The 50,384-nt window shown below is 42.5% G+C and carries 38 protein-coding genes and 1 tRNA gene; 20 read left to right on the plus strand and 19 right to left on the minus strand.

Features of this window, described 5'->3' with window-relative positions; translation table 11 throughout:
* Positions 1 to 41: 41 nt before the first annotated feature.
* A complete protein-coding gene (locus AC59IL_RS37710) occupies positions 42 to 920 on the minus strand; it encodes an amidohydrolase family protein (protein ID WP_496557430.1) in 879 nt (292 codons plus the stop codon).
* A gap of 214 nt (positions 921 to 1,134) precedes the next feature.
* Positions 1,135 to 1,782 (minus strand): J domain-containing protein, encoded by a 648-nt coding sequence (locus AC59IL_RS37715; protein ID WP_496557431.1) that lies wholly within the window; start codon positions 1,780 to 1,782, stop codon positions 1,135 to 1,137.
* Positions 1,783 to 2,089: 307 nt separating this feature from the next.
* Between AC59IL_RS37715 and AC59IL_RS37720 the strand changes: the two genes are divergently transcribed.
* The 4 genes from AC59IL_RS37720 (at position 2,090) to AC59IL_RS37735 (ending at position 6,833) form a co-directional block, all read left to right on the plus strand.
* Positions 2,090 to 3,007, plus strand: a complete 918-nt coding sequence (locus AC59IL_RS37720) for a polysaccharide deacetylase family protein (RefSeq protein WP_496557432.1) — start codon at positions 2,090 to 2,092, stop codon at positions 3,005 to 3,007.
* A 350-nt stretch (positions 3,008 to 3,357) separates the two neighbouring features.
* Positions 3,358 to 5,004, plus strand: coding sequence for a DUF6600 domain-containing protein (locus tag AC59IL_RS37725; protein WP_496557433.1), 1,647 nt, complete (start codon positions 3,358 to 3,360; stop codon positions 5,002 to 5,004).
* Between the two features lie 365 nt (positions 5,005 to 5,369).
* A complete protein-coding gene (locus tag AC59IL_RS37730) occupies positions 5,370 to 6,095 on the plus strand; it encodes a DUF4397 domain-containing protein (RefSeq protein WP_496557434.1) in 726 nt (241 codons plus the stop codon).
* Between the two features lie 510 nt (positions 6,096 to 6,605).
* Positions 6,606 to 6,833 carry a hypothetical protein gene (locus AC59IL_RS37735; protein WP_496557435.1) on the plus strand — a complete coding sequence of 76 codons (228 nt, stop codon included), beginning with the start codon at positions 6,606 to 6,608 and terminating at the stop codon, positions 6,831 to 6,833.
* A 40-nt stretch (positions 6,834 to 6,873) separates the two neighbouring features.
* On the opposite strand, the gene AC59IL_RS37740 is transcribed toward AC59IL_RS37735, so the two are convergent.
* Complete coding sequence (locus AC59IL_RS37740; protein WP_496557436.1) at positions 6,874 to 7,155, minus strand: hypothetical protein; 282 nt, start codon at positions 7,153 to 7,155, stop codon at positions 6,874 to 6,876.
* An 88-nt stretch (positions 7,156 to 7,243) separates the two neighbouring features.
* Between AC59IL_RS37740 and AC59IL_RS37745 the strand changes: the two genes are divergently transcribed.
* The gene (locus AC59IL_RS37745) at positions 7,244 to 7,447 is read left to right on the plus strand and encodes a hypothetical protein (RefSeq protein WP_496557437.1); all 204 of its coding nucleotides are present in this window, start codon (positions 7,244 to 7,246) and stop codon (positions 7,445 to 7,447) included.
* 11 nt (positions 7,448 to 7,458) lie between these two features.
* On the opposite strand, the gene AC59IL_RS37750 is transcribed toward AC59IL_RS37745, so the two are convergent.
* From AC59IL_RS37750 to AC59IL_RS37770, 5 genes are all read right to left on the minus strand, one after another.
* Complete coding sequence (locus AC59IL_RS37750) at positions 7,459 to 8,385, minus strand: CPBP family intramembrane glutamic endopeptidase (protein ID WP_496557438.1); 927 nt, start codon at positions 8,383 to 8,385, stop codon at positions 7,459 to 7,461.
* A gap of 237 nt (positions 8,386 to 8,622) precedes the next feature.
* Positions 8,623 to 9,567 (minus strand): phosphate acyltransferase PlsX, encoded by a 945-nt coding sequence (gene plsX / locus AC59IL_RS37755; protein WP_496557439.1) that lies wholly within the window; start codon positions 9,565 to 9,567, stop codon positions 8,623 to 8,625.
* Between the two features lie 59 nt (positions 9,568 to 9,626).
* Positions 9,627 to 9,809 (minus strand): 50S ribosomal protein L32, encoded by a 183-nt coding sequence (gene rpmF, locus AC59IL_RS37760; protein ID WP_496557440.1) that lies wholly within the window; start codon positions 9,807 to 9,809, stop codon positions 9,627 to 9,629.
* Between the two features lie 29 nt (positions 9,810 to 9,838).
* A complete protein-coding gene (locus AC59IL_RS37765) occupies positions 9,839 to 10,387 on the minus strand; it encodes a YceD family protein (protein ID WP_496557441.1) in 549 nt (182 codons plus the stop codon).
* Positions 10,388 to 10,693: 306 nt separating this feature from the next.
* Positions 10,694 to 11,428, minus strand: a complete 735-nt coding sequence (locus AC59IL_RS37770) for a sugar transferase (protein ID WP_496557442.1) — start codon at positions 11,426 to 11,428, stop codon at positions 10,694 to 10,696.
* A 208-nt stretch (positions 11,429 to 11,636) separates the two neighbouring features.
* On the opposite strand from AC59IL_RS37770, the gene AC59IL_RS37775 reads away from it, so the two are divergent.
* Positions 11,637 to 12,566 carry a hypothetical protein gene (locus tag AC59IL_RS37775; RefSeq protein ID WP_496557443.1) on the plus strand — a complete coding sequence of 310 codons (930 nt, stop codon included), beginning with the start codon at positions 11,637 to 11,639 and terminating at the stop codon, positions 12,564 to 12,566.
* Between the two features lie 262 nt (positions 12,567 to 12,828).
* Here the strand turns inward: AC59IL_RS37775 and AC59IL_RS37780 are convergent, their stop codons facing one another.
* From AC59IL_RS37780 to AC59IL_RS37805, 6 genes are all read right to left on the minus strand, one after another.
* Entirely contained in the window at positions 12,829 to 14,229 is a 1,401-nt protein-coding gene (locus AC59IL_RS37780) for a B12-binding domain-containing radical SAM protein (RefSeq protein WP_496557444.1), read from the minus strand.
* Positions 14,226 to 15,029 (minus strand): class I SAM-dependent methyltransferase, encoded by an 804-nt coding sequence (locus AC59IL_RS37785; protein WP_496557445.1) that lies wholly within the window; start codon positions 15,027 to 15,029, stop codon positions 14,226 to 14,228. The genes AC59IL_RS37780 and AC59IL_RS37785 overlap by 4 nt, the downstream gene beginning before the upstream one ends.
* Positions 15,022 to 16,482 (minus strand): B12-binding domain-containing radical SAM protein, encoded by a 1,461-nt coding sequence (locus AC59IL_RS37790; protein WP_496557446.1) that lies wholly within the window; start codon positions 16,480 to 16,482, stop codon positions 15,022 to 15,024. Before AC59IL_RS37790 ends, AC59IL_RS37785 begins: the two co-directional genes overlap by 8 nt.
* Positions 16,483 to 16,554: 72 nt before the next feature.
* Complete coding sequence (locus AC59IL_RS37795; protein WP_496557447.1) at positions 16,555 to 17,607, minus strand: radical SAM protein; 1,053 nt, start codon at positions 17,605 to 17,607, stop codon at positions 16,555 to 16,557.
* A 55-nt stretch (positions 17,608 to 17,662) separates the two neighbouring features.
* Positions 17,663 to 18,346 carry a methyltransferase gene (locus AC59IL_RS37800; RefSeq protein ID WP_496557448.1) on the minus strand — a complete coding sequence of 228 codons (684 nt, stop codon included), beginning with the start codon at positions 18,344 to 18,346 and terminating at the stop codon, positions 17,663 to 17,665.
* 230 nt (positions 18,347 to 18,576) lie between these two features.
* Positions 18,577 to 20,076: a B12-binding domain-containing radical SAM protein gene (locus AC59IL_RS37805; RefSeq protein ID WP_496557449.1), complete on the minus strand. Its 1,500-nt coding sequence runs from the start codon at positions 20,074 to 20,076 to the stop codon at positions 18,577 to 18,579.
* Between the two features lie 248 nt (positions 20,077 to 20,324).
* On the opposite strand from AC59IL_RS37805, the gene AC59IL_RS37810 reads away from it, so the two are divergent.
* On the plus strand, positions 20,325 to 21,914 hold the full coding sequence (locus tag AC59IL_RS37810) for a glycosyltransferase family 87 protein (protein ID WP_496557450.1): 1,590 nt from the start codon (positions 20,325 to 20,327) through the stop codon (positions 21,912 to 21,914).
* Positions 21,915 to 22,034: 120 nt separating this feature from the next.
* Here the strand turns inward: AC59IL_RS37810 and AC59IL_RS37815 are convergent, their stop codons facing one another.
* Entirely contained in the window at positions 22,035 to 23,255 is a 1,221-nt protein-coding gene (locus AC59IL_RS37815; protein WP_496557451.1) for a glycosyltransferase family 9 protein, read from the minus strand.
* Between the two features lie 942 nt (positions 23,256 to 24,197).
* Here AC59IL_RS37815 and AC59IL_RS37820 point away from each other — a divergent pair.
* The gene (locus AC59IL_RS37820; RefSeq protein ID WP_496557452.1) at positions 24,198 to 25,133 is read left to right on the plus strand and encodes a hypothetical protein; all 936 of its coding nucleotides are present in this window, start codon (positions 24,198 to 24,200) and stop codon (positions 25,131 to 25,133) included.
* A 70-nt stretch (positions 25,134 to 25,203) separates the two neighbouring features.
* On the opposite strand, the gene AC59IL_RS37825 is transcribed toward AC59IL_RS37820, so the two are convergent.
* The 4 genes from AC59IL_RS37825 to AC59IL_RS37840 all read right to left on the minus strand — a co-directional run bounded on the left by AC59IL_RS37825 (position 25,204) and on the right by AC59IL_RS37840 (position 28,686).
* On the minus strand, positions 25,204 to 25,674 hold the full coding sequence (locus AC59IL_RS37825; protein WP_496557453.1) for an NUDIX domain-containing protein: 471 nt from the start codon (positions 25,672 to 25,674) through the stop codon (positions 25,204 to 25,206).
* A 192-nt stretch (positions 25,675 to 25,866) separates the two neighbouring features.
* Positions 25,867 to 26,805 carry a magnesium transporter CorA family protein gene (locus tag AC59IL_RS37830; protein WP_496557454.1) on the minus strand — a complete coding sequence of 313 codons (939 nt, stop codon included), beginning with the start codon at positions 26,803 to 26,805 and terminating at the stop codon, positions 25,867 to 25,869.
* 143 nt (positions 26,806 to 26,948) lie between these two features.
* Complete coding sequence (gene dapF / locus AC59IL_RS37835; protein WP_496557455.1) at positions 26,949 to 27,734, minus strand: diaminopimelate epimerase; 786 nt, start codon at positions 27,732 to 27,734, stop codon at positions 26,949 to 26,951.
* 79 nt (positions 27,735 to 27,813) lie between these two features.
* Positions 27,814 to 28,686, minus strand: coding sequence for a nucleoside phosphorylase (locus tag AC59IL_RS37840; RefSeq protein WP_496557456.1), 873 nt, complete (start codon positions 28,684 to 28,686; stop codon positions 27,814 to 27,816).
* 79 nt (positions 28,687 to 28,765) lie between these two features.
* Between AC59IL_RS37840 and AC59IL_RS37845 the strand changes: the two genes are divergently transcribed.
* From AC59IL_RS37845 to AC59IL_RS37900, 12 genes are all read left to right on the plus strand, one after another.
* Positions 28,766 to 28,836, plus strand: a tRNA-Cys gene (locus tag AC59IL_RS37845).
* 183 nt (positions 28,837 to 29,019) lie between these two features.
* Positions 29,020 to 30,411: a tyrosine-type recombinase/integrase gene (locus AC59IL_RS37850; RefSeq protein ID WP_496557457.1), complete on the plus strand. Its 1,392-nt coding sequence runs from the start codon at positions 29,020 to 29,022 to the stop codon at positions 30,409 to 30,411.
* Between the two features lie 1,097 nt (positions 30,412 to 31,508).
* Entirely contained in the window at positions 31,509 to 35,606 is a 4,098-nt protein-coding gene (locus AC59IL_RS37855) for a hybrid sensor histidine kinase/response regulator transcription factor (protein WP_496557458.1), read from the plus strand.
* Between the two features lie 136 nt (positions 35,607 to 35,742).
* Complete coding sequence (locus AC59IL_RS37860; protein ID WP_496557459.1) at positions 35,743 to 35,916, plus strand: hypothetical protein; 174 nt, start codon at positions 35,743 to 35,745, stop codon at positions 35,914 to 35,916.
* A 5-nt stretch (positions 35,917 to 35,921) separates the two neighbouring features.
* Positions 35,922 to 37,160: a glycoside hydrolase family 5 protein gene (locus AC59IL_RS37865; RefSeq protein ID WP_496557460.1), complete on the plus strand. Its 1,239-nt coding sequence runs from the start codon at positions 35,922 to 35,924 to the stop codon at positions 37,158 to 37,160.
* A gap of 218 nt (positions 37,161 to 37,378) precedes the next feature.
* Positions 37,379 to 39,334 carry a sialate O-acetylesterase gene (locus AC59IL_RS37870; RefSeq protein WP_496557461.1) on the plus strand — a complete coding sequence of 652 codons (1,956 nt, stop codon included), beginning with the start codon at positions 37,379 to 37,381 and terminating at the stop codon, positions 39,332 to 39,334.
* A gap of 371 nt (positions 39,335 to 39,705) precedes the next feature.
* Complete coding sequence (locus tag AC59IL_RS37875) at positions 39,706 to 42,564, plus strand: TIM-barrel domain-containing protein (RefSeq protein ID WP_496557462.1); 2,859 nt, start codon at positions 39,706 to 39,708, stop codon at positions 42,562 to 42,564.
* 19 nt (positions 42,565 to 42,583) lie between these two features.
* The gene (locus AC59IL_RS37880) at positions 42,584 to 45,799 is read left to right on the plus strand and encodes a SusC/RagA family TonB-linked outer membrane protein (RefSeq protein WP_496557463.1); all 3,216 of its coding nucleotides are present in this window, start codon (positions 42,584 to 42,586) and stop codon (positions 45,797 to 45,799) included.
* An 18-nt stretch (positions 45,800 to 45,817) separates the two neighbouring features.
* Positions 45,818 to 47,404, plus strand: coding sequence for a RagB/SusD family nutrient uptake outer membrane protein (locus AC59IL_RS37885; protein ID WP_496557464.1), 1,587 nt, complete (start codon positions 45,818 to 45,820; stop codon positions 47,402 to 47,404).
* Between the two features lie 30 nt (positions 47,405 to 47,434).
* Positions 47,435 to 48,259, plus strand: coding sequence for a hypothetical protein (locus tag AC59IL_RS37890; protein ID WP_496557465.1), 825 nt, complete (start codon positions 47,435 to 47,437; stop codon positions 48,257 to 48,259).
* Between the two features lie 237 nt (positions 48,260 to 48,496).
* Positions 48,497 to 48,691: a hypothetical protein gene (locus AC59IL_RS37895; RefSeq protein WP_496557466.1), complete on the plus strand. Its 195-nt coding sequence runs from the start codon at positions 48,497 to 48,499 to the stop codon at positions 48,689 to 48,691.
* Between the two features lie 115 nt (positions 48,692 to 48,806).
* Positions 48,807 to 50,354, plus strand: coding sequence for a cellulase family glycosylhydrolase (locus AC59IL_RS37900; RefSeq protein WP_496557467.1), 1,548 nt, complete (start codon positions 48,807 to 48,809; stop codon positions 50,352 to 50,354).
* Positions 50,355 to 50,384: the final 30 nt, after the last annotated feature.

Here is a 50,384-nt window from a genome sequence, read left to right on the forward strand (position 1 = left end):
TCCTGAAAAACTCAATGTTTGTGGGTGTGTACGTAAAGCTACTACACCACTTTTTTGTTTTTCATCAGTTGCAACATGTCGGCATCGAGTATTTTATCATCTACACTATGCACCAGAATATCGGCGCCGGCTTCAACGGCCAGTTTGGCCGTTTGGTATTGAGTGGCATGAACGCACACTTTCAGGCCGTTGGCATGACTTTCATCAATAGCCGCTTTTACGATGGGCAGGTTGGCTTCGGGTTTCTGATTGCCCAAAACGATGTACCAGATCTTTATAAAATCGGGTTTGTAAGGCAGTTGTTTTTTTACCAGGTCCCTTGCTTCCTGTTCATTGGTGACTTTAACGATCGGAGGATCGTTTTTATCGAGATTGGGCGGCAGGAAAGTTGAAACGAGCGGACCGGTTACCAGGGCATGGGGGGCAACAATAGTAGTATCGAGCTCACTGCGTATGGCATAATTGCTCATAGGGCCGCCTACATCAATTACGGTTGTTATACCACAGGCCAGGTAGCGGGCCATCAGATCGGCCCGGTTATCTTTTATCCATTGCTGATCTTTTTCATATGGGTACACATTGGTTAAATTTAATGCATCGGGCCGGGTGTATAAACCACCGCTTTGAAAAAAATGAATATGTGCATCTGTTAAACCAGGCATCAGGTATTTGCCGGTTCCGTCGATGATGGTGCTGTTTGGCGGAATTTTAACCTTTTTTGCAGGCGCTACGGTAGTAATACGATCGCCGTTTATGACTACTGTTTGATCGGCATCTGTTTTTTGGGTGATTACATTAACAACATTTACATGTGTAATAAAAACGGGGGTTGTTGGTTTAGTGTATGCTTTGCTGCTATCGGTTTGTGCCAGTAAAAAGTTGCAACCGAAAAATGCAGAAAACAACAGGTATTTTTTCATGCTGTAGTTTGTTTGGATGAAGATACCAAATGTGTTTGTTTGAAGTTTGAGGTTCTTTGGATCTGTTTGAGGTTTGTAGTTTGTGGTTTGTGGTTCTTTCGGTGAATCCTGCCCTGTAGTATTGGACCTGTTGAACTGTTCAGGTGTTTAATTTACTGAGAATGTTCAAATCGCGGCAGCAACCACAAGCTATAAACCATAAACCACAAACAAATTATTGCCCATACCGGTAAATCAACCAGCAAATTAGCGCGGTAATTACCAGCATCACCACCCATTTGTATTTATCCCAGGTGTGTCGTTGCATTTGTTGTTGCAGCGCCTGTTCAATCATCGTTTGTGCTTCGTGGTCATTGCCGGCTACCTGCAACAGCAGTTCGGTTACAGGTAAAAAATACCGCCGGGGCAGGGGCCGGGCCGACTGTAATAGTTTTAGAATAATTGCCCGGTTAAAGTTTGTGTCGTTATGTTCGTGCAAAATGCCAATGGCATTGGTAGTAAGTAACTCTTTTATATGTGTGCTTACTGCATCATAACTCACATGAAATACGTTCATGGATGTTATGTACTGTTGTAATATGTTGCATGCTTCGAGTATAGCTGCAGGTGTTAATGCCGGTTTATAATACGACTGGCCAGTACTGCGTAAATACCAGCGTTTATAATTGTATGCTTCGCGTTGTTTGGGGTCGGATAAGATTTTATAGGCTTCCTGTATTTCTCTGAAATGGGCATCGGCCAGGTTACTGCCGGCATTTTTATCGGGATGGTATTGCTGCGCCAACCGCCTGAACGACTTTTTAATTTCGGGCAGGGTAGCGGAAGGGGGTACTTCAAGTATTTTATAATAGTCTTTTACCATATTGTTTGATGGTTCGATTGTTTTATTGTTGGGCTGTTGAGGCTTTGAATATCTGATTAATTGTTGCTCTCTGATTTCGACCTGTTAAATACAGGGAATCCTTTATAAAGTTGAACGTTAACAATCAAACCATCCAACCATCAAACAATCAAATAGTATTTTAAGCAACCTAAATCGTAAAAACCGTAAATTCGGTTGCAATGTACAGGATGTGCAAAAAAAATGATGCTATGTAGTACATTTTACAACAAAACAACGGTTTTATCCGTTTATGCAATGCCTATTTTACGTAAGTTTGCTGCGTTCTATGAAGACACATACATTTCGCTCCAAGCCAGAGTTGATCGCTATTTTAGTGATAGCCTTTTTTTGCTTTATGGCAGCCAATTGCCATGAAAATCCAAATGTAAAGGCAGGCCATGTTAATGCCCCTGCTGCTGAATTACCCGGAAAAGTAGCTTCCGGCGATAATAAATCTTCTGCCCAAACAATTTCTACCGATCCCGTTGAAGTAGCTGATGCAGCTTCGATTTTAAAGAAGCCCGAAGTGCCTATTTTGTGTTATCACCAGATTCGCGACTGGCGGCCTACCGATTCAAAAACAGCAAAGGATTACATTGTACCACCTGCTGCTTTTCACGATCAAATAAAAATGCTGGCCGATAGCGGTTATCATACCATTTTACCCGATCAGCTGTATGCTTACCTGAATAAAGGAACTGCATTGCCTTCGAAACCGGTGATGCTTACTTTCGACGATACCGATCTGGATCAATATACAGTGGCTTTGCCCGAAATGGAAAAATATGGTTTTAAGGGCGTGTTTTTTGTTATGACTGTTTCATTGGGCCGTCCGCACTACATGAGCAAAGACCAGGTTAAAGATCTGAGCGATAAAGGCAATTGCATTGCATCGCATACCTGGGACCATCATAATGTTAAAAAATACCAGGGCAAGGATTGGGAAATTCAGATAGAAAAACCAACCAAACTACTCGAAACCATTACCGGTAAACCCATCAAATACTTTGCATATCCTTTCGGATTGTGGAACCACGAAGCGATACCCGAACTGAAAAAACGCGGAATGATCGCTGCCTTTACGCTATACGACAAACGCGATCAGGAGTTCCCTTTATTTACCATTCGCCGTATTATTGTTCCGGCTATGAAGCCTGCTTCACTCAGCATCGCCATGCATAAGGCCTTTAGTTATAATAATTAGGCGCGGCTACAACGTATATAATTACATACCCTTACAATAGTTACAGGTTTCAGGTTTTTGGGAAGAAATTCCCGATCATCTGAAACCTGTTTCATTTAATGAATTTCTGATTTTTTGATTTTTTGATTTTGAGATTTCTTTTGTTTTGATCCTTTTTATAAATCCCCAAATCCCAAAATTTGGTATTGGTTGCATCCCATTTTCACTTTATACTAACCTTCACATAAAGTATTATTAAAATGTTTTGACAGGCCGGGGCTGGCATAGTAATCGAAGCTAATAGGTTAAGAGCCAAAAGAAAAGAAGAAGTGAAAATGAGAATGGTGCTCTTAACTTAAAAATTTATCTAAATGAAACGATTAACTACTATCAGCTCACTTGTAATAGTTTTATTACTATTCGGTGCGGCGCAGAATAGAGCAGCGGCACAGGTGTCGGTGCAGGTGTCGTATCAAACTTTTTACGACGAACTGGAACCTTACGGATACTGGATCGAATATCCTGATTACGGATATGTTTGGCATCCCGATATGGGTCCCGGCTTCAGACCTTATAGTACCAACGGCCATTGGGTTTGGGCCGAAGATTACGGTTGGACCTGGGTTTCGAATTATTCGTGGGGCTGGGCGCCTTTCCATTACGGCCGGTGGTTTTATGATGAATATTATGGCTGGCTGTGGGTGCCTGGTTATGAATGGTCGCCTGCCTGGGTTTGCTGGCGCACCGGTGGCGATTATTACGGATGGGCGCCGCTCGGTCCGCAGTTTAGCGTCAGTGTGAATGTTGGGTTCGGACATTATTCTCCGCCTTCAAACTACTGGTGCTTTGTAAACCGCTCCTATATTGCTTCGCCACGGGTATATGATTATTGTGTGGGCGTACAACGTAATACGACCATCATCCACAACACCACTATTATCAATAATTATCATCACGAACGCAATGTGTTTGTGACCGGTGGTCCGGGCCGCAGAGAGGTTGAACGGTTTACAAGAGAACCGGTACGACCGGTAATGGTTCGCGCTTCATCACGACCGGGTCGTGCCGAATTCAGGAATAATGAACTGGCTATTTACCGTCCGCAGGTAAATCGCGAAAACAGGCGCTTTGCTCCTGAAAGGGTGCAACAATTTAACCGCGACCAGCGAGGCAATGTAGCCGGTAATGACCGCAACCGCAGGTTCGATAATGGAAACATGCGCGGAGGCAACAGAAGCCCTGAAGCCGGAGACAGAAGAGCCGAAATGATGAATCGCGACCGGGGCCGGGGAACCAATGATCCCCGTGAACGTGGTGGATTTGATGAAAGGCGTCAGCAGCAGGAACGGATGATGCAGCAAAGAAATGGCGACGCCAATAATGCCCCGCGTGAGCGCGGGATTTTTGAACAAAGACGGCAACAACAGGAACAAATGTCCCGCGAACGCGCGGGACGAAATGCCGAAGCCAATAACGCCCGTGAATTTGAGCAACGGCGGCAACAACAGCAACAGATGATGCAGCAAAGAAATGGCGACGCCAATAATGCCCGGATATTTGAGCAAAGACGGCAACAGCAGGAACAAATGATGCGTCAGCGAAATGCCGAAGCCAATAACGCCCGTGAATTTGAGCAAAGGCGGCAACAGCAGGAACAAATGATGCGTCAACGAAATGCCGAAGCCAATAATGCCCGCGAATTTGAGCAAAGACGGCAACAACAGGAACAAATGATGCGTCAGCGAAACGCCGAAGCCAATAATGCCCGCGAATTTGAACAAAGACGGCAACAACAACAGCAACAGGAACAAATGATGCGTGGAAGGCAACAACAAATGGAGCAGCGCCGGCCCGAACCAAATAACCGGCCTGAACGGTTTGGCGGCGGCGGCAATCCAGGCGGCAGGGGGCAACAGCAACAACCGCAACAACAACCCCAACAGGCGGCTCCTCAACAGCAGGGCGGGGGCGGTGATCATGGGCATGGCCATGGAGGAGGCTGGCGCCGGAACGGATAATATTTTTCTGATCCTGAGCGTCCTGAGCGTCGTCGAAGGATCGAAGGATTCTCTGTTTACATACCGCGAGCCCCGCCAAAAAAGCGGGGCTCTTTTTTGCTTCATTTATAAGGTTTTAATGCATAAAACATGCAACGCTGAAAATGCGATATTTGTCATAAGAGGTGGAAATTCATTATCCGGATAAACTAAATGCTATTTTGCAGGTCTGATACGGATAATTTTTGCAAAACCCCAAAATTTTGGGGTAAAACAAACGTCAAAGGGTAGAATTTTCGTAATAAATAGTACAGGCAATCAACCGGGTGTACATTCGTGGTGCCCGGTTTAGCAAACGGCCTTAATTATAAACTAAAACACTTAAGATGAAAACTGTGCAAGTAAGAAAAAATGTATTTTTAGCTGCAGGCACACTGGCTTTCCTTATCACTTTGTTAACCGGTTGTTTGAAGGATGCTCAAAACACACCGGCTACACCTAAAACCTATCTTTCTGTAATGCACCTGGCGCCCAGGGCTCCGGCGGTTGAAATTTATTTCAATACGACCAAGGCTTCCTCAACCATCAATTCAGGTTCGGTTTCTTCATCCTATACGTCGCTTGACCCCGCTATATTTTCTGTTACTTTCAAAAAATCGGGTTCCGATAGTGTGGTGGCCAGTCTTACGGCTGATATCTACGATTCATTGAAATATTACACCTTATTGTTATATAATACCGACTCCACACATGCAAGTGCCGTTCGTATTGAAGATGATTTTTCGATTCTTACAACCGATAAGGCATATTTCAGATTTTTTCATATGAGTCCTGATATTGGCAGTGTTGATCTTTATTTCGATAATACACTCATTCAGTCGGGCCGTCAGTATGCCGATAATACGAATAGTTATTTTTACAACCAGTTTACTCAGCAAACACCGGGATCACCCACGATTTATATAAAAAAGGCAGGAACTGATTCGGTGATTTCGCAACTGAGCAGTGTTACCATGAATGCGGCCAATGCTTATACGATTTTTCTTAAAGGTATACCGGGCGGTACAGGAAATAATAACCTTGGTGTTAGTGTACTGCAGGCAGCTGATTAAACGTCCTGAGCGTAGTCCTGAGCGTAGTCGAAGGACGACTGTGAAATCGTAAGCGTCCTGAGCGTAGTCGAAGGATCGAACGATGCCTCAAACAACATCCTGAGCGTAGTCGAAGGATGACCCTGAACACACTGAGCGAAGTCGAAGTGTATGACGTAATAAAAGTGTGTTACTAAAATATTCAAAACGCCGGATGATCATCAACACATCATCCGGCGTTTTGTTTTGAAGCAGCTGTAAATATTCCAACGCGCATCTTAGTGTAAGCCTTACGGGTAGTGTGCTTAAGTATTTTTGGTTTTTATCTGAAAATGATTTAATTTTTTCATAACTTTTATAACTGCAGTATTCGGGCCGAATGATTGAAATTTGTATGCACCATTAAATTCTACCCATTAGTAGCAATTTGAACTTTTTAATGTTTATGATGTTTGGTATGTAGCTCTGAGGAAAATCACCGTACTCTTTTGCAACCACCACACCGTCTGATCACCATTAAAAGTTAATTGTATGAAGAAATCATCGGCAACCATGTATTCTCCCTCATCCCTGGAATTGCCTCTGATAACGAAGACGCTCCCGCGCCATTTAAAACACACGCAAACAAAAAAGCAAGCTGACCCCAGACCGGGCAGCACGCCTCAGCCTTCTGCTGAAAAAGTAAACCAGCTGAATCAGATTGGGCGGGAATATCCCTTTTGCGTGTACTACAAACATAAAGTGAATGATCCTTTGTAGTTCGTTGCATTCATTTTCTTGTTGCCACCCTGTATATTTCTCACAAGGTGAATGATCCTTTGTGCTTATTTCCCTGATGCCCCGTTATTTCGCTGATGATTCCCTTCATTGGCACATGCTTTTGCGATAAAAGCATTATAAATAAAAATATCTTCACTTTTTTGAATGCAAATACCATTTTGCAAGAATTATCTCTAATTTTTTTGTTAAACACTTTCCTCCTATAATTTTTTGGGTTAACTTTGATACAGTTCATTTTTGTTCCGGTACCCTCTCTCCATTTTTCCGCTTGCCATAGAAATAACGTCTCTTTTCTTGCCACATGAATAAACTGTCTGATTTACGTAGCGAACGTAACCGATGAAAAGCTGTATCAACACATTTATTCAACACACCGTAAAATTTGGCGCATGAAAAAGACAAGATTTAAAGTATCTACAACAACCATCAGCACAACTCGTACTTTCGAAAACGTAAAAGCAGCGGAAAAACTCTTACAGGAAAAAGCATTTGTAACACCTCCCAGTGAAGAAACAGTGGCCCGCTTAAATGCCATTGCACGTGAATATCCCTTCTGCGCCTATCTTAAGCAGAAACATACAGTAATGTTATAATTTGCTGTGTATCAAATCCCTTTGTACACATGCCCCAGGTAGCCTGCCAGTTCCATGAGCCAGGCAATGCCTAAATGCACAATTAGTCCACCCCAGATACTACGCGTATTATATACCACCGTACCCAATATAATACCTCCAAAGTAGGATGTAATACATTCAAACAAGGGTTTCCCAAAATGAATGGAGCAATAGAAAGCTGCTACCGGTAAAATTGCATCCTTACCGGCGTACCGGGCGAAGCTGAGTATTAAAAATCCGCGAAAGAAAAACTCAATAGTCACAAAGTCAATACCATAGGAAAGCTCATAGAGCAATTTCCAGGGAAAGGTACTGCGTACATACTGGTCAATGAAATCAATGCGTTGCACCTTGGGATAGGTGTGTAAAAAATCGTTGCGGGTGGCGGCGAATGCTATTAACGGCACCATCATCAACAGTAACAACAAATAAGGTTGAATATTAAAACCTGTTGCCTGTATACCGGCCACGGGTTTGGGAAAGCGTGCCAATTTCCAAACGGCTGATACCAGTATAAGCACCAGCACGAATTTTAATGGCCAGTCGAGCACTTTGTTCCAGTATTGGCTCCAGGGGGCCGGTAACTGGTGGGTAATGCTCCAGGCCGCCTGGTCGAAGGTTACTTTAGCCGCAAAGATGGCTGGTGCAACCAGCATCAGCACAAAAAAGAACCGGTTTTCGGGTATATTTTTTCCGAAAAGGAATTGCAGCGCCCAGGCGCCTGAAAAAATAAAGGTGAATAGTAAAAAGAAGCCTGCAATGCGCAGCGGCCACGAATGAATGGCAAAAATGGTGGGTTCAATGCCTATAGTATAATTGAGCACAATGGCTATGGCAACAAGCAGGGTAGTGAGCAGAAAAACGGTGCGATTCAGGGAGCCGATATAGTTTTTTAGATAGCCGGTGATCTCTTTCATGCGATACTGTTTCCGGGAGGAAGATAATTTATTTCTCGCAAAGGCATCCCGCCATGGCGGGACAAAGTTGATCGCTTCGCGATTTATAAGTACGCTAAGAAAATGTTTGCGGCTTTGCGACTTTGCATGATATTTTCATCTGTGTTAATCTGTGCAATCTGTGACAAAATATAGTCGCCGAAGGCGACGACCTGAGGCAAAAAAAAGTCCACCGAAGGTGGACCTGTATTCGTGGAATTATTTTGAATCGAAACTTGCTTTCATTTTCCCCAGCAGGTCGGCTGCGATCATTTTTTGGGCCAGGTGAATCATATTACAAAATGCTTTGGCATGTGAAATGCCGTGGCCAATGATCACCGGTTTGGCTACTCCTAACACGGGTGTGCCGCCGTACAGTTCAAAATTAAACTGATCGAGGTATTCGTGTTTTATGTTTTTGCGGTGGGTGATTTCGTATAATGATTCGGCCAGTTTCAGGATCACATTACCGGTAAACCCGTCGCAAACCATAACATCGGCTTTATCAAGCAAAATATCCCTTCCTTCAACATTGCCCGTAAAATTGATCAGGCTGTTTTCTTTCAGCAGGGGATAGGCGGCCTGGGCCAGCAAATTGCCTTTACCTTCTTCTTCGCCAATATTTAATAAGGCCACCCGGGGATCATTGATGCCCAGGATGTGCTGTGCATACAGCGACCCTAAAATGGCGAACTGGTTCAGGTGTTCGGGTTTGCAATCGGCATTCAACCCTACATCCAGCAACAGGCCGGTGAGGCCATTGTCTTTGGGAATGATAGTGGCAATAGTAGGGCGCTGAACGCCTTCAATGGGTTTAATGCTGTACATGGCGCCCACCAGCATGGCCCCGGTGTTACCTGCACTGATAAATGCGGCTACTTTTCCGGTTGCAAGCAGGTGAAAGCCAACAGCTATTGATGATTGCTGCTTTTCTTTCAACGCTTTGGTAGGAGATTCGTTGTATTCAATTACCTGGGGGGCATGTATAACACGCACCTTTTCGGCCGGTATCTGATATTGCTGCAGTAACGGATTGATCTGCGCTTCATCACCGGCTAAAAATAACAGAGCCGGATCGTCCGTTTCTGTCAGGTAATCGCGGATGCCTTTCACTGCTTCGAGTGGTGCAAAGTCTCCGCCCATCATGTCTAAACAGATAGTCATTTCCGGCAATAGGCTTATTGTAAAAGAAGTATATTATACAAAAAGAGGCTTACGGTTGATTAAGCTTTTTCAGATAATACTTTTCCTTTATAATACAATTTACCTTCACTTACGTGAGCGCGATGACGCACGTGTGTTTCACCCGTAGTGCTGTCTTTGCTCAAAGTAACTTTTTCAGCCTTGTAATGTGTTCTTCTTTTAGCACCCCTCTGTTGGGAATGTCTTCTTTTTGGATTCGGCATACGCTCAAATTTATAAACTGCTTAAAAAATCAGCTGTCTTCCAGATCTTTAAATTTCTCCAATCCTTTCCACAAAGGGTTGTTGGATGGGTTTTTTTGTTCTTCCAGTTTCTTCAGCATGTCCAGCACTTCTTTGTTGCAATGCGGGCCACCCATCTCCTCTTCCGAACACATCCTTTGCATGGGAATGCTCAGGTTAATAAACTCATAGATCCAGTCTGCAATGTGCAAATGGCTTTCGCCTTTTGAAATGTAGTACACATCCGGGTCTTCTTCCTGCTCGTTCATTACGTCGGGTTCGTCTACCATTTTAACCACGATGTTGAACTCGTCCCACAATTCAAGCGGCAGGTTGTTGCCGCAGCGGTCGCAGGTTACCTCCAGTTTGCCACCGATCTCGAACCTCAGCAGCATAAAGCCGTTTTGCTTTTCAAGCATCAGTTTAACCTGTGCTGTGCATTGGCGGAAATCCTGCTCCTGGTATTCTATAAAGAACTTATCGTCGATCGTATATTCAAACTCATGAGTGCCCGGTTTCAACCCTACAAAAGCAATATCGTAATTCCGTCGGCTGTTCATGAACTACCCTTTTAAAGAGTTTGCAAAGGTAGGGATTATCAGGCAAATAGGGTAAGGTAAATGCAAAAAAATGCCAAAAACATACTCCATGTTCCTGAAAAGCAACCCCTGAGTTATAAAATTTACTTCAAATTTACTATAAACGTGTGAAAATGAATATTGTTCGGGGGTACGAAGTCAGAAGTCTGATGCCCGAAGAGTTAGCTTAACAGGGCTATTTTATTGCCCGGGGGTACGAAGTCAGAAAAACCCGTTGTTCGATTATTCTCAGCAATTTTAAACTGCGACATCTTCCGACTTCCGACTTCATACTTCTGACTTCACGTACCTGGGTGGTTCTCCCTTTTCTTTTTGAGCGTTATACCTTATTATAATACCGATGCGCTGGATGGCGGTTTGGGTCATAATTTTTAAGTCTAACCACAAACCGGCATGCTTAACATAAAAGGCATCCCATTCATACCTTTTATATATGCATTCGTGGTTAACGATTTTTCCGTGGTAGCCTTTTACCTGCGCCAGTCCGGTAATGCCCGGCTTTACCAGGTTGCGGAATTTGTATTGGGGAATGAGCCGCGAAAAAGCATTACAGTCGACATGCATATGGGGGCGGGGGCCAACGACACTCATGGATCCTGCCAGTACATTAAAAAACTGGGGCAGTTCATCGAGGTTCGATTCCCGCAAAAAACGCCCCAGCCGGGTAATGGGTTGTTCATTGGTTGCCCGTTTAAAAGGGGTTACCGGGTTATAAGCCATTGTTCGCAATTTGTAGCAGATAAACGATTTACCTCCGCGGCCGGTACGTTTTTGTAAAAAGAAAACCGGCCCCTTCGACGTACACTTTATCAGCAGAGCCAACACAGGCAATAACCAGCTTAATATTAGAAGTATAACTAAGCTCGCTATCAGTAAATCCATTATACGTTTGGCAATGAAATAGTATTTTTTGTTATCAACATAGTGTCGCCAGCTGGTTGTTTTGCTGCGAATGAATAGCTCCTGTTCGGGTACTCTTAATGTAAGTGCTGTTTCGCTCATTATTTGTTTTTTCTTTAAACAGAAGTTCACAAGTTGTGCCACACTTTCAAATGTGGTGAAAAAGGTAAGTCACCCTTTTTAAGGGTGGCTCATCTTCCACCTTTTTCAACAAAGGCAACCTTTTTTAAGGTTATCAAGTATTTATTATACAAAGAATACGGCCAATACATTTAAACAGTTGCTTTTTAATAACCACAATACATTCTGCATGCATGTAACGCCGGAGCAAAGTATAATTAAAGTGTTAGCTTATTTCGACATCTTTAATTATCCGCTTACGAAAGAAGAAATATATTTTTTTCTCGGCCAGCAATCGCACCCTGATGATGTGGCCTCCGTATTAAACCGGCTTGCCGGTTCGAAGCGTATTTTTAAACTGGGCAATTTTTATTCATTGCAAAATGATGTGGCATTGCGTGAGCGAAGAACGGCCGGTAATAATAAGGCTGCTGCATTAATTGAAACTGCTTACAAAATAGGCTCGTTTTTATACCAGTTTCCCTATGTGCGCGGCATTGGCATCTCCGGATCGCTTTCAAAGAATTTTGCCGATCATAATACCGATATCGATTTTTTTATAATCACCCGGTCAAACCGGTTGTGGATTGCCCGTACCTTCATGCATCTGTTTAAGAAATTTACTTTTATTACCGGGCACCAGCACTGGTACTGCATGAATTATTATATTGATGAAGAAGCGCTGCGCATTGAAGAACAAAATATTTTTACTGCTACCGAACTGATTACCCTGTTGCCGGTTTGCGGTAATGGCACTATGGATAAATTTTTTGAACAGAATAACTGGACAACCTTCTATTTTCCCAACCAGCCGGCCCCTAAGCATTCGGTTTATGCAAGCCGTTCATCGTGGTTTAAAAAAGCAACGGAATGGATGTTAAATAACCGTTTAGGTGATGCGCTGGATAATTATCTGATGCGCATTACTTCAAAACGCTGGATGCATAAAGAAGAGCAACAACGGGTAAATGACAGCGGCATTCGTATGGGATTGCACAACGACAAACATTTTTCAAAACCGAACCCTGTATATTTTCAGAAGAAGGTTTTGGAGGCGTTTGAGAAAAAAATAATGCAGGCGGAGGAGAGTAGAGAGCCGGTATTAAGTAATAAGTATTAAGTATTAAGTGCCGTTAGGCACCAGATGTAGGTAGAAAAATGACGTGGTTTAATAAAGTCCCGGAGGGACGAAACCTGGCGTGTTCCGGTTACTCTTCGGGACTTGTAGTCCCGAAGTTATATTCTGTTGCTTTTAGCAACTAAAAAGTGGCCGAAGGCCACATAATAATACAGCTGCCATGGCGGAACAAGTCTCGCAGAGCCATCTTAATAAGCAAGGCATTCTTTCGATATTCAAAATTCATCATTCGTTATTCAATATTCTATTTCTTTCTTTGCTCCACCCACATATGCCCCTTGGCCAGTGTTGAACGCAGCTTCAATACCGGTAGTTTGAATAAATTGGCCACGGGTTTTTTGAGCGCCTTGTGGTAGCTCACTTCATAATTGATCATCTGAATGGCATAGTCGTAATACTTTCTGTTGTAGGTGCGCACGAAATCAATATCACGGTCGGTGCTGTTTTCCCACGGTAAATTGGTTACAAAACGATCTTCCACTTCAGCATACAATGGTGTACCTTTTATAGGATAGGCAACTGTGATCGTAAACAGATCGGGGTCGGCATTTTTTAAATGCTGTACAGTTGCATAAATATCTTCTCTTGTTTCGCCGGGATAACCTACCATTATAAAAGTGCCGGCCTGTATACCATGACGGCGTGCCAGCTGAATCATTTGCTGCACCTGTTCTACCTCAACACGTCTGTCCATCAAATCGATGATCTTTTGGGAGCCGCTTTCGGCGCCTATCCATACGCGGAAGCAGCCGCTTTTTTTCAGGTTGATAATAACTTCTTCATTCATTCTGTCGGCCCGGGTGATGCATTCATAAGGCATCACAATGTTGCGACTGGTAACTTCCTGCGTAAAGCTCTCTAACCACTGGTGGCTTACGGTAAATACATCATCAACGAACCAGAGGCTGTCGACCCCGTAATTTTCTTTAATATACGCAATTTCATCCGCCACTTTTGCCGGGCTCCGGCGCCGGTAGCTTTGTCCGTATACTGCGCGACTGCACCATTTGCAGCTATACGGGCATCCGCGCATAGTGCTTACTGAAATGGCGCTGGTACCATGCCTGCCTTTCCAGGCATCGAAATACAACGACAGATTTACTTTGTAGCGATTGGGAAAAGGCAATACATCGATGCTTTTTAGTTTGGTGCGCTCGCGGTTTTGCACAAAACCTTTTTCGGGGTCGATGTATGAAATGCCTTCAATATCGGTCAGCGTACCGGTATATACGCCTTCAATCCACTGTACCAGTTCGAACATGGTTTGTTCACCTTCGCCCGATACAATAAAATCGGCTCCATGTTCCAGGAATTTTATGGCATGATTTCTTACTTCGGGACCGCCTAATACAATTCGGGTATGTTGTAATTCGGTTCTGCTTTTTATAAAACGAACGATGCGTAATACATTCAGCTTGGTCATGAGGTTGGTATAAATGCCAACCACCTGCGGACGTTGCTCCATTAACCGGTTGCACAACAGATCGAACGAAGAAAATGTACTGTCGAATACTTCGTTCTCGTACCCATGTTCTTCGAGGTAAGCTGAAATATATAAAATGCCCAATGGCACATAAGGGCGCATGATAGCCTGTTCTTTTGCGTCTTCACCTATAAAGTAACCATGTGTTAACAGGATTGTCATAAGACTTCTTTTTTTAACAAAATGAACGAATGATCGGCGAGGGCGCTCAGGAACGATGCGTTGCCGAGGCTGTTTTCCAGTTGAACCAGCGAACGAAAAAAACGGGGATGCTGCTGCATCGTACCTTCGAGGTACGAAGGCGGAATAAACAGGCCCACCGGTTTTGTTTGTACCAGTTGCAACGGCGCCAGCAGGCGCACAAACTTTTTGATTGAATAATAATAAACAGGCTGGGTAACCGATTCTGTTAAAGGAACCATTACCTTTTTATTTGTCCATCTTCTGCCGGCCTGTTTTGGATTTGCTTTCAGTAAATAATACAGGCTTTCCCACAAACAGTATTTTCCAAACAACACCACTGCCAGGTACCCTCCGGGCCGTAATAAAGCATAAAATTGTTTGGCCAGTACCTTCATATCATCAGGCGATACGCAATTCAATCCGGCGAAATTTGAGAATATGCAATCGAACTGCTGATTGGTGAAAGTTGTTTGCAATGTATCGAATGCACAGGTTTGAAATGAAGGGTTATTATTTTGAAGCGTTGTTTTTCGTTTTGCTTTATCGATCATCACCGGCGAGGCATCGGTGGCTGTAACATGATGCCCCATTTCGGCCAGCCACAACGCATCGGCGCCTGTTCCGCAATTGATTTCGAGCAGTTGCAAACCGGTTTTGCTGCTTAACAGCGGCTGCAGCCATTTACGGCTGATGACACGTTGCGCCTGCCCGGTACAGCTTTCGGTAAAGCTGGTATCGTAGGCCGGAGCCAGTGCATCAAAGGTGGCTGTTTTATTCATGCGCATACCGGTTTAACTGCATTCGTTCAATAAATAATGAGGGCATATGCAAACAGGCCGATACTATTTTTTTCAACTCTGCCCATGAAACGGCAAACGGGTTTTTTACTGCTTTGCAAAAAGCCACCCATCCCTGTTGTTTGCGATACTCATGATGAACGTAACGATGCAGTTTTTTATAAAATGCAGGCGGATAGGTATTGTTAAACATCAGCAACAGTTCATCCGAATCGGTCCAGTTGGATTTTTCTTTCAGATCGGCTTTTACCCGTTCGTAAAAAACAGTGCCGGGTAAAGGATATGAAACTGAAATACCCATTTCGTATGGCAACAGGTCTTTGATCATGCGAATGGTTTTGGCAATATCATCCTTTGTTTCGCCGGGATAACCAAACTGTATAAAGAAAGAGGGGTTGATGCCATTTTTTTTCAGTAACGATGTGGCGGTATAAATCTGTTCAACGGTGGTGCCTTTGTCCATGGCATCGAGAATTTTTTGCGAACCGCTTTCGGCGCCCATCCATATATTATGACAACCGGCCCGGGCAAGGTCTTTTATATAGTTTTCCTGCAGCAACAGATCGGCCCTTGCCTGTATCTTAAAACGGAAGCGCAATTGTTCTTTTTCGATGCAATCAGCAAAAGCGTGTACCCATCCAGGTTTCAAACCAAATATATCGTCGCTGAACCAGATGTGATCGAACTGGTATTTTTCTTTTAAAAGTTTTAATTCCTGCACCACTTTTTCGGGCGAGCGGCTGTTGTAACGGTTGCCATAAATGGGTTTGGCGCACCAGTTGCATTTAAACGGACAACCGCGTGTGGTAGCCATATTCAATGAAAAATAACCTGAGCTTTTTAACCACATCGATTTATACGGAGTAATATCAATCAGGTCCCAGGCCGGTAATGGCAGGGCATCAAGGTCTTTCATTACCGTTCGGCGTGGTGTTTTTATCACCGCATCATTTTGAATATAGGCAAGGCCCTGTACAGACAGAAAATCGGTTTGATTATTTTTAATGGCATTTATTACTTCGAGTAATGTTATTTCGGCTTCGCCCAGCAACACAAAATCGGCTCCTTCGCGGCAATATTGTTCATAATGGTCGGTGCTGTCGGAGCTCGATACAATTACCGTACAACCTTTTGCCTTTGCCAGCTTTATCATGGTAAATGCGGCTTCGCGCATATTGGTAAGGCACATTTTGGTAAGGTAGTTGAAACCATCATCGTACAACACAAAAAAATCGGGTTGCTTATTCAGGTCGTTCTGTACATCATGGGCGCTGACCGAAAACATGTTATCGAATAATGAAACGGTGTATCCGTTCTCGCGCATCAGGGCGGCTGCATACAGGGTACCCAGGGGAGGATACGGCTGTGCCGTTGCCCATTGCTTGGGGTCGAAACGCAGGAAGTAGGAATGCGAGAAAAGGATCGTGTTGTTCATTGTCTAATTTGATAATTTGATAATTTGAAAACGAAATTCGAAAATGGCAGACATTTTCAAATTGATACATTTTCAAATTTTCAAATTCGATCTTGGTGACAAATTCAAATAGCACACGCACTTTACACAGGTGCTGTTGGTATCGATGTTCAGATTCTTTCTGAATGCAATAGCTGATTCGCTGTTAATAATCGCTTCCAGATTCTGTTGCCTGATGTTGCCCAAAGCCTCATGAAAAAAACAGGGACGCACTGTTCCATCGGCCTCGATTACAGTTGATACCCACGGCGCATTGCATTTTTTATACGGGAATGGGTTCTTTCCATAAAAGGCCGCATAGTAGGCGTATATTTTTTGCAGCTTTTCGGGGCTCTCGGCAATAAAATGCTGATCAAAAGCCGGATGGTGATAACGGATCAGTTCATCAACCACCGATTGAAATTCGGGCAACTCATCTTCATGTATCAATACACTTTGCTGCCGTTCGGTGTTCCATAATTCGGCCCGGTTAAAAGCATGACTGCTTACATCGGCCGGTAAAAAGCTGATCTGATCTAACCCCATTTCCATAGCGCTGTTTACGATGGCTATCCAGTGCCTGAAGTTCAACCGGTGAATGACCGTGCGTGCCGTAATGCGATATGTTGGATCGATAGATTTAATATGCTGCACACCCTGCCGCAATTTTTGAAAGGCGCCGGGTATCTGGCGTATGTTGTCGTGCAGCACTTCATCACCATCGAGCGAAACAATAATTTCATTAACACATTCCACTAATTGCTCCGCTTTTTTTTCGATCGATAAACCGGTCGACAATAAGGTAACGGCTATATTTTCTTTTTGCAGTATTTCGCAAAACCTGAAAAAGTTAGGGTTCAGCAATGCTTCACCGCCCGATAACACTACCTGCTTTGTACCGAATTTTTTGAAGGTGCTTAGTAAGCCGCGAATGTCTTGTTCGGTAAGCTGTTTCAGGTTTTTATTATCCTTCCATATGTCGCACATAACGCAACGGCAATTGCAGGCACTGTGCGGCATTAATATCACCACCGGCAAAGCCCTGATAACATGGGTTTGCAAGGTGCGGTAGCGCAGAAAGGTGTGGTATAGTTGGTCGATGATCATGTTAGTCAATGGTCAATGGTGAATGGTGAATAGAGAGTAGTCAATTGCGAGTTGTTTACTTATTGACCATTGACCATTCACCATTCACGATTTGAAAAATGAAATTTGTTTCTACCCAGTTTGTTTTTGTTTGCACACAGTTTAAATGAAAGCCATTTTGTAACGCGATATCTTTTATCATTTGCACATCGCATCCATCGCACAGAACCATTAATACCACCGATTGAGGATGCATGTATTTATGTAACCCGCTGAACAATTGCTGAAAATATTCGCCCTGCTTACCGCAATACCAGGCATATTCGGCCGCTGTACGCGGTTGCTTTTTATAGTAAGGCGGATTGATGGCAATGATATCATATGCCTGTTGTGGAATGTGCTCGAATAAATCAGAATGAATGATATGTAAGTTCAACCGGTTGATGTACCGGTTTTTTTCGAGGAACTGAACAGCCACAGGGTTGATGTCGGTTGCCGTAGCAACAGCGCCCTGCCTTGCTGCGTATAATGAAATCAATCCGCTGCCGGCCCCCGGTTCAAGAAATAATTTATTTTTTAAAGCAAGGGTTGAAACGTACCGCAACAATAAACGCGTGCTGAAGAAAAAACCCGGATGAAAAACAGCTGGTGGTATTACCAGCCTGATGCCTTTGTACGTGTATGTGCGTGTGGCCGACAGGTATTTTACCAGCAGTGGTTTGTATAAACGGGTAGTGAGATATTTTATGGTTTGTTTCAAGTTTTACATTTAAAGGCCTTCGCCATTTTAAGGCCTTCGCTACGCTCAGGCCGAAAGTTTTAGCTAAGAGGGTATAAGAGTAGAAAGAGAAAAAAGAGATTTTTCGGTTTTTCATCTTCTACACTAATTATCAGGTTTCAAAAGTTTTAAAGCTTTTTGTATTCTCTTTTTCTCCTTTTCTCTTTTAAGCTCTTAGCGCCACTGCATTTCTGGGCGCCAGCGCCCTTAAATCAAAATCCCTCAATTTCGGGTTGACGATACTTCCACAACATTTGCAACACTTTTAATTCATACGGTTTCCAATACAAACCGGTTTTATAGCGTACGGCCGAAATGCCGCGCATAATATTTCTTTTGAAACCGGTTAATCGTATGTCCGACACAGTAGGGTAGTAGCCGTTCAAAACGGTTTCAAAATCCTTGATTTTGTCAACCATTTCGGGCGTTAACCAGGGTGTTAGCGGATTTTTGCGCAAATCAAAATTTTCCCAGTGCGGACTGATCCAGTCTTCGAGCTTTTCGGGAAAATGAAAACCGCTTTCCAATACTTTTTTATACAGTTCAGATCCTTCGGTAGGCACCGGGCTATACAGGTAAATAATGATCTCGGTTTTGGGATTGATGCTTTTGATCTCTTTGATGAACGAAATATCCTGATCAATTTGTTTCATCACCTGTTCGGGCGTATCGGCCGGGGTGCCTAATACAAACGAATATTCAGGAATGATATCGAATTTGGCCATGCGGGCAGCAAAGGCTCTGATCTGTGCGCTGCTTTGCGTGCCGCCCTTATCCATTTTTTTCAGTATTTCGTCGTTACCGGTTTCGGCGCCAAAGAAGATCATCTTACAACCCGATGCACGCATCAGCTCAAGCGATTGATCGGAATATTTATCAATGGTGTCAATGCGGCCTTCGCCCCACCATACCATATTTTCGGGCTGAATGAGTTTTGAAAATTCAACCGTTCTTTTTTCCGACACAAAAAAGTTGTTGTCGTGAAATTCAATGGCATTACCACCATACTCATCTTTCAGGTATTTGATGTCCTGATAAATCAGCTGAGCCGATTTGCCCCGCCAGCGCGCATTGTAAATGGGTACTACGGCGCAAAACGAACATTTAAAAGGGCAACCCATGCTGGAGTGATAGGCAATAGTTCGTGTGCCCAGATAAGTTTTGCCCAAATAGCGGCGCAACGGATAAAATCTGTTCAGCGTATCGTAGGGTAGTGACGCCAGTGCATCCTGGTCGTACAGCTCATCTTTAGGCGTTTTGATAATTCCCTCTTCCCTCTTGTAAATAAGGTTAGGAATATTTTGCCAGGGTTGCTTTGTATTTAATGCCTGCACCAAAGCCGGAAGGCATTTATCGCCGGGGCCGTTTACAATAAAATCAACAAATCCCGAATGCAACACCACATTTGGCTGATTACTGGCAAAATAGCCGCCCCATATGATGGTGATATACGGATAATGTTCGCGTATTTTTTTTGAAATGGGAATCGCCTGCCGCAATTGCGGTCCGGGCATACAGGTAACGCCAAAATAGCCGAATTCGCCCGATGACAAATAACTGTTTATTTTTTGCCAGGGATCTGTTTCAAGATTGCCATCAACAATTACATAGTCGTATACCCCTTCAATAGCAGCCGCTATGGAAAGAATAGAATTGGGTATTCTGGGCTTGCTTCTGGCGCTTCGCGGATTGAATAATAGTATTTTATTCATTAGTGTCGATCTGACTGATTATCATTACGGATGAGGGGTGAGTTGAGTTGCCTGTGGAAAAACTAAATGAAATATCGAATATTGAAAGTAAAATTTTGAATTTCGAAGTAAATACAATTTCGAAATTCAAAGTTCTTCGGTTCGATATTCGATATTTAACACCGGCAACCCTTTTACCTCAATTACCGTACTGATATCCAATTGTGTATAACCGTTTAAGATCATATTACCCGATTTTTCCTCTTGCTGTGCTACTGGTGTATTTTATATATAAAAGTACAGGCGCCCCACTTTCAGATTTTGCCGGATATTATTTTGGAAGTGCCGGATTACTGCAGGGTGATTTCAAAACCGTGTATGACACCTATGCATTAAATGCGCTGATTGCGCAAAAAGGGTATACCGGTGTGTATGTATCGTATACCCCTTTTCCGCCATTTACGTCAATTGTTTTTGCGCCTTTTTTGCTGTTGCCGGTGGTAGCATCAAAAATTATGTTCAACATTTTTTCGGTGGGGCTGTTCCTGTTTACGCTTATTCGGGTGCAACGGTTTACAGCATCACCTCGCTGGATGTTATGGCTGATACCGGTGATATTTTTTATTCCGCTTCGCAATAATATTTTCTTTGGACAGTCATATTTGCTGGTATGCGTGTTACTGCTCGAAGGTTTTATGGCTTATAAAAAAGGCCAGTTAGTGCTTTCTTCCTTATTATGGGCAACGGCCATTGTTTTTAAATTATTTCCGGCGGTTATTTTGTTTTACCTCATTGCCAAAAAGCAGTATAAAAACGTGGTGTATGTGACCATTGGCTGTGCATTACTTGGAAGTATTTCATTATTGTTGAACGGGGTAGCATCGTGGCAGTATTATGTATTTACCATATTGCCACGGGCTGGTAATGGCGAACTGAATGACAGTTATACCTACGTTTTTCAGAGTGCCAACATGTTGCTGAAGAATTTTTTTGTGTATGATGAAGTACAAAACCCAGAGGTGGTTTATAACAGTACCATAGCATTCAGCCTGTGCATGGCATTGTTTAAAGCGTTGATACTGGCGTGTTGTGTTGGTGCCACCATCTTTCAAAAAAACAACGATGCTGCTGCTGGTAAAAAGCCATTGGAGCTATTGATCTTTGCCGTTTGGATAACCGCCAGTTTACTGCTTTCGCCCAATGGCAGTTCATATTCGTTGATATTACTGCTGATACCTTTTATAGCATTATCTGCTATGGTTACCGAAGCCGCCAGCAAACGGATGTTGCCGGTTTATATAAGCATAGCGGTTTTATTTTTGATAGCTGCTATTCCGGTACAATCATTTGGCGGTTTACCGCTGCTGTTACAATTTCCCCGGTTATATTTATTGCTTTTATTTTTCTGCCTGTTATTATATTATACAAGCATCCGGTTGCCATGGAAACTATTGGTCGTTTTTTTTGCCGTGCTGTTGCTGCCCGACATGCTGCGTAAACGCCACAATGATACCAGTACATATTTGCTTACCACAAAAGCGCCGCTTATTTATGAATATGCGGTAAAAAACAACAGACTGGTTTATTATTATTGGGATGATAAAGGCAGTCATGAGGCCGATGCCGGATATGCTGTTCAACAGTATGCCACAAATGATGTACAGCTTTACAACAACCAGCTTTTTTATAAAGGCAAACAAATTACTGCTTCTGCCGATCTGAAAAAGCAGCCGATGATTATAAACGATGGGGATATTATTTATCTGTCGGATAAGAACAGGGGCGTAGGATTTTATGCATTGAGGAAGATTAAATATCGTTCAAGAGCCTTAGTGCCATCAGGCACATTATGTTGGTAGAAAATCGATGTAATAATCGTATTACCGTGCCGTAGGTACGGAACATTGAGTGCTTTAACCATGTGCTTTGGTAATGTTTTGTACCTGACGGCACAAAATGCCCTGAATTATTTCTGCTACCTATTTGTTGTCCCTCGGGGACAAAAGAACGGAATCTTTCAGTACCATGTTATTATTCAATTCGAGATCCTTCAATAACCAGCTGAGCTTGTCGATGATACTTTCAGCCGTAATGTTGCTCATGCAAAAGTTATTGCCGCCGCAGGGCAATGTTTCGTAATGATGCACACAGGGCGAACAGGGAACTTTATTGTAAACAAATACATGCCGTTGTTCTTCACCGGGCCGTATTTTTAAATAATTGGCAGGATTGGTTGGTCCCCATATTGATACAGTAGGCACCCCCAGCTTGCGGGCAATATGCAACGGGCCGCTGTCGATAGTTACCAGGCAGGCCCCTTTATCGGCAATGAACCGGTAATACGCTTCAAAATCTAATGCGCCTGCAATGTTTACGATTTTGCCTTGTGTTTTGTAAGCTGGTATATGTTCATCAACGAACTGATCGATTGCTTCTTTATCGCTGCCGGCTCCCAGAAAGGCTATCCTGTACGGCGTGTTTTCAAGTATCCAGGTACATACAGCTGAAAAAACAGCATCGGGCAGTTTGCGAACCAGCGCCAGAGTGCTGCAGGTATTGTTGAGTATGATGTATGCCTTTTGTGAAGTATCTTTTTGTAAAGGCAAAGGCTGTTCGTGCAATAGTGAGTTTTGTGTGTTGGTTATTACCTGCGCCATGTGCAGGTAATTATCTTCCAGAAAAGCCGATTGCTGAAACAAAATATTGTGTGTATTCAGGTATTTGCGAAAGAATACCGGCCGCAGGTGAAAACCAAAGCGATTGGGGGCCATGGTGAGTAGCGCGTATATGGTAGTGAGCTTTGAATATACTTCGAGGTCAACCACCCATAGTTTTTTCAGCGACCACGATTTTACAATATAGTGTAATGATGTACTGATGGTGGCAGATAAATTGCCTGTTTCAACTTCCCATATTTCATCAAAAACATGAAAGGGTTCAATGCCGGCGGCGATGTTGCTATCTGTAACCAGTATGAAACGGGTATTGGGAAGTTTTTGTTTCATGGCCACAATGGCATCAGTTGCCACTACCAAACTGCCGAGGCCCAATAGTTTAATAAACAGCAGGTGTTGCGGAGGCTGCTGCAACCGGTGATTGCGGCGCAGCACAATGCCTAATAACCGGGTTACGGGTAATAAAAGGGCAATTAAACAATACCCAAGATATTTATCCAGTTTTCGATTGGCTGGTAGTTGCACAGGATCGTTAAACGTTTGTTTTGTTAATAACAGATAGCAAAGTGGATAAGTGAACAGGTTTATAAGTTAGAAGTAGTAGCCTCTTCCACGCTTATTGAACCTGTTACCGGTTAGCAGGTGTGATCGTCAAATGTGAACCTGTATGCCTGCCGGCAAATCATTGATTCATAAATGACATGGGCATCCTGTTACGAACAGATACGCAGAAAAAAGTGGCGGGGTTGCTGTTCGGTTCAGGGTTTATACATTATACGGGAATTGGTGCCAAAGGGTTGGAAAAATTGAAAACCATACCGGCTTTGGGTGTTACTTCCGTTTAATACCTGCATATGTACATAAAGTGCCTGCAGGCGAAACAGGTGTAACTGACTGGCCGGCATTTTTTTGAGGAAATAAAATTCGCCGGGGTTGTATAGGAAGCTAAAACGATTATTTTGTTAGCAGGCTTATGAGCCGTTGCAGGTTACAAGTTTCAGGTTACAGGTTTCAGTGTGCATGTTGCATATTTCAGATTATCAGTTACCTGAAGCCGGTTACCTGTAAACTGGTAACAGGTAACTGGAAACAGGCAATTCCCCTTAACCAAATGTTAATTGTTGTTACGTAGGAAAATGAACGCTGGTTGCCATAACAATTCTCTTTAAGGCTGTTCTGTGTATTAAAAATATCTAATGTTATCTTTTTGTTCGGCTCTAACGGTTTAGATCAGGTTAGCGAGTTTGTCACATAAGTGTTTTTTTGCAGTTGTAAATTTGGATCACATATTTTTACGAAGTAATATTGCTGCCCGATTATTAAACACTTGCATAGTATTCTGCTTAGCCTGGATTAGCCGCAACTTCAAGGATTTATTTTTTAAAGTCATACCCTTTATTGAAAGCCGCTCAGTAAAATGAGTGGAGTAGCTTTAATTAATTTTTATCCTGTTAAACCTTATCTGTTATGCATACAAACCTATCTTACAAAATCGCTTTGCGTATTACGCTCTTCGCCGTTTTAACACATTCTTCTTTTAACACGGCAAATGCTTACACCAACAGTATCGCATCAGACACCGCTTTTTATTTTAATGAACATGGCAGGTTATTATATGTAAATACAAATGCCGGCAGGCGAACAAGCTATGTGATCAAAACACGAAAAGAATATAACGAGGTATTTCACGACATACCACCGCAGGATACAACGGTTGCTGCAAGTGAATTGTATAATACAGCTACAGTAATATCTATTCCACGCCAGGTGTCGCGGAAAGTTGAAAAGCTGATCAAAAAAGGAATGATAGATGATCCGCTGGTAACCGAAAACGTTATTGAAGTACTTGATAAAAGTATTCTTCGCCGCATGTATGATAACATTCAGGCAAGATGCAATAGCAGTGAATCGAAAAAGTTTAAAGAGCATGGCGGTGTATTGTTACCCGATGGAACAATAACCTGTATAACCGGTGACATATCTGATCCGCGTTGGTTTGCAGGCGCATCCTTATACATTAAGCAACAGGAGCAGGCGCTGGTGTATTATCATAGTCATCCCTGCGGATGTGTGAAAAAAAACAGCGATGGTTCCGAAGAACCGGTTGAAGCTGTTAATCCCAACCGCGTATCTTTTTCATCGAACAAACAAACAGAATGGATATGCTATATACAAGGCCCTTCGAAGCAGGACCAGGATGCTGTTGGTAACAGAATAGGTTATGTATTCGGCATGAGCGGCGGTTCGGCGCTGATATATATTTACGACAAAGAAGGCGTGAAGGCTACATTACCGGTTTCGTTTTTGAAAAGAGTCCGGAAGACCGAAAGTCCGAAAGTCCGGGAGATTGAGACTTATACAGCGGGGATGTTTCCTGCGCTAAAGCTGCCTTATTTGTTCTAATTAAAGTCCGGAAGATCGGATAACCGGAAGTCGGAAAGATGCCTGCAACAGATGTATGATTCTTTCGGACTTACAGACTTCCCGTCTTTCCGTCTTTTATCAATTTTGCTACTATTTTATCGATGGGGAGGGTAACCGATGCATCTGAAAAATCGTTCCAGTTAATAAAACGGAAAGTTTCTGTTTCGCCTTTTTCGTTATAAACAGCTAATTGTTTTTCATCAAAATCGAAAGGCTTTTGACGAAGCGGTACCTTGATAGGTTCCAGTGCGTGAGCGAAGTAATATATTGAAATGATCTGATGACTGGGATTGAAGGCGCTCATTTGAAAATAATCGGTGGTGTAAATATGATCGCCGATATGCACATCGAGGTCCATTTCTTCTTTAAATTCTCTTTTCAAACAATCACGGGTGCCTTCGCCAAATTCCAGGCCGCCGCCCGGAAACTTGGTATAGTAACCACCTCTGATAAATTCATCGCTTACCAGTACCTGTTTGTTTTCGCCGATCAGGATGCCGTAGACACGAATGTTAAACATGTTAATGTGCTAATTTGATAATGTGCTAATTTGCTAATGAAAAATGCTAAACGCCGAATGCTAAATGCTGAAAGCCAAATGCTGAACGCTGAACGCCGAATGCTGAACGCTGAATACAAGCAGGGAGTAATGCGTTAGGCGTTTAGCGTTGTGCATTTTGCGTTATGCATTATGCGTTGCGCGTTAAGCATATTAAAAGATTTTCTTCTTCAAAAAGAACCAGCCAATTACCAGCGATATCAGCAATGATAAAAACACCGGAATATAAAAGGCATAGGGCGAATGTGAATAGGGAATTGGCACGTTCATACCATAGATGCTGGTTACCAGAACCGGCAACGTTAACACAATGGTAATTACCGCCAGGCGTTTCAATATTTCGTTCTGGTTATTGGAAATGATGCTGGCAAATGCATCGAGGGTGCTGCTTAAGATGTTGGTATAAATATTAGCCATTTCCAGCGCCTGCGAATTGTCAATGATCAAATCGTTTAAGATCTCTTTTTCTTCTTCATTCAACCCCAGAAAATTGGTGCGTTCAATTTTCATCAGCAGCATTTCATTGGAGCGAAGCGCTGTAACAAAATACACCAGGCTTTTTTGTATACGCATCAGCTGCAACAAATGCTCGTTACGGCTGGCGGCATACAGCTTTTGTTCAAATATATTTCTACGCTGATTGATTTCTTTCAGGTACTCCATGTAGGTTTGAATGATCTTTTCGATGATCTTCAATACCATCATTTTGCGATTGTCGGGATGCCTGTTCTGAAAAGTGTTCAGGAACTTTTTTATGGCGCCGTTTTCGAAGGAGTTAACTGTTACGATCTGGTTGTGGGTGAGAATGATACAGATCGGAATGGTAATATAGTAAGCGTCGCTTTCGTTGAAAGAATTGTTTTCCGTGGGTGTTTTGATCACCATCAGCTTTACATTGTCTGATTCCTCAAAACGGGTTCTTTCATCAATATCGAGCGAATCGGTCAAAAAGTCGAGCGGAATATCAAGCTCTCCTGATAATTCAGAAAACTCTTCCTGTTTCAGGGGGGGTAAAATATTCACCCATGACCCCGATTCGGGCTTATCAATCGCTATTGTCTGGTAATTAATAATTTTGAAGTACTGGATCATAAGCGGCGCAAAGGTAAGGCCGCTTTTTGATACGAACAGGTCTTTTTTTGGTTAAACTTTTAAAGCACTACGAAGAAAAAGTAGTGATGATTTATAGGTTACCGGTTACCAGTTTCCGGGACCTGGCAACCGGTAAATGATAATTATTTTATATTTACGCTTCCTTCAAACACTTTCTCAGCGGGGCCGCAGAGCCAGATGTTGCGAAAGATATCGTCGTCGGTTCGGTCAAATTCAACGGTTAATCTTCCGCCACGGGTATGAACGGTTACTTCATTGAAACCCCGCTCGTTATGATAGCTTACCAGGGCGCTGGCGGTTACGCCGGTACCGCAGGAAAGGGTTTCATCTTCAACCCCGCGTTCGTATGTGCGAACGATTATTTCATCGTTATTTTTCTGCTCAACAAAATTTACGTTGATGCCCTCTTTGGCGAAAGTATTGCTGTAGCGGATTTCTTTTCCTTTTTTATATACTTCGTAGTTCCATACATCAGGCGTCAATTTAATGTAGTGGGGCGAGCCTGTATCAAGAATAAAGTCGTTATGATGGTTTTTTATTCCATCCACATCTTTCATTTTCAAACTTACAGTGCCGTCGTCGTCGATTTCAGCATCATGCGGACCGTCGATAGCAATGAAGTGGTATTTTTCTTTATGCAGGCCAATGTTATAAGCAAATTTAACGAGGCAACGGCCGCCATTGCCGCACATGCTGCTTTCGCGGCCGTCGGCATTATAGTATTTCATTTCAAAGTCGTACCCGTTGGCATTATTCAGCAACATCAGTCCATCGGCGCCGATACCAAAGCGGCGGTTACAAAGAAAGCGGATCTGATCGGTGGTTAGATCATTATATCGTTCATCGCGGTTATCTAAAATAACAAAGTCATTTCCCGTTCCCTGATATTTCTGAAAAATCAATTCCATATAATTAATCGACGTTCTTATTGTCAGCTTTCAGTTCAAAAATAGCTGTAAAAATAGCTATTAACTCCCAAACAAAAAGTTATAAACTACTTACTATATCTAAGGTTTTACTAATCAACCCTTCAATCGCTTTCTGACTGTCTTTCGAAAATTCTTTCGATACCCGGTTGGCCACAATGGCGCTTAGCGACAGGCAATGGTGACCGAGCAATTTTCCCAATCCGTAAATGCTGCTGGTTTCCATTTCAAAATTGGTAATTCGGTGGGGGCCGAAGCTAAATTGGGTAAGCCGGTCGATCAGGTTGGGATTGCTAAGTCCCAGGCGTAAAATCCGGCCCTGGGGACCATAAAAACCCGGACAGGTAACCGTAATTCCGTGGTGAAACCCGTTTACAAAATTTTTAATGAGATGGGCGCCGGCGCCGCATATATAAGGTTGAATGCGGTTATTTAACTGGGTTTGGGTGATGAAAGATTGCAGCAATTGCTTTTCTTCCTCATTTTCATCGTACCGGTAAAAGTTCAGCAGGTTATCGATACCCAACCCGTGAGTAGAAGCTACATAACTATCGGTAGGTATATCGGCCTGTAGTGAGCCGGAGGTACCCACCCGGATGATATTAAGGGTTGTAAGCTGCGGTTTTATGGTACGGGTGGTAAAATCGATATTTACGAGGGCGTCGAGCTCGTTCATCACGATATCAATATTATCAGGACCGATGCCGGTAGATAGTACGGTAAGTCTTTTTTTACCCACGTAGCCGGTATGGGAGATAAATTCGCGGTGCCGGCATTTATATTCAATTTTATCGAAATGTTTGCTAACGGCCGCAACCCGGTCGGGGTCGCCCACGGTAATGATGGTATCTGCCAGTTCTTCGGGGCGCAGGTCGAGGTGGTAAACGGCCCCCCGATTATTGATAATCAATTCCGATTCCTGAATTCTTTGCATAAAATTGTATTGATCCTGATGATAAATATCCGACAAATATCCTACTTTTGCACACCCCATACGAGAGGGTGTTATGAACGGTCCTGTGGCCGAGTGGCTAGGCAGAGCTCTGCAAAAGCTCCTACACCAGTTCGAATCTGGTCGGGACCTCTTAATCAAGGATCGCTTAATCGCGGTCCTTTTTTAGTTTTATACAACTTTACAGTTACCGCGTTCTTTTTCAGTCTTTTATAACAACGGTCATCTTCAGTGGCTTCTTACCTTTATTTCTGAATAACATAGTTAACTCCGGAATTTACTCGACCATTTACTCGACTAAAAATTAGGATCATTATGGAGCGAACTACGTTATATCCGATCAAGCCAGGTTGCTTTCGTCCCAGAAAAGACGGTATTAGCATCATCCACATTCAATATTGTTTCACAAGTAGGAAAAAGCCATTGTTGGATACCGGAATCGAAATTCCAGTGAAATATTGGGACAAACAGAATCTTAAAATAAGCCGTGATATACCTCCCGAATATGGAAGTGCCAGGAAGATCAACGATGTTATTGTTGCTCAGCTAAGCCTTGTTGCAGATATTATAAAGTACGCTGAAAAAAGGAATATATCTGATAAGGACAAGTTTGTAAAAAAGTATTACAAACCGGACCTGGATATTTATTCTTTAGATGAATTGGTTAAAAAGGATGAGCAAGAAAGGGTTGTTCAGGAAATAGAAAAAAAGAAGACGGAGCTCGATGTTTTCCATCAGATCGATCTATATATAATATCTAAAACAAAGAAGGTATCGAAAGATATGCCGCGGATTTATCGGAATATGAAGGATCACTTATTGGCTTATCAGGCAGCCCGGCAGATAAACCTCACATTTGAAACATTCAACCTCGATTTCTACGAAGACTTTGTTGATTTTCTATCCCACGAGTATGTACAGCGCCGTCGCAAAGCGCATATTGTCGGTTTAAAAATTAATACCGTAGGCAAAACGATCAATCAACTGCGCACCTTTCTAATTAACCGGGCGAAGAAAAAGATAATAGCACCAATTGATCTATCTGATTGGTATGTGGTAGGAGAGGAGGTGGATGCAGAATATTTAAATTGGGATGAAATCGAGAAGATATGGACCCTTGATCTTTCCGCGCATCCACACTTAAAGCCCTACCGTGATGATTTTGTACTGGGTTGTTTAACCGGACTCCGGTTCTCAGATTTTTCTGTATTGGAAAGCCCGGATATACGCGGTGAGTTCCTTTATAAGAAGCAGCAAAAATCCAGTCACCGGGTTGTTATACCATTACGCCAGGCGGCGAAGGATATCTTAGAACACCGGTTCAAAAAAAATTACGAACCGCTCACCAATGCCGAATTTAACCGTCATATAAAAACGGTATGCAAACTGGCGGGTATAACGGAGCGGGTTAAGCACTCCTATACAAAAGGAAATAAGAATATTGATGAAGTAAAGCCGAAGTGTGAATGGATCACTACCCATACCTGTCGCCGTTCGTTTTGTACTAATGAATTCCTGGCTGGTACACCGGTTGAGCTGATCATGAAAATCAGTGGGCATAAGAGTACTAAGGATTTTTATAGGTATATTCGGATTAGTCCGGAGCAGGCGGCGATAAAGGTGAAAGAGATTTGGGAGAGCCGGATTAAAGAAGGAGGGAAGGAATATCTGGAAAAAGATGAGGGTGTTTATAAGTTACTCGTTTAGGCGGACCGGACGGGATATGTGCGGCCGTTATATCTTAAGGAAAATCAACTATTTAATTTTTTGGTCGATTTTTTGGTCGATTCAATGAGCGGAGGTGGCTTATTCTTACCTGGGTTTGTTCAGGTAGACGTTGACTTTATAAAGGTAAGCTTAATTTTATACATTATTATTGAGCATTTACACGTGTGATTAACGGTTTGGAAAAAACATATCCAATGCCTCTTTTGAAGTAATTTGCCTTAGCGACAATGACTTTCCATCAAAGAACGTAGCAAAACAATAAAATTTGGCGGAAGGAGCAGCGATACCACATGTCCCTTGATAATTCGGATATTTCGCCTATTTCGTTATCATTCCAAATTACCTTATAAATATGTTCCATGAAGATTGCCTTGCTATATTCAAATAAAGGTTAACCGGATGAAGGTAAAGCTAATTTTATTTAATTGGCTATAGGCTTACCAGTCGATTTTGGGATTATCGCCGTAAGGGATTGAAGCGTTTCTGGATCGCCATGGGCGGCAAAGAAGATATTGCTTACAATAACTGCAGGATCATGCTTTCAAAGTTTGATGAAATGAATACTAAATATCAGTATAGTGAGTATCCTGGCGGACATACCTGGCCGGTATGGCGGAACTACCTGTACAATTTTGCACAGGAGTTGTTCAGGTGATCCATTATCTCAAACAGCCAAATGTGACCACCGGACAAGAAAATCATTCATTTGCAACATTTCCAACCCTACATTGAAACAATCTGGTACCATGTCTCAACCGGTACAGTTATAGCTTTACAGCATACGATTAACGCTTGTATTGCTTGTTAAACAACGATTGACTCCGCTACAATTTTCTGAATTCTTCCTGCTTTGATGCCTTACCGGCAGTGATGGCTGATTTCAATACAACTTTTTTCATGTGAACATGTACAATATATGAAATCTGGCAGGTTTCATATGTAACCTTCCTCTTCCAATTAATATAAAAAAAAATCCTGATTCCACTCCATTTGTTAACTTAATACCCAACTTTGCAGGAATACGAACGGGTTTTCTGCACTGATAGTGCAAAATCTATTTAGTTAAATTTGTAGTGATGCGTTTTCTCATTTCGGTTGTATTGCTGTTTTTGTCGCCAGCTGTTTTTCCTCAAGGTGAGCGTTATAATTTTTCCAAACTGGATATTTTTTCCGGTCTTTCACATAACCAGGTCAATACCATACTAAAAGACAGGGATGGTTTTTTATGGTTTGGCACCCTGTCGGGTCTCAATCGGTATGATGGATATTCCTTTAAAATATTTAATAAAAATTATTACGACAGCTCATCGCTGTACGATAATTATATTCTCTCCCTGTATGAATTGCCCGATGGAAAGATGTGGGTGACGACCCGGGAAGGCCCCTGTATTTATAATTCCCAAACAGAAAAATTCGACGCTGGTTATAATAACTATTTGCATACGCTTGGTTTGCCTTCCGGGGCAATCATTGATATTGTAAAAGGGAACAACGGAAGATACTGGTTTTTGTACGACAACCTCGATTTGTACCTGTATTCAAGTTTAGAAAAAAGAGCGCAGCGTTTCAATTTCAACCCTTCCAAAAAAGTCACCTCGGTTAAAGAAACGAAAGATGGAAAGGTTTGGCTGGTGTACCAGGATGGATTTTTGCAACAGTATGATATAAAGGCAAAAAAAATTATTTTCTCCAGCACCGCCGTACAGGAATTGATTAAAGTGAGCACCCCTCATCATCTTTTTGTAGATAGTGATGGAGATATCTGGCTATGGGATTATACTTATGGAGTTTTGCTTTTTCACCCGCCAAACAATTCGATCAGGCAGTTTAATGAAAATTCACTTCCATCTAAGCTGAGTTCAAACCTGATAAATCAAATCGTTGAGGATAACAAAGGTTTGATCTGGGTGGCTGCGGATCATGGCGGTGTTACGCTGATCGACAAAAAAAACAACTTAAGAATAAGTCGTCTGTTGAACGATCCCAAAGATCCCCAAAGCCTTAGCCATAACAGCATTATTGCAATATATAAGGATGATAATGGAATTATCTGGCTGGGAACTTACAAGCAGGGGGTTAATTATTTTAATAGCAACATTGTACAATTCCCGCATTATCATCACCAGGAATCGAATGGCAGGAGCCTTCAATACGATGATGTAAACCGCTTTGTGGAAGACAAATGGGGCAATATCTGGATCGGGACCAACGGCGGAGGGTTGATTTATTTCGACAGGAAAAACAATACATTCAAACAATACCTGCACGATCCAAATAATAATAACAGCCTGAGCAATAACGTAATTGTAAGCTTGTGGATCGACCATGAAGACAAACTTTGGATAGGTACTTACTTTGGTGGCCTTAATAGTTTCGATGGTCACAAATTCACGCGCTACAGGCATAATGATAATGACACGTCAAGTTTGGCCGACGACAAGGTGTGGGAAATATTCGAAGACAGGGAACAGCATTTATGGATAGGTACTTTGGGTGGTGGTATCGATCTTCTCGACAGGAAGACAAACCGGTTTACACATTATCAATATAAAGAAGGCCGGCAAAGCCCATTGCTCTCCAATTTTATTTCAGCTCTTTTGCAGGACAGGAAAGGGAACTTATGGATCGGTACCGCGGGGGGAATTGCTGTTTTTGAAAAGAATAAAAATGCACCTGCTTTTTATCAGCAAACAGATAACAAAAACGGTTTAAGCAACAATAATGTTATCTGTTTTTTAGAAGACAGTAAGGGAAGAATGTGGGTCGGGACCAGGGAAGGTTTGAACCTGTTCAATGAGCAAACAAAAAGCTTTCAGATATTCACTACATCAGATGGCCTTCCGGTTAATATGATCTTGAATATTCTTGAAGACGATCGCCATACACTTTGGATTTCAACACCTAATGGATTGTGTAATGCTATTCCCCGGCAAAAAGATAACGGTTTTGGTTTTTCTATTATTAATTATGATGAGATCAACAACCTTCAAAACCGGGAATTTAATGAAAATGCAGCGCTTAAAACACGGGCCGGTGAATTGATCTTCGGTGGGCCTTCCGGTTTTAATATCATTAACCCTTCTACAATTAAGAAACTTGTTTATCATCCTAAAATTGTGTTCACCGGTTTGCAGATATTAAATAAAAATGTTGAACCAGGTGAACAAGTCAATAACCGGGTTCTGCTGCCACAATCTATATCACAACTGCAAAGTATTGACCTGAAGTATAAAGAAAATGTTTTCTCCATTGAATTTGCTTCACTTGATTTTGCCCATAGCAGCCGTGATAAATATTCTTTTATAATGGAGGGATTTAATTCGGATTGGTTGTATGCCGATGGCAACCATCGAAGAGCCACCTATACAAACCTCGACCCTGGTCATTATGTTTTTAAAGTAAAGGTTTTAAACGGAGAGGGTTTATGGAGTGATGTAAAAACCCTGCATGTCAATATTGAACCACCGTTCTGGCGAACACCTCTTGCCTATATTATTTATGCATTGATTGCTGCCGGATTATTCCTGGTTGCGCGGCGCATTACATTAGAGAGAATACACATGCGCTTTGAAGTGCAACAACAGCGCAGGGAGGCAGAAAGGGCTCATGCCATAGAACAGTTAAAAACTAAGTTCTTTACGAATGTTAGTCACGAATTCCGTACTCCGTTAAGCCTCATAATAGCCCCATTAAACAAAATAATTGAAAACACTGCCAATGAAGAGCAGAAAAAGCAATTAAACCTTGTTCAACGGAATGCAAAACGGTTATTGAACCTGGTAAACCAACTACTCGATTTCAGGAAAATGGAAGTGCAGGAAGTAAAACTGCATCCTGCAATAGGCGACATTATCAGGTTCAGCAAAGACATTAGCCAGTCTTTTATGGATATCGCGGAAAAGAAGGGAATTCAATTTGAATGCTCGTCTAATATCGACAGCCTCCAAATCTATTTTGACAGGGATAAGATCGAAAAGATCTTATTCAACCTGCTTTCCAATGCCTTTAAATATACGCATGATAACGGAAAGGTGAGCGTTAAGCTAACGTACAACCCGCCTGAAAATAATGAAGGCGATGGAACCCTTGCCATAGAAGTAAAAGATACGGGTATTGGAATTCCTGCAGATAAGCACGAAAAGATCTTCGAAAGATTTTTTCAAACGGAAGTACCGGAAAGCATGGTGAACCAGGGAACCGGTATTGGTTTGGCCATTACAAAAGAGTTTGTAAAGCTTCACAATGGGATCATAACCGTAAAAAGCGATCAGGATAAAGGTTCCTGTTTTACAGTTTTACTGCCTGCGAAAAAGATATATGAACCTTCAACCCGCAGCACCGTGAGCCCAATATCTGTAGAAGAAGCGGAACAGGTAATACTGGAAGAAAGCCAAAAGAGTGGTAAGAAAAAAACAATAATAATAGTAGAAGACAATGAAGACCTGCGTTTTTATTTAAAAGACAACCTACAGGCACAATATCATGTTGAAGAGGCCACGAACGGAAAAGAAGGTTGGGAAAAAATAAAACAACTCAATCCCGATCTGGTAGTGAGTGACATTATGATGCCTTTAATGGACGGCGTTGAAATGGCCAGGAAAATTAAAACCGAAACCCTTACTGCCCACATCCCCGTCATCCTGCTTACAGCCATGGGAAGCGAGGAAAAACAACTGGAGGGTTTGAAAGTGGGCGTGAATGATTACATTACCAAACCGTTCACTTTTGAAATACTGGCTTCCCGCATAAGGAACCTGCTGGCCCAGCAAAAGTTATTGCAGAAAAGGTTCCAGAAACAAATTGAGGTCAACCCGGCTGAAGTAACAGTCACATCTGTTGATGAAAAATTCCTGCAACAGGCGCTGGAAGTTGTAGAGAAGCATATTGATAATCCTGACTTTTCAGTAGAGGATTTTAGCCAGGCTATGTTCATGAACCGGGTTACCTTGTATAGAAAGATCCATTCGCTTACCGGCAAGTCGCCGCTGGAGTTTATCCGTTCAATCCGTTTGAAAAGTGCCGCTCAGTTATTGGAAAAAAGCGGAAAAACGGTTGCCGAAGTTGCCTATGAAGTGGGATTCAATAACCCAAAGCACTTTACTAAATTCTTTAAAGAAGAATTTAATGTTACCCCTTCGCAATATGTTGCCAATAAAAAAGAGGACAGTGCTTAAAGCCTCCTGATTGAATAAATCTTGTGAAAATCAGACCCTTGAATCATTTCATACCCTATTCTGAAACATTTGGCTCCCTTGTTTGAAACAATGCAGTAATAGTTTTGCAGCATTCAATTAACTATTGCATTGCTATATGAAATTACCACTGCTGCTGGCTGGTTTCCCCGGCTCATCTCTGATTATTGCGTTTTTGGCAAAACTTCTTTCATATATAACTACTCCCTGCCATTTAATTCTTTTAACTGATCCTTGGTTACAGGCTTGTCGAATCGGTGATCAACTACAATTTATAAATTTTAAAATTTAAATCACATGAGACTAACGCCATTGCTTGTTATTGCATTATGCACTTTATTCTCCTGTAAAAAGGACCAATTCATTTCGTCGGCATCGACGAACGATAGGGAACAAAAAGATCAAACAGCCAGAAGGGGGAGTTTGTATCCCAGCTATAACACAAATCCGCTACCGCCTGATGCGGCGGGTATGCCCAGTACTGCCGTTCAACTGGCTTCCAAAACGAAGCTGGGATGGAATCTTGGAAATACGCTGGAAGCAATCGGCGGCGAAACTGCCTGGGGTAATCCTTTGACTACAAAAACATTGATAGACAAGGTTAAGCAAAGTGGATTCAATGCGGTTCGCATTCCCTGTTCGTGGGACCAGTATGCTGATCAATCCACAGCGAAGATACAGGACCAGTGGCTTGACCGGGTAAAACAGGTAGTGCAATATTGTATTGATGATAGTTTATACGTGCTTTTGAATATACACTGGGACGGCGGATGGCTCGACAACAATATCACCAGCAGGGCGCAGGCTTCGGTGAATGCAAAACAGAAAGCATTCTGGGAACAAATTGCTACCAAAATGCGTGACTTCGATGAACATTTGCTTTTTGCCAGTGCCAATGAACCGCCTGTAAATGATGCAACACAGATGAGCATTTTACTCTCTTACCATCAAACCTTTATTGATGCAGTCCGCTCAACCGGAGGCAAAAACACCTATAGGGTATTGGTGGTGCAGGGACCAGGAACAGATATTGATAAAACCAGCACGTTGATGAATACGCTTCCCACCGATCCTACGCCCAATCGCATGATGACGGAGGTTCATTACTATGGGCCCTGGCAATTTTGCGGGTTGACAGCAGATGCAACGTGGGGTTCGATGTTCTATTACTGGGGCCAGGGCTATCATTCAACTACCGATCCTTCACGCAATGCCACCTGGGGTGAAGAAGATTATGTGATTGCGGAGTTTCAAAAAATGAAAACGAAGTTTGTTAATGCGGGCATTCCGGTGGTATTGGGTGAATATGGGGCCATCCGCCGGCTTTCACTTACAGGTGATGCGCTTACACTTCATCTTGCTTCAAGGGCATACTGGGACAAATATATTACTCAGCAGGCAAAAGCTAATGGCCTCCTTCCATTTTACTGGGACGAAGGATCACTTGGAAATAATGGTTTCGGAATTATCAACAGGCAAAACAATACCGTAGGAGATCAGCAGGCATTGAATGGGCTTGTACAGGGCGCGCAGTAAGCGCTAAGAGCCTGCCTGCCGGCCGGCAGGCATAAAAGAGATAAAGAGAAAAAGAGTTGTTGTTTATTATTAAAATTGTCGTTTTGGTTGATACAGAGCATTCTCATTACTGGTTAACGGGCCTATTTCTATAGCGCCCGTTTTTTAAAAATAACCTTGTAAAACAACCGAAAAGGCAAATGCCGTTTTTCAGAAAGTGAAAATTTTAGTTAAGTAAGATGAAAAAAGTAATCAGCATATCGTTTTTTATAGCCTCATTTTTTTTATCCGGTTCGTTGTGTTATGCGCAGATCAGTCTGCCGAAAGTATTTGGCGACAATATGGTTTTGCAAAGAGGCATTGCCATTCCTGTTTGGGGAACGGCGGATCCGGGATCGCTGATAACAGGGGAACTTGGAACCGTTCGTACAACCGCAAAAGCCGGCAAAGACGGAAAATGGATGTTTCGTTTTTCAAAGTTTGAAGCAGGCGGTCCTTATACACTCAAAATAACCGAACCGGGAAAGCCAAATGCAGTCATTAAACTAACAGGGATCCTCATAGGAGATGTATGGCTCGCATCAGGACAATCGAATATGGAATGGCAGGTGCAGCAGGCCGGGGATGCCCGAAACGAAATTGAAAAAGCCAATTTCCCTCAAATACGTTTTTTGGTTGTTGAGCACGACAAAAAACTAACGCCACAGTCCGATATATTATCCGGCAAATGGAAAGTTTGTGATACCGGGAATGTGAAAGAGTTCTCGGCGGTGGCGTATTATTTTGCCCGTAAAATGCACGGTGATCAACATGTTCCGGTTGGAATCATTCAAAGCACCTGGGGCGGAACACCCGTGGAAGCCTGGACGAGCCGGGAGATGTTGCTTACATCGCCAATCAGTAAGGCAAATACACTCAGTAATGATACGCTTAGTTTTGACCGGGAAGATTTTATAAAGGATAGTTTGAACCTGATACGCTTTTGGAATATTGTTTTTAATCCGCAAAATAATGCCGATAAAATATTTCCGGCCCCGGAATATAATGATGGTGATTGGACAGGTATTGAAATGCCCAATGTGATAAAGGATTTCGGCATTGGAAATTATGAAGGTATGGTTTGGTTACGGAAAAAGGTCGTATTGCCTGGATCCTTTGCCGCAAAAGAGCTGACGCTGAATTTGGGCCATCCCGAAATGAACTATTCCCTTTATTTCAATGGACGGGAGATCTGTAAGAATATCTGGAATGCCAATCCTACGCATTATTATACCATTCCGGCCCACCTGGTAAAAAACGGAGAAAATACGATTGCTGTCAGGATGGCGATGTTATGGGGTGGTGGCGGTTTAAATTCTCTGTCAGATGATTTGTACATTACCGATGGTTCTTCCAGGATTCCTTTAGCAGGGAAATGGTTGTATAGGAAAGACCTTGAAACCGCTATTCCCAAAATACACAACTATCAGTATTACCCAACCGTGTTGTTCAATGCCATGATCAATCCGCTTATACCTTATGGTATCAAAGGATTTCTGTGGTACCAGGGCGAAGCGAATGTACAGGCTGCTTACAATTATCGAAAACTATTTCCTATGCTGATCACAGACTGGCGTCAACGCTGGAAGCAGGGTGATCTTCCATTTTTGTTTGTTCAGTTAGCCAATTACATGAGAACAAAATCACTTCCGGCTGAAAGTGAATGGGCCGAATTGAGAGAAGCGCAAACGTTGACACTTTCTCAACCTAACACAGGGATGGCCTGCATAATCGATATCGGGGATGCCGATAATATTCATCCGAAAAACAAACAGGAGGTGGGCCGCCGCCTCGCTTTAATTGCCAGTAAACTGATGTACAAACAAGCGGGCATCGCATCGGGGCCTGTTTATAAAGATTTTCGAAAAGAAGGGAATCGTATCCGCATCAATTTTACGATTACGGGTTCAGGCCTTTCAACGAAAGACGGAAAAGAAGTAAAGGGTTTTGCGATTGCAGGTAAAGACAAAAAATTTTATTGGGCAAAAGCCATTATCGAGGGAAATGAAGTGATTGTTTATTCCGATAAAGTCGCTGAACCCCAAGCCGTGCGATATGCCTGGGCAGACAATCCGGAAAGTAACCTGGTAAATTCAGCAGGGCTGCCCGCTATCCCTTTCAGAACGGATCAATGGAAGGGAATTACTCAAAATTAAAAATCAAATGATCAAGACTTTATGGCTTCCGCTGTTGGTAATGTGCCTGGCAACAGGTTCAGAACTGAAAAGGGGTTGGTCGTTACTCTGCCTGAAAAAAAATTGGATGAATTGACGTATGCAAATGTGATAAGGATCATTTAGGTTCATACCTCCATGTCTAAAGTAAAAACAATGCGCTACGAGACTTGCCGTTTCGTAGCGTTTTTGTTTCTGCCAATCAATGCCTCCCCATGCCGGGTTATTCAATAGACCCCACTGAAAATCATTCGTCTGCAACAATTCATACCATAGTCTGCAACAATTGGGGCCCATGTTTTAAACAGCTCAGGGATAGCTTTACACTATCCATAACGATTGCATTGCTTTATATGAAATTACGAATACTGTTATTGAGCTTACTCAATGTTATTGCTGTTAATACATTACTGGCAGCTCCTCCGCCTGAATACAAAACAACTCCCGACGGCGTAATAGTTTACACTGATCCCCTGGTTACAGGTACTTCTAATGCAGTTAAGCTCGAGGTCATTACAGACAATATTATAAGAGTGATTGCAGCCCCCGGAAAAGAGATCGTGCCTGGTCAAAGTTTGATCACTGTTTATACAAAAAGGCCTGATCTTTCCTGGGATGTCATTCCTTCAAAAGAAAGCATAACATTAAAAACAAAAAGTCTTACCGCTGTTGTTGACCTGAAAACAGGCGCTGTTTCTTTCCGGGATCAGAAAGGCCAGAACATATTAGCTGAAAAGCAGCCATTGGGAAGAAGTTTTCAGCCTTCAGTATTTGAAGGGAAAAGGTACTATAATCTTACTCAAACATTTCAAACAACCGCCGATGATGCATGGTATGGATTAGGCCAGCACCAGGATGGAATATATAATTATAGAGGTCAGCAGGTTAGTTTTTTTCAAAACAATACCGAAGTGGCCATTCCTTTTTTGGTTTCACCCAGGAATTATGGCATCCTTTGGGATAATTATTCACTTACAACGGCAGGCGATACCAGGCCGCTTCACCAGCTTGCTGCTTTACAGCTTTTTTCAAAGAAAGGAGAGGCAGGATGGCTTACGGCTTCCTATGCCAATAACAAGCTGCAACCGCAGGAAGTAATTACCGAAAGAGCTGAGGCAAGCATCGATATGCCTTTCCTGGGCGATTCAAAGGCTCACCTTCCCGCTATGTTTACACCTGCAACAGGCGTCGTAACCTGGGAAGGCAGCCTGGCCAGTAATCTCTCTGGTCTTCATCAATTCCGTTTCACATTTGGCGGCTCGCTGAAAGTTTGGCTCGGTGGAAACCTTGTTCTGGATCACTGGCGAAAGTCATGGAACCCTGCGCCTGCTTTGATCCCCTTCCATTTTAAAGCGGGAGAGAAAATACCTGTCAAAATTGAATGGACCCCTGAGGGCGGCGAATCCTATTGTTCGTTGAAATGGCAGGAACCATTGAGCGCAGCAGAGCAAAACAGTTTCGGTTTTTCTTCGGAAGCAGGTCAGCAAATTGACTATTATTTTATCTATGGCAACAACATCGATGAAGTGATTTCCGGTTATCGCAACCTTACCGGCAAGGCGCCTATTGTTCCCAAATGGGCATTGGGTTTTTGGCAAAGCAGAGAGAGATACAAAACACAGGAAGAAATTATTACCACTGTCAATGAATTTCGTAAAAGAAAAATCCCCATCGACAATATTGTGCTTGACTGGAGTTATTGGAAAGAAGCCGGGTGGGGCAGCCAGGAGTTTGATGAAACCCGTTTTCCTGCTCCCGACAGCATGATTAACGTATTGCACAAAAAGTATAACACGCACCTCATGATATCTGTATGGCCTAAATTTTATGAGGGCATATCAACCTACAATGAGTTTGACAAAAAAGGATGGCTTTACAAAAGAAACATTGCCGACCGGCAACGGGATTGGATAGGCAAAGGATATGTCTCCACTTTTTACGATGCGTTCAACCCGGAGGCCAGGAAAGGATTCTGGAATTTGATCAGCAATAAAATTTACAGCAAAGGAATTGATGCTTGGTGGATGGATGCAAGCGAACCCGATATACTTTCCAATGTAAATCCTGCAAAGAGAAAGCTTCAGATGACGCCAACTGCACTGGGCAGTGCAGCCGAATATCTCAATGCCTATCCTTTGCAAAATGCAAAAGGTATTTATGAAGGACAACGTTCAACTGATTCCAACAGGCGGGTGTTTTTATTAACGCGTTCGGGTTTTGCAGGTTCACAACGTTATGCTGCAGCGATATGGAGCGGTGATATTGGCAGTACATGGCAGGATATGAAAAATCAGATCTCCGCCGGCCTTAATTTTTCTATGTCGGGGCTCCCTTACTGGACCATGGACATTGGCGGTTTTGTAGTGCCGGAAAAATTTGAAAACCCCAACGCAGAAAGCCTCGAAGAATGGAGAGAGCTGAATACACGCTGGTACCAGTTTGGCGCATTTGTTCCTTTGTTCCGTTCGCATGGACAGTTCCCTTACCGCGAGATATTCAACATAGCTCCGGATGATCATGCCGCCTACAAAAGTATTCTTTACTACGATAAACTAAGGTATCGCCTGTTACCTTATATCTATTCACTGGCAGGTGCTGCTTATCACGAGAATTACACGATCATGCGCGGGCTGGTAATGGATTTTGCAAAAGACACGGCGGTTTTTAATATCGGTGATCAATGCCTGTTCGGTCCTTCATTGCTCGTAAATCCTGTTTACAAATACAAACAACGCAACCGTGAATTGTATTTGCCAAAATGCGCAGGCTGGTATGATCTTTATTCGGGCAGGTGGTATGCCGGCGGACAAAAAATAAATGCAGAAGCTCCTTATGAACGCATGCCTGTTTTTGTAAAAGCAGGTTCCATCATTCCTTTCGGACCAGAGTTGCAATACACTTCAGAAAAACCAGGTGATACCATTACATTGAACGTTTATACGGGCGCAGATGCTTCTTTTAACCTGTATGAAGATGAAGGAACCAACTATAATTATGAGAAAGGCGCATTCACCATTATTCCAATAAAATACAACGAAGCAACAAAAACAATAACCGTTGGCGACCGCAAAGGATCGTTCAATGGAATGCTGCCAAAAAGAACGCTTCGTATTAACATAATCACACCCAATAAAGCAAACAACCTTGATTTTGATGCCAGGTGCGATAAAGAAGTATTGTATGAAGGCAAAAAATTAGTAATGAAAATGTAGTCAAGTTAAATATACACATATGAAATCAACCAAAACGATTCGCTTGCGATCATTGCTGCTATGGGGCGTTTTTTCTGTATTCCTCATAAGCACAAATAGCTTCGCACAAACTGCAAAGGTGAGTGGTACAGTTATCGATCAGCGTACTGCTATGCCGGTTCCGGGTGCAACGGTTACTGTAAAAAACACCGATCGCGCCGCTATTTCCGATTATTCCGGAAAGTTTACGATCAATGCATCAACCGGTGAGGTGCTTGTAATTTCTTCAATTGGTTTTGCCCAGCAGGAGGTTAAAGTTGGTTCCGGCCAATTACGTATTCAGTTACAGGAAGCCGACAATCAACTGGAAAATGTAATAGTGATCGGTTACGGCACACAAAAGAAAAAATTAGTTACCGGCGCTACTTCCCAGGTAAAAGGCGAAGACCTTGCCAAATTAAACACAACAAATGCTTTACAGGCATTGCAGGGGCAGGCAGCCGGTGTTAACATTACCTCTACCTCAGGGCAACCCGGGGGCGGCATTAAGGTAAATATCCGCGGTGTTGGAACTATTGGGAATTCAAGTCCCCTGTATGTTGTAGATGGGGTTATCACCAACGACATTACCTACTTAAACAATTCAGATATTGCTTCGGTTGATATCCTGAAAGATGCTGCATCGTGTGCCATCTATGGTATCAACGGTGCAAACGGTGTTGTATTAATTACTACAAGAAGTGGAAAATCAGGTAAAAAAGACGGGCAAATTTCAATTGATGCTTATTACGGTGTTCAAAATATTGCCCGTAAACTGCCTTTACTGAATGCTGAGCAATACGCTACCATGCAAAATGAAGCAGCCATTAATAGTGGTAAAGCACCTCTCTTCACACAGGCACAAATTGACGATTTAGCCAAAGGGAGCAGCATTTTGCCTGCTCACGGAACCGACTGGTTACACCAGCTATTTTCTTCAAATGTGCCGATTCAGAATATCAATGTAGCTGCTAATGGCGGATCTGAGGTATCATCTTATTCATTAGGTGGGTCATATACTGAACAGGGTGGAATCATTGGCGGTTCAAAACTTTCAGACTATAAACGTATCAACTTCCGTGCAAACTCTGAACGTAAAATGTACGACGGCGCATTGAAAGTAGGTGAGCATCTCACTTTTTCTTTTATTGATCAAAAAGGCGTTGCTGATGGTGGAATATATTCCGGTAACGTTTTGGCCGGCGCAATAGGTACAAGCCCCTTATTAGCTATGTACGATGCAAAAGGCAATTACTTAAGCAGTCTCAATTCTACTATATATAATGGCGGAGTTTGGAATAATACCGAAGCGAATCCTTATGCGTTGATGAAATACAATAATCAGAATGACAGCAAAACACAAAGATTGCTGGGAGATGTGTATGCAGAGCTTCAGCCCATCAAAAACTTAAGAATAAGGTCAGTTTTCGGTTTGAATTACTCTTCTTCGGCTAATCATAGCTACAGGCCTACGTATGATAAGTTATCCGTGTATGCTTACAATCTTTATGAAAGCATTGGCCAGGGCAGTTCTCAGGGATATACCTGGAACTTTGATAATACTATCAACTATCTTTTCAATATTAAAGAGCACAGATTTGATGTTTTAGCCGGTAGTGCAGTTAGAAAATATCAGGGAACATGGATGAACGGAAATAATACAGGCGCTACTTTATTCAGTTCTTTTGATCGTGGCTATCTGAGTAATTCTACGGTAACTTCCATTTCAATGAGTGCCGATACTTCCGCAGCCAACAGGCAAACCGTCACCAATAGCTTGTCGCTTAACGGAAATGCCAATGCAGTGTATGCACAATCTTCTTTCTTCGGTCGTGTGAATTACAGTTTTAAAGAAAAATATTTGGCTTCTGCTATTTTCCGTGCTGATGGTTCTACCATGTTTGCTCCAGGTCATCAATGGGGATATTTCCCATCGTTTTCTGCCGGTTGGGTAGCAAGCAGTGAAGATTTCATGACATCAACTAAAAGCTGGCTGAACTTCCTGAAAGTAAGGGCAAGCTGGGGTACTAATGGTAACGATGGTATTTCTGCTTTTAATTACCTGTCTTTGATTTCATTATCAAATGCCCGGTACAATTTTGGTAATGATAATACTACTTTAACCCAGGGTTCATATCCTCAAACGATTGGTGTTGAAAATACCAAATGGGAAACTTCCCGTCAAACCAATATCGGTATTGATGCAAGGTTCTTAAATAATAAATTAAATGTCAACCTTGATTGGTACAACAAAACCACAAAAGACTGGTTAATTGCAGCGCCTTTGTTAGCAACTGCCGGTGTTAGCAATCCTCCATACATCAATGGCGGCGATGTTACTAATAAGGGAATAGAACTTCAGTTAGCTTATAACGGAAATGTTGGGAGAGATTTTACCTACACCGTTTCCGGTTCTTATGCCTACAATAAAAATGTGGTGAACAATATTCCAACTGCCGATGGGATCATTCACGGTGGTACAAACAGTTTATTTGTTAATGGCCCTGAATTTTTCCGTGCTGCTGCCGGAAATCCTATTGGTTATTTCTGGGGTTATAAAACTGCAGGGATTTTTCAGAATACTGCCGATGTTCAGGCATGGCAAGGTAAAAACGGATTACTTCAACCGAATGCACAACCCGGTGACCTGAAATTGGTAGATTTAAATAAAGATGGAGTAATTGACGCGAAAGATAAAACCAATATCGGTGATCCTAATCCGCATCACATTTTTGGTTTCAGATTTTCAGGCAACTACAAAAACTTCGATCTTTCTGTTACAACCAATGGCGTAGCAGGCAATAAAATCGTTCAATCTTACCGTGGTCCTGGTCAATGGGCTAACTATACAACTGATATTCTTAGCCGTTGGCATGGTGAGGGAACTTCAAACACTATGCCTCGCATAACTCAAAACAGTTCTAACTGGGTAGAATTTTCAGATCTCTATATTCATGATGGAAGCTATTTAAGAGTTTCAAACATTACCCTGGGGTACGATGTGGCAAAACTTATAAAATGGAGAAATTTAAGCCAGTTCCGCTTATATGTAGCTGCTCAAAACCTGATCACCTTTACAAAATACAGTGGTATGGATCCTGAAGTAGGTGCGTCTTCTTCCGATGCAAGCGGCACTTATTATTTTGGACAAGGTGTTGATAATGGATTTTATCCACGCCCTAAGGTTTACATGGCCGGTGTGAACATTATTTTTTAATTGAGAAAAAGAAAAATCATGAAAAGATATAGAGTTGTCATTGTTGCAGTTGTTACAATAATAACATTCAATTCGTGCAAAAAATTTATTACAACCGAATTGACTGATGCTAAGCAAACCAATGTTTCATATTATAAAACGCCTTCTGACGCTTATACTGCCCTGGTAGGATGTTACAATGGACTTGATCAGATCTATAACAATGATCAGATCCCTTCTTTGCTGGAAGTTTTCTCTGACAACAGTTTTGGAGGCACTGGAACTTTCGACGGGTATGGATGGGCAATGGTAGATGAATTTGATAAATCAATTTCGCCTTCAGATGTTTCTTTTCATAGTGGCGGGTGGAAAGCGTATTACCAAACCATTTATCGCTGCAATGTATTACTGCAAAATATTGATAAGGTAACATGGGGCGACAGTATTGCGTTAAAAACAAAATATACCGCCGAAGCGAAATTCATTCGTGCTTACTGTTATTTAGATCTGGTTCGATTGTTCGAAAATGTTCCTTTGGTAATAACACCTACCATTGCCAATGTGCCGCAAGCCGATCCGGATGCAACGTTTGCTCAAATCATGAAGGACTTACGGGAAGCCTCGGATAGTCTTCCTTCAGCTTCTTACAAAAGTGTACCCAGCGGAAGATTAACCAAATGGGCTGCTGAATCTTTATTAGCACGTGCTTATCTATTCTATGCCGGTTTCTATGGGAAAACTACTATTGCCAACGAAACAGCGGCTACTGCTTTGGCTGCAGTAGAAGATGTAATTGCCCATAGCGGACATTCATTGGTAAGCGATTTCAACACTTTATGGCCGGCAGCTTCAACAGCAAAAAATGTCACTTATGCAGGTGAAGATAATCCGGAAGTAGTATTTGCAATTAAATATTCTTCCACAGATAACTGGTCTGGAGATGCTACCGGCAACAGGTGGATGGTAATGGAAGGAATACGTTCACAAAGTATCTATCCTTACCAGTCTGGCTGGGGTGCTTGTACTGTTGATCCTAAATTTTGGAGCCTTTACGCATCAACTGATACACGGCGTTTTGCTACCATCACTTCTATAGCTGACGAAAACCTTGCTTACAATAAGTCAAGTGACTGCCGCGAATACACAGGATATTTTATGAAGAAATATGCCATGCTGTGTGACAAGAGTGGAACTTCTATTGTTTCCAATTTTCAAACTGGTCAGTACCAGGACTTTTTCGCCATTCGCTATTCAGATGTTTTGTTGATGGCTGCAGAATTGGGAAGCTCCAACGCTGTGAGTTATTATAACCAGGTGCACCATAGGGCTGATGCTTCAACTGCGCCTGCTACTTCCGTAACTAAAGCAGATATTTTAGCAGAACGCAGGTTAGAGTTGGCAGGTGAGGGACTCCGCTATTGGGATTTAATGCGCCAGGGTATTGATGTAGCAGCTTCCACAATTGCTGCAAATACAACTGTTTCATACTTCCAGGATGGTACTGCAAATCCGCCTTCTGCTTCAAAATTACAGGCAAACATTAAAGCAACCCGCGGGTTTCAGCAAATACCTAACGATCAAATTACTTTAGCCTCAGGTACGCTAAAACAAAATGCCGGCTGGTAATCGAATGTCATAACCAAAAAATAAAAGGAAATGAAAAATAAATTTAAAATAGTACTTGCATTTTTAGGATCAGCACTGCTGTATGCTTCATGCAGGCCTGAAATATTTGAATTGGGTGCGTTAGCCAACAAGACTGACCTGAAGTTCACCATTGCACCTTCATCGGCAAATCCTAATGATATTGTTTTAACAAGTTTAACGCCGGGTCTTACTCCATTGTGGGTTACTCCTTACGGACAATCCATAAAGTTAACAGATACTACCAATGTTCCTTTCCCCGGAACTTACAAATTTGTGTATGGTGTTGAAAGTGCGGGTGGTCTTGTTCAGGCTGATACAAATCTTGTAACTATAAATACTATTGATAAAAAGACCGTAAGCGATCCAATGTGGATTAAACTCAGTGGTGGGTTAGGAAACTCGAAAACATGGGTTTTGGATCTGGATGCAAAGGGGGTGAGTAAATTTTTTGCGGGACCATTTTACTTTGGTGGCACGGGATGGGAATGGGACCCTGCATTTAAAGATATTGGCTGGGCCGGCGTTTCAGCAGGCGATTATGGTACCATGACCTTTGATTTGGTTGGTAATGCAAATTTTACCTCCAATAATAAAATGTTTCCTGACCTGTCGGGAACAGGTAAATTCATGTTGTACCCGGCTACAAATGAGTTGGCAACTATTGATGCCCAGGTTTTACATGACAAAGCACAAGGTGGCAACGTTGCCAACTGGAATGCAAGAATGACCGTCAAAACACTTACTGACAGTACAATGCAACTTATTGCTAAGAAAGATGCTAATAATTGGCTCGTCTACAATTATATTACAAAGCAGTATTACGACACACATTAGAGCTATTTAAGTATTGAGGTCGTCATTTCCATCAGCGACCGGCAAAAGACCTGTAAGAGTTCAACGAAAGTTGAATCGTCTTGCAGGTCTTTTTATTTTATTGTTGCCGGCCAAAGAGGCTACTGAAAATCATTTATATGTAACATTTCATCCCATAATCTGCAACATTTGAACACCCTATTATAAACTGCACAGTGATAGTTTTACACCAATTAATTAACCAACGAATTGCTTTATATGAAACTGCTACTGCTGCTATTTGGGGTTCCACGCCCTTTTCTGATTACCCAGCAGGCAAAAGCCAATGGCCTTCTTCCATTTTACTGGGACGAAGGATCGATTGGCAATAATGGTTTCGGAATTATCAACAGGCAAAACAACAAAGTAGGAGATCAACAGGCACTGGATGCACTGTTACAGGGCATGCAGTAGGAGATATAATTACCAGGAAAACAGGCGACATATATCCGTACCCTTGCAAAACTTTTTATAGAAGTCTGAAAATCGATGTTGCTTTTTCATCTTATCAAATTTTAAACTTTTGCTTATGCTAAATGAAAACCTGAAAAAACAGAATTTTTTATTTGTTACAAAAAAGCGGCTCTTTTTTACAAATTTGTTTATAGCCCTTTTAATGTCACTGAATGTATGGGCGCAATTACCAACAGCCCAGTTGGTCGCTTCCAAAATGAAGGTTGGCTGGAACCTTGGAAATACGCTTGAAGCTATTTGTAGCGACTCGGCGTGGGGTAACCCAACTCCGAGCCTGGCCCTTATCAATGCAGTAAAGTCCGCCGGGTTTAACACCGTGCGTATTCCCTGTGCATGGGACTGCCATGCTGCTAATGGTGTAATTGATCCTAACTGGTTAGCACACGTTAAAACAATAGTGGATTATTGTATCAATAACAACATGTACGCTATTATTAACATTCACTGGGATGGGGGCTGGCTGGAAAATAATTGCACAACAAGCGCACAAAGCGCTGTAAACGCAAAACAGCAAAATTACTGGACGCAGATTGCAAATTATTTCAAAAACTACAATGAGCATTTGCTTTTTGCCAGTGCCAATGAACCCGCTGTTTCCGACTCCACGGGTATGTCGGTTTTATTATCCTATCATCAAACCTTTATAAATGCAGTGCGTGCAACCGGTGGAAATAACAGTTCCCGTACTCTCATAATCCAGGGACCGTCAACAAGTATAGATAATTCCTATAACCTGCTGAACACGATGCCAACCGACCCGATTGCAAGCCGTTTGATGGTGGAGGTTCACTATTATGCGCCATGGCAATTTTGTGGCTTAACAGCAGATGCGACATGGGGCAGCATGTTCTACTATTGGGGCAATGGTTTTCATTCAACCATCGAGCCTTCCCGCAATGCCACCTGGGGTGAAGAGAGCGAAGTAGAACGGGCATTAGGGTTGATGAAATCAAAATTCGGCGACCGGGGAATACCGGTGCTCATAGGTGAATTCGGAGCAATAAAACGAACAAATCCTGCCGATCTGTCAACTCATATTGCTGCAAGGCAATATTTTGATAAATATGTCGTAAGCTCTGCCATCAGCAAAGGAATGGTGCCTGTTTACTGGGACAACGGTGCCGCTGATTTCGGTATATTTAATCGCCATACGGCAGCAGTGACCGATCAGGGTGTTATAAATGCCATCATGCAGGGAGCCACAACGTATGTTACTTTAACCAATCGCGCTACAGGGTTGCTCATCGATGGTATGTACAGGTACTCCAATGGTTCCAATGCAGGGCAGTGGAGTAACAGCGGCAGTACAGCACAGCAATGGTCGATAGAAACGGTGGGCAATTATGTAATGCTGAAAAACCGTGCTTCAGGGTTATATGTTGATGGCATGTACAGGAACACTAATGACTCTATTGCAGGGCAGTACAGTTATAGCGGCAGCGATGCACAGCAATGGACAAAGGAAACTGCAGGAAGCTATGTTAAGTTTAAGAATAAAGCCACCGGATTATATCTCGATGGCTTGGGAAGCATCACGAACGGCGCCGATTTAGGTCAGTGGAGCCAGAGCAACAGTAATAACCAGCAATGTGACCCGTCCTAATATAACTATACAATAAAACAAAAATTGTAT

This window comes from Niastella sp. sgz303648, assembly GCF_059587045.1.

Excerpts from the sequence above, each read along its gene's own strand:
- AC59IL_RS37710 (WP_496557430.1), bottom strand. The coding sequence starts at position 920 with ATGAAAAAATACCTGTTGTTTTCTGCATTTTTCGGTTGCAACTTTTTA.
- AC59IL_RS37715 (WP_496557431.1), bottom strand. The coding sequence starts at position 1,782 with ATGGTAAAAGACTATTATAAAATACTTGAAGTACCCCCTTCCGCTACC.
- AC59IL_RS37720 (WP_496557432.1), top strand. The coding sequence starts at position 2,090 with ATGAAGACACATACATTTCGCTCCAAGCCAGAGTTGATCGCTATTTTA.
- AC59IL_RS37725 (WP_496557433.1), top strand. The coding sequence starts at position 3,358 with ATGAAACGATTAACTACTATCAGCTCACTTGTAATAGTTTTATTACTA.
- AC59IL_RS37730 (WP_496557434.1), top strand. The coding sequence starts at position 5,370 with ATGAAAACTGTGCAAGTAAGAAAAAATGTATTTTTAGCTGCAGGCACA.
- AC59IL_RS37735 (WP_496557435.1), top strand. The coding sequence starts at position 6,606 with ATGAAGAAATCATCGGCAACCATGTATTCTCCCTCATCCCTGGAATTG.
- AC59IL_RS37745 (WP_496557437.1), top strand. The coding sequence starts at position 7,244 with ATGAAAAAGACAAGATTTAAAGTATCTACAACAACCATCAGCACAACT.
- AC59IL_RS37750 (WP_496557438.1), bottom strand. The coding sequence starts at position 8,385 with ATGAAAGAGATCACCGGCTATCTAAAAAACTATATCGGCTCCCTGAAT.
- plsX (WP_496557439.1), bottom strand. The coding sequence starts at position 9,567 with ATGACTATCTGTTTAGACATGATGGGCGGAGACTTTGCACCACTCGAA.
- rpmF (WP_496557440.1), bottom strand. The coding sequence starts at position 9,809 with ATGCCGAATCCAAAAAGAAGACATTCCCAACAGAGGGGTGCTAAAAGA.
- AC59IL_RS37765 (WP_496557441.1), bottom strand. The coding sequence starts at position 10,387 with ATGAACAGCCGACGGAATTACGATATTGCTTTTGTAGGGTTGAAACCG.
- AC59IL_RS37770 (WP_496557442.1), bottom strand. The coding sequence starts at position 11,428 with ATGAGCGAAACAGCACTTACATTAAGAGTACCCGAACAGGAGCTATTC.
- AC59IL_RS37775 (WP_496557443.1), top strand. The coding sequence starts at position 11,637 with ATGCATGTAACGCCGGAGCAAAGTATAATTAAAGTGTTAGCTTATTTC.
- AC59IL_RS37780 (WP_496557444.1), bottom strand. The coding sequence starts at position 14,229 with ATGACAATCCTGTTAACACATGGTTACTTTATAGGTGAAGACGCAAAA.
- AC59IL_RS37785 (WP_496557445.1), bottom strand. The coding sequence starts at position 15,029 with ATGAATAAAACAGCCACCTTTGATGCACTGGCTCCGGCCTACGATACC.
- AC59IL_RS37790 (WP_496557446.1), bottom strand. The coding sequence starts at position 16,482 with ATGAACAACACGATCCTTTTCTCGCATTCCTACTTCCTGCGTTTCGAC.
- AC59IL_RS37795 (WP_496557447.1), bottom strand. The coding sequence starts at position 17,607 with ATGATCATCGACCAACTATACCACACCTTTCTGCGCTACCGCACCTTG.
- AC59IL_RS37805 (WP_496557449.1), bottom strand. The coding sequence starts at position 20,076 with ATGAATAAAATACTATTATTCAATCCGCGAAGCGCCAGAAGCAAGCCC.
- AC59IL_RS37820 (WP_496557452.1), top strand. The coding sequence starts at position 24,198 with ATGCATACAAACCTATCTTACAAAATCGCTTTGCGTATTACGCTCTTC.
- AC59IL_RS37825 (WP_496557453.1), bottom strand. The coding sequence starts at position 25,674 with ATGTTTAACATTCGTGTCTACGGCATCCTGATCGGCGAAAACAAACAG.
- AC59IL_RS37830 (WP_496557454.1), bottom strand. The coding sequence starts at position 26,805 with ATGATCCAGTACTTCAAAATTATTAATTACCAGACAATAGCGATTGAT.
- dapF (WP_496557455.1), bottom strand. The coding sequence starts at position 27,734 with ATGGAATTGATTTTTCAGAAATATCAGGGAACGGGAAATGACTTTGTT.
- AC59IL_RS37840 (WP_496557456.1), bottom strand. The coding sequence starts at position 28,686 with ATGCAAAGAATTCAGGAATCGGAATTGATTATCAATAATCGGGGGGCC.
- AC59IL_RS37850 (WP_496557457.1), top strand. The coding sequence starts at position 29,020 with ATGGAGCGAACTACGTTATATCCGATCAAGCCAGGTTGCTTTCGTCCC.
- AC59IL_RS37855 (WP_496557458.1), top strand. The coding sequence starts at position 31,509 with ATGCGTTTTCTCATTTCGGTTGTATTGCTGTTTTTGTCGCCAGCTGTT.
- AC59IL_RS37860 (WP_496557459.1), top strand. The coding sequence starts at position 35,743 with ATGAAATTACCACTGCTGCTGGCTGGTTTCCCCGGCTCATCTCTGATT.
- AC59IL_RS37865 (WP_496557460.1), top strand. The coding sequence starts at position 35,922 with ATGAGACTAACGCCATTGCTTGTTATTGCATTATGCACTTTATTCTCC.
- AC59IL_RS37870 (WP_496557461.1), top strand. The coding sequence starts at position 37,379 with ATGAAAAAAGTAATCAGCATATCGTTTTTTATAGCCTCATTTTTTTTA.
- AC59IL_RS37875 (WP_496557462.1), top strand. The coding sequence starts at position 39,706 with ATGAAATTACGAATACTGTTATTGAGCTTACTCAATGTTATTGCTGTT.
- AC59IL_RS37880 (WP_496557463.1), top strand. The coding sequence starts at position 42,584 with ATGAAATCAACCAAAACGATTCGCTTGCGATCATTGCTGCTATGGGGC.
- AC59IL_RS37885 (WP_496557464.1), top strand. The coding sequence starts at position 45,818 with ATGAAAAGATATAGAGTTGTCATTGTTGCAGTTGTTACAATAATAACA.
- AC59IL_RS37890 (WP_496557465.1), top strand. The coding sequence starts at position 47,435 with ATGAAAAATAAATTTAAAATAGTACTTGCATTTTTAGGATCAGCACTG.
- AC59IL_RS37895 (WP_496557466.1), top strand. The coding sequence starts at position 48,497 with ATGAAACTGCTACTGCTGCTATTTGGGGTTCCACGCCCTTTTCTGATT.
- AC59IL_RS37900 (WP_496557467.1), top strand. The coding sequence starts at position 48,807 with ATGCTAAATGAAAACCTGAAAAAACAGAATTTTTTATTTGTTACAAAA.